The sequence below is a fragment of the Streptomyces longispororuber genome (assembly GCF_024448165.1).
GTDB classification, from domain to species: Bacteria; Actinomycetota; Actinomycetes; order Streptomycetales; family Streptomycetaceae; genus Streptomyces; species Streptomyces longispororuber_A.
Genome location: NZ_JAMOLN010000064.1, coordinates 1 through 44,242, shown reverse-complemented (window position 1 = coordinate 44,242; position 44,242 = coordinate 1). Strand labels below are relative to the sequence as shown.

Below are 44,242 nucleotides of genomic sequence, written 5' to 3'. Positions count from 1 at the left end.
GCCCCGCCGCCTCCTCTCCCCCCTGTGAGGCGACGGGGCCTTTTCGTGCGTAGGGTGGCCCGTCAACGGCGTGTCTCAGTGGGGGAGTTCGCGATGTCGGAGCGTGACGGGGCCGGCGTGGTGCTGCGGCCGGTGTACGAGGAGGACCTGGCCGTCTTCGAGCGGTTCCTGACGGACCCCGAGGCGGCGGGCCCCTTCCAGTGGTACGGCTGGGCGGATCCCGCCCGCTTCCGCCGGGAGTGGCAGGAGGACGGGATGATCGGCGAGGACGGCGGCCGGCTCGCCGTCGCGACCGGCCCCGACGTGCACGGCTTCGTCGGCTGGCGCAAGCGCGTCGTCTCGCGCAGCTCCTACTGCTGGGTCGTCGGGATCCAGCTGCTGCCCGAGGCGCGCGGCCGCGGCGTCGGCACGCGCGCCCAGGAGCTGCTGGTGCGCCATCTGTTCGCGCACACCCCCGTGGAACGCGTCCAGGCGGACACCGAGGTGGAGAACGTCGCCGAGCAACGGGCCCTGGAGAAGTGCGGGTTCACCCGCGAAGGGGTGCTGCGCCGCATCGTCTTCCGCGACGGACAGTGGCGCGACGGCGTGATGTACAGCATGGTCCGCGGGGACCTCGGCACACCCTAGCCCGCGGCGCCCGGCCGCCACTCGTGGGCCAGCAGCCCCAGGAGCACCTCGTCCAGGAACTCGCCCAGCACCCACGCCGACGAGCGCAGGACGCCCTCGCGGACGAACCCGTTGCGCTCGGCGGCCCGCAGCATCGCGTGGTTGTCCGCGAGCGTCTCGATCTGCAGCCGGTGCAGGCCGCGGACCACGAAGCCGTAGTGACAGAGCGCCGCGACCACGTCGGTGCCGTAGCCCTTGCCGCGCGCGGCCGGCAGCAGTCCGAGGCCGATGTGCGCGGCCCGGCTGTGGTTGTCGATGCCCCACAGCGTCGCTGTGCCGACGAGCGTGCCGCCCTCCAGCTCCACCACGGAGAACGGGACGTGCCCCGGCTCCTTGTCGTCGACCACGAGGCGCGGATCCTTGGAGCCGGGCGTGATCGGCCGCCACGGCCCGCCCTCCGCCCGCGAGCCGTTGACCACGTCGTCGTAGAGCTCGGTCCGCAGAATCGGGATGTCGTCGTCGAAGCGGGCCCTGAGCCCGACCTTTCCGGCCTTCAGCATGCGATCTTCCTATCCGACCGTGCTGTGGGGCGGCAAGCGATATCGCGGTCGGCGCGGCCCGGTGCTGCGGCGCCGGTCAGGGCGTCGCGGCCCCCAGCACGAGCACCTGGATCGCCAGGACGGCCGATCCCCGCGCCCACCCGTGGAAGTCGTGCGGACCGGTCTCCAGCGGGACGGGGTCGGCGTCGGGATGGCGGCGGGCGCGGATCGTGGCGGCCACGACGTCCCCGGCGACGTCCAGCAGGCCGACGCCCTCCCCGGCGAGCAGGATCTTCTGCGGCAGCGCCAGTTCGGCGATCTGCGCCACCATCACGCCGAGGGCCCGGGCCGCCTCGTCGATCACCCGGGACGCCACCGGTTCCCCCGCCGCGGCGCGGGCGAGGACCTCCGGGTACGTCGCCGGCCGCCCGGTCGCCGCGTGCACCTGGCGGCAGATGGCGGGGATGCCGAGCAGGGCGCCCGCCGTGCCCCGCTCGCCGTCGGGGGTCAGCGGTCCGTACGGGTCGACGATCCAGCGCCGGCCGATGCCCCGCCCGGCGTCCCCCGTGCGGACCGGCCGGCCCCCGACGACCAGCGCGTACCCGATGCCCGCCCCGATGGTGAGCAGAGCGAACCGGTCGAGCCCCCGGCCCCCGCCGAACCACGCCTCCGCCTCGGCGAGGGCCGTCACGTCGTTGTCGACGACCACCGGCAGCCCCGCGCGGGCCCGCACCAGATCGGCCAGCGGGACGTCGGCCCACCCCAGGAAGGTGTTGGCGACGACGACGCCGCGCGCCCGGGTGGGGCCGGCGATGCCGATCCCGATCCCGGCCAGTCGCGGGAAGGAGGTGGCGAACTCCCGGGTCAGCGCGGCCAGCAGCGCCGCCACGCCGTCGGGCTCGTGCGTGTCGAGCGGCACCGTGCAGCGGGCCACGACCTCGCTGCGCAGCGTGGTGACCACGCCGTACACCGCGTCCGCGGTGATCTTGAAGCCGGCGAAGTGCCGGGAGTCCGCGACGACGTCGAGGGGCTGGGCGGGGCGGCCCTGGCCGGCCGCGGCCAGGGCCGGTTCGGCGACGAGCAGACCGGACTCGGTCAGCGGCTTGGTGAGGCGGGTGAGGCTGCCCGCGGAGAGTCCGAGGCGGCGGGCCAACTCGCCGCGGGAGAGCGGTCCGTGGGTGAGGACCTCGATCGCGACGGCCCGCTCTCCCGGGCTCAGCGGCAGCCAGTTCTCCTCAAGTGCCGTCATGCGTGCTCGCCTTCTCCGGACCCCGGCACATTCCCCCGAGCGGCCCGTCAGCCCTGGTAGTTGTGCGGCTGCTGCGCCGGGTCGGCCTGCGGGGCGGCGGCGTGGGCGAGCATCGCCTCCGCCTGCTCCCTGGGCAGCTGGTGCTCGGTGCCGCAGAACGTGCACTGCGTGCGGTACTTCGTCGATATGGGGAAGAGCGGGACGAAGAACAGCGTGAACTTCGTGACGTACTTGCGCAGCGAGTGGGCGGCGGGGTTGCCGCAGCCGCCGCAGACGAGCGTGAGCATCGCGAGCTGATACACCACGCCTCGCGTACCGAAGATGATCATTCGTGGTCCCTCCCTGTCCGGGGCCGCCGTGAGCGTCCCGAGGCTTGGCGCCATCGTAAGCAGCAGGGGCGCCGCCCTCACAGGCCGTAGCGGCGGGTGGTGTGCTCCTCCTGCGCGAGGCGGCGCAGGGCGGCCAGGACCGGCTCGAACAGGACGGCCCCCGCGACCGCCGCCTCCGCCTTCTCGCGATCGTCGTCGAAGGCGTCCAGCTGGTCGAGGTCGAGCCGGGCGACCGACTCCATGTGCACCGCGTACGCGGCGAGGGTGTCGGGGCCGATGGTGTAGCCGAGCCGGGTCAGCGTCGCCATCGTCGTGACCAGCTGCCGGTAGCTGGGGGAGAGGGCGCCGATCTCGCGCGCGTGGTGCCAGCCCAGGTCCCCGAGGAACCGGTCGACCCCCGCGGTCACCTCGGCCGTCGTCGGATCGTCCGCGGGCACCTCCGGCGGATGCGGCAGCGCCCACATCGCGGCGCCCACCCGGAACGTGGTGCCGAGCGACTCGTCGTCGATGTGTCCGAGCACCTCCCGGGCGGTCGCCACCGGGACCCGGCCGATCTGGATCAGGGCGCGCACCAGGTTCAGCCGGCGCAGATGGGCTTCGTCGTACTCGGCCTGCGTAGCGCTGACCCGCCGCCCGGGCGGCAGCAGCCCCTCGCGCAGGTAGTACTTGATCGTGCCGACCGGCACCCCGCCGCGCTCGCTCAGCTCAGCCAGTCGCATCTCTTGTGCCCCTTCTTGGAAAGTGCCACTATCCAATCACCAGAACGCCGGGAATCCGAGGGGGAGTCGTGCCCGAGAAGCCAGGGGTCGAGCGGACCACAGCGGCCGTGGAGGGCGACGTCGTCGTCTTCCTGATCGGCATGCGGATCAATCACTTCTGGGCGGTGCACCGCTGGTTCCCGGTGTTCTGCGCGATGCCCATGATGCTCAGGGAACTGGGCAGGGACCGCAGCCTGGGTCTGCTCCACCACCTCCTGGGCACCGCGAACCCGCGCACCTACTTCGTCGTCCAGTACTGGGAGACCAAGGAGAAGCTGCTCGCCTACGCCGCCGCGTCCGACAAGCGCCACCAGCCGTGGTGGGCGCGGATCAACCGGTACGCGCGCAAGAGCCGGGGGCACGTGGGCCTGTGGCACGAGACCTACGTCGTGCCCGCGGGCTCGTACGAGACGATCTACGGTGACATGCCGCCGTTCGGCCTCGGCAAGGCGTACGGGACCCGCTCGCTCGCCGAGGGCGTGCAGGCGCGGGACCGGCTCGCCGTCTGATCCGGACACGCTGCGCCGCCGAGCCGTCACACGGTGTGCCGACACGTCCGCATTGTCGGGCCGAATCGGCATTCCGGGGCTCGTGATGCAAGGATTGCGGCATGGCAATCAAGACCTACTTCGACATCACGATCAACGACGAGCCCGCCGGGCGCATCACGTTCAACCTCTTCGAGGACGTCGTCCCGAAGACGGCGGAGAACTTCCGCGCCCTGTGCACGGGCGAGAAGGGCTTCGGCTACGCCGGCTCGTCCTTCCACCGCGTCATCCCGCAGTTCATGCTCCAGGGCGGCGACTTCACCGCCGGCAACGGCACGGGCGGCAAGAGCATCTACGGCGAGAAGTTCGCCGACGAGAACTTCCAGCTCAAGCACACCAAGCCGGGCCAGCTCTCGATGGCCAACGCGGGCCCGAACACCAACGGCTCGCAGTTCTTCATCACCACCATCGTCACCGACTGGCTGGACGGCAAGCACGTCGTCTTCGGCGAGGTCGCGGACGAGGACAGCATGAAGCTCGTCAAGAAGATCGAGGCCCTCGGCTCGCGCAGCGGTGCCACCTCCGCGAAGATCACGATCGCCGAGTCCGGCCAGCTCTGATCCCTCGCGCCCCGTACGGAAGCCGGGTCCCGCCGCCGCGGCAGGACCCGGCTTCCGGCATGTCCGGGCCCCGGACGGGACAGTAACGGCACAGTAAGACGCCCGACCCCAACTCCTGGGCGGACGGCTCGGGTTAAGGTCTCGGTCACCGAGACAGTGATCCAACTCGCCGTTTTCTCGACCCGGGAGGCTTTCGTGCGCCTGCGCACCGTACCCACGCTGCTGTTGTCCGCCGCCCTGACCGCCGGAGCCCTCGCCGCCACCGCGGCACCGGCCGCCGCCGCGACCACCGTCCAGGCCTCCTTCGAGGACCAGCTGCGCGCGATACCCGGTGTCACCGTCACCGGCGTGACGGACAAGGAGGGCTTCCCGCTCTACGCCCTGTCCATCACGCAGCCGATCGACCACACCGAGCCCCGGCTCGGCACGTTCGAGCAGCGGTTCACCATCTGGCACAAGTCGACCGCGAAGCCCGTCGTCGTCTACACCGGCGGCTACGGCCTGTCCTCGGCGACCCGCGAACCCACCACGATCCTCGACGCCAACCAGCTCAGCGTCGAGCACCGCTTCTTCGGCCCGTCCGTCCCGGCCGGCGCCACCCCCTGGGCGAAGATGACCGTGCCGCAGGAGGCCGCCGACGAGCACGCCATCGTGCGGGCGATCAGACCGCTCTACGAGAAGTCGTCGAAGTGGCTGGCCACCGGCGGCTCCAAGGGCGGCATGACGGCGACGTACCACTACCGCTTCTACCCGCGCGACTACGACGGCGTCGTCGCCTACGTCGCCCCGAACGACGCCAACAACAACGACGACAGCACCTACGAGCGGTTCTTCGACACCGTCGGCACCAAGGAGTGCCGGACCGCGCTCGCCGCCGTGCAGCGCGAGATGCTGGTGCGCCGCGACACCCTGCTGCCGAAGTTCGAGAAGACGGCGAAGGACGAGGGCTACACGTTCACCGACACCCTCGGCACCACCGACCGCGCCTACGAGTTCGCGGTCCTGGACCAGGTGTGGAACTTCTGGCAGTCCGGCTCGGTCGACAACTGCCCGACCGTGCCCGACGCGAAGGCCGTCTCCGACGACGAGCTGTACCAGTGGTCCCTCGACCACGGCCTGTCGATCTACGAGGACTCCACGCTCGGCGCGAACGGCTCGGGCCCCTACTACCGGCAGGCCGCCGCCCAACTCGGCTGGGCCGACCTGAAGTTCAAGAACCTCAAGGGCGTGCGCCACTACCCCGACATCTACCAGCCGAACTCGGTGCTCCCGGCCGACATGCGCACCACCTACGACGGCACCGTCATCAAGGGCGTCGACAAGTGGGTGCGCACACAGTCGGAGCGGATGCTCTTCGTCTACGGGCAGAACGACCCGTGGAGCGCCGAGCAGTTCACGCCCAGCAAGAACGACTCGTACAAGTACGTCGTGCCGAAGTCCAACCACGGCGCCCGGATCTCGGCGCTGCCCACGGACCAGCGGGACGCCGCGACCGCCACCATCAAGCGGTGGGCCGGGCAGTGACCGGCGCGGGTCAGCCGAAGCGCTCGATGCGGATGCGCTCCACCGGCTGACCCAGCTCGACCAGGAGCCGGGAGGCGTGCTCGGCGAAGGCGTTCGAGCCGCAGACGTACGCCTCCCAGGCCGGCGAATCCGGCGTGAAGCACGGCGCCAGGTGGTCGGCGGCCAGTCGCCGGTGCTCTCCTTCGCGGGTGAGCACCGGGGTCGTCTCCGCCCCGTACTCGTCGGCGTAGATCAGGTCCTCGCGGGTGCGCGCGGACACGAACAGGCGCAGCGGCACGGTGAGGCGGTGCTGCCGGTGGTGGCGGACCATCGACATCAGCGGCACCACCCCCGAGCCCGCGCCGACCAGCAGTGCGGGCCGGTCGCCCGGCCACGCGAAGAAGCCGCTGAGCGGGCCGCGCACCTCCACCGCGTCGCCGACCCGGGCGATCGTGTGCAGGTACCCGGAGACCTCGCCGCCCTCGGCGTGGTCGAGGGTGAGCTCGATGTGCCCGGAGGCGTCGGGCGGCGACGCCAGCGAGTAGTGGCGCTGCGCCGTGTAGCCGTCGTCGGCGGTCAGCCGCAGCATCAGGTGCTGGCCCGGCAGATGTCCCTGCCAGCCGGGCACCGCGAACCGGAACGTCGACACGAGCGGCGTCTCCCGGCGGATCTCGGTGAGCTCGGCGCGCTGCCAGGTGGCGGCGGCCCGGTTGCTCACGGCGATCCGGCCGGGCACGGCGAACCGGGTCGGGGGAGTGAAGGTCTCGGACACCTGGTCAGTCACCTGCGTATCGCTGTTCTTCCCAGGGGTTGCCCCGGGCGTGGTACCCGTTCTGCTCCCAGAAACCGGGCTCGTCGTGGTCGAGCAGCCGCAGTCCGGCGAGCCACTTCGCGCTCTTCCAGAAGTAGAGGTGCGGCACCAACAGGCGGGCGGGGCCGCCGTGTTCGGACGGCAGCGGCGCGTCCTCGTAGGTGAACGCGACCCACGCCCGGCCGCCCGTCACGTCGGCGAGCGGCAGGTTCGTCGTGTAGCCGGTGTGCGAGTACGCCACCACGTGGGTGGCCGACGCGTCCGGGCGGACGGCGTCCAGGAACACGTCGAGCGAGACGCCCCCGAAGCGCACCCCGAACTTCGACCAGCTCGTCACGCAGTGGATGTCGCCCTCGTAGGAGGAGGTGGGCAGCGCCTGCGCCTCGTCCCACGTCCAGGTGCGCGGCTCGGCGACCAGCCCGTCGATCCGGAACGTCCAGTCCCGCGGGGCGAGTTCGGGGGTCACCTCGGCCGACAGGACGGGCCAGTCGTCGCGCGCGTCGTACTGGCCCGGCGGCAGGCCGGGGTTGTGGACGCGGGGGCGGCCGACGAAGCCCCGGGTGGCGTGGCCGGTCATGCGAGGGCCTCCAGATCGGCCAGGACGGCGCTCTCGTCGAGCGTCGTCAGTGTGCGGTCGCGCATCAGCACCCTGCCATCGACGACGGTGTCCCGCACGTCGGAGGCCTGCGCGGCGTACGCCAGCATCGACCAGGGGTCGTGGCGCGGGGTGAGGTGCGGCCGGCCCAGGTCCAGGACGATCAGGTCCGCGCGCTTGCCCGGCTCCAGGGAGCCGAGCTCGGCGCCGAGGCCGAGCGCCCTGGCCCCCTCGACGGTCGCCATCCGCACCGCCTGCTCGGCGCCGACCGCGGTCGGGTCGCCGCCCGCCTTGTGGACGAGTGCGGCCTGGCGCACGGCGCCCAGCAGGTCGAGCGTGTTGGAGCTGACGGCGCCGTCGGTGCCCAGGCCCACGGTGACGCCCGCGCTCAGCAGCCGCGGCACGGGCGCGATGCCGCAGCCCAGCTTGAGGTTGGAGACGGGACAGTGGGCGACCGACGTGCCGGTGCGGGCGAGCGCCACGATCTCCCCGCCGGTCAGGTCGACGGCGTGCGCGAGCAGCACGTCGGGCCCCAACAGGCCCAGGGAGTCGAGGAGTTCGACCGGCCGCTTGCCGTGCCGGGCCTCGACGGTGGCGACCTCGGCCGCGTTCTCCGCCGCGTGGATGTGGATCAGCGCGCCGAACTCCCGGCCGAGCGCGAAGATCCCGACGAGCTGGTCGGGGGCGAGCGTGTAGGCCGAGTGGGCGAAGAGGACGGGACGGGTGCCGGGGGACCGGGTCCTGGCCGCCAGGTCGCGGCGGGCCCAGTCCAGACGGGCCGCGTACTCCCGGGCGTCCGGCGGCTCCGGCACGTCCATGAAGGTCGGGCCCGTGTGCAGCCGCCACCCGGCCTCCCGGGCCGCTTCCTCGGCGGCCTCGTGGAACCAGTACATGTCGAGCGCCGACGTCACCCCGGCCCGTACGCTCTCCGCGACGGCGACGCGCACCGCGGCCGCCACGTTGCGGGGGTTGAGCAGCCGGGCCTCGGCGGGCACCACCCGGCCGAGGAACTCCTGGAGCGTCACGTCGTCGGCGGTGCCGCGCAGCAGTGTCATCGCCAGATGGGTGTGCGTGTTGACGAGGCCGGGCAGCACGAGGCAGCCGTGCGCGTCGATCTCGTCGGCGGGGGAGTGGCGGGCGCGCAGCTCGGCGGCCGGGCCCACGGCGACGATCGCGCCGTCGCGGACGGCGACGGCCCCGTCCGGGACGACCGTGGAGGCGTCGTCGACCGTGAGGACGGTGCCGCCGTGGACCAGCAGATCGACCGGGTCAGACACCGTGGTTCTCCTCCTGCGCCAGGATCCGCAGCGCGTCGAGCGCCACGACGCTGCCCCGGGCCACGCCCTCGGCGACGACCTCGCGGTGCGGGTTGTAGCCGCCGGTGTTCTCCTCGTCGACCAGCTCGTCGGCGTTCGCCCCGTCGACGACCAGCACGCCGCCCGCGACGAGACCGCGCAGCGACGCCGTCACGTACAGCGCGGACAGCTCCATCTCGATCGCGGCGAGCCCCGCCCTGTCGTAGGCGGTCAGGGGGATCAGGCCGGGCTGGAACGCCGCCCGCGTCCACACGATGCCGCGGTGGTGCGGCGCCCCCGCCTCGCGCGCGGCCCGCGTCAGGGCGAGCACGGCCTCGGGCGCGGACACCGCCGGGTACTCGGCCGGCACCAGCTGCTGCGTCACACCGTCGTCGCGCACCGCCGCCTCGGCGATCACCAGGTCGCCGTCGCCGATGCCGCGGCGCATCGCACCCGCCGTACCGAACCGGACGAAGGTGCGCACACCCGCGTCCGCCAGCTCCTGGAACAGCAGGATCGCGCCCGGGCCGCCCACGCCGTGCGAGGCGACGACGACCGGCAGACCCCGCCAACTCCCGCTGAACACCCGGTACTCGCGGTGGTACGAGACCTCCTTCGCGTCGTCCAGGAGGTCGGCGACGGCCGCGGCGCGCGCCGGGTCGCCGACGACGACGGCGCGCGGCGGCAGGCCCGTGCGCGGTATCCGGGTGATGGGCAGCAGGTCGGGTGCGGTGGCACTCATGCGGAGGCTCCAGTGGTGCGACGGCGTCGGGCCGTGGTGAGGAAGAGGGCGATCAGGGTGACGACGTACGGCGCCGCGTCCGTCGCCTGCTGCGGCAGGCCGAGGCCCTGGAGGCGGAACCCGGCGGCCTCCGCGAGCCCGAACAGCAGCGCGGCGAGCAGCACGCCGAGCGGCAGGGCGCGGCCCAGCATCACGGCGACGACGGCGATCCAGCCACGGCCCGCCGTCATGTTCTCGGAGAACAGCGTGACGTTGCCGAGCGCGAGCTGGGCCCCGGCGAGGCCGCACAGGACACCCGAGACGAGGACCGCACCGTACTTGTACTTCGTCGGGCTCACGCCCAGCGTCGCGGCGGCGTCCGGTGCCTCGCCGACGCCGCGCAGCCGCAGCCCCCACGCGTGCCGGGACAGCAGCACGGCGGCGACGCCGACCGCGGCCCAGGACAGCCAGGTCAGCGGCGAGAAGCCGGCGATCTCGGTCAGACCCAGGAGGTCCGGGTCGTCGAAGGTGCCCTGCACACCGAAGACCGTACGCAGCAGGAAGCTCGTCAGGCCGACGGCGAGCAGGTTCATGGCGACGCCCAGGACGACCGCGTCGCCCTTCAGGGTCACCGCGCCCACGGCCAGGATCAGCGAGTACGCGGCGGCCGCGAGGGCGGCGGCCAGCACGCCGAGCCAGGGGCTGCCGGTGAACCAGCTGGTGGCGACGGCGGTGAAGCAGCCCATCAGCATCATGCCCTCGAGGCCGATGTTGAAGACGCCCGCGCGCTCGCACAGGGCCCCGCCGAGCGCGGCGAGGAGGATCGGGGTGAGCGCGCGCAGCGCGGACAGGACCAGGTCGGAGTCGAACATCAGGCGGCCTCCGCCTTCTCGGTGGTGAGCTGCTCCGCGGCGTCCCGCCGCTTCTTCGGGCGCCAGGTGATGCGCAGCCGCGCCGCGAGGAACACGATCACGATCGCCTGGAGCACCTGCGTCAGTTCGCGCGGCACCTCGGTGGTCCGCTCCATCGACAGTCCGCCGACCTGGAGGACCGCGAAGAAGAAGGAGGCGAGCACCGTGCCGAGCGGCGCGGCAGCCGCGAGCAGCGCCGCCGTCAGACCGGTCCAGGTGTAGCCGGGCGCCGTGAGCGACCCGTCGAGGAAGCGGTAGGGGAAGCTGAGCACCCCGACCGCCCCGACGAGTCCGGCCAGTGCTCCGGACACCGCCATCAGGCGCAGCGTCTGCGGTCCGCGCGCCACGCCCGCGTACGCGGAGAAGCGGGGGTTGAGCCCGGTCATCCGCATCTCGTAGCCGACCGCGGTCCGGGAGTCGACGACGTGGTACGCGACGGCGGCGAGCGCCACCAGGACGAGTCCGACGGTGACGGTCGACGTGCCGAACGCGGGCAGTTCCACGCCGTCGGGCAGCCGCCGCGTCTGGGGCAGGCTGGAGCCCGGCTCCTTGAGCGGGTAGCGCACAAGGTAGGAGGCGAGCGACGACGCCGGGTACGACAGCAGGAGGCTGCTCACCAGGAGCGGTACGCCGAACCGGATGTCGCACAGGGCGGCGAGCGCCGCGTACAGCGCGCCGGCCGCCATTGCGGCGAGGACGGCCAGGACCGTGGTGAGCGGGGCGGGCAGCGGCGAGTAGAGGCCGACCGCGGCGGCCGAGATGCCGCCGAGGACCAACTGGCCGTCCCCGCCCAGGTTGATCAGTCCGGCGCGCAACGGGATCGCGAGGGCCAGGGCCATGCCGAGGACGCTCGTCCCGGTCGTCAGCGTCGAGCCGATGCCGGCCGAGCCGAGCGAGCCGGTGATGACGGCCCGGTAGGCGGCGACCGGGTCGGCGCCGGTGCCGATCAGGAACAGCGCCCCGATGACGACGGCCGCGGCGACCGAGAAGAAGACGGGGGAGCGCAGGACGCGCACCGGGGAGACGGGTGAGGCCGCCATCTCAGGCCCCTTTCCGGGCGGAGGGCGCGGGATCGGGCGCGGCCCCGGCCATCGCGAGGCCGAGCGTCCGCTCGTCCGCCTCGTTCTTCGGGTACGACGCCACGATGCGGCCCTCGTACATCACCAGGACCCGGTCGGCGAGGCCGCGGATCTCGCTCAGCTCGGCGGAGACGAGGAGGACCGCGTGGCCGGCGTCGCGGTAGGCGATCAGCTGGTCGTGGATGTGCTGGACAGCGCCGATGTCGACGCCGCGCGTCGGCTGCTCGACGAGCAGCAGCGGGGCCTCGTGGGCGAGTTCACGCCCGATGAGGAGCTTCTGCAGATTGCCGCCGGACAGTGCGCTCGCGGCGACCTGCGGCGACGACGCCTTCACGCCGAACCGTCCGATCAGTGCGCGGGCGTGCTCGCGCACCGCCTTCGGGGCCAGAACTCCCTTGCGGGACAAGGCGGTCCGGTGATGGCCCATCGCGAGGTTGTCGGCGACGGACGCGGCGGGCGCGGTGCCCACCGCGTGCCGGTCCTCCGGCACGTACGCGAGGCCGGCGAGCCTGCGGCGGGCCGCCGAGGCGTGCGTGATGTCGTGGCCGGACAGGGTGACCCGTCCCGCGGTGACGGCACGGAGCCCGGCGAGGGCCTCGACCAGCTCGCTCTGTCCGTTGCCCGCGACGCCCGCGATGCCGACGATCTCGCCCGCCCGGACGGTGAGTCCGGCGTCGCGGACCCCGTCCGTCGCGAGCCCCGACACCGTCAGGACCTCGTCGCCCGGGCTGCCGGGCGCGTGCACCCGGTCGAGCTCGACGGCGCGGCCCGTCATCGCGGAGGCGATCTCGTCGGCGGTCGTGTCGGCGGTGCGCAGCCGGGCGACGACCCGGCCGTCGCGCAGCACCGTCACGTTGTCGCTGCCCTCCAGGACCTCGCGCAGCTTGTGCGTGACGAGGATGACGGTGCGGCCCTCGTCGGTGAGCGAGCGGAGCACGCCGAACAGCGCGTCCGCCTCGGCCGGGGTCAGCACGGCGGTCGGCTCGTCGAGGATCAGGGTGCGGGCGCCGCGGTGCAGCAGCTTCAGGATCTCCACGCGCTGGCGCACGCCCACCGGCAGATCGCCGACGCGCGCGTCCGGGTCGACGGACAGGCCGTGCGCCGCGGCGAGTTCGGTCACCCGGCGGCGCGCCGCCGCCCGGTCGACGAGGCCATAGCGGCGCGGCTCGGCCCGGTACACCACGTTCTCGGCGACGGTCAGCGAGTCGAACAGCTTGAAGCTCTGGTGCACCATGCCGAGCCCGGCGGCCATCGCGTCACCGGGGCTGGCGAAGGCGACCTCGCGGCCGTCGACCCGCACCGTGCCCGCGTCCGGGCGCAGCATCCCGTACAGGATCGACATGAGGGTCGACTTGCCCGCGCCGTTCTCGCCCATCAGCGCGTGGATCTCGCCGCGCCGGACCGTGAGGTCGACGCGGTCGTTGGCGAGGGTGCCGGGGAACTCCTTGGTGATGCCGGTGAGTTCGACGGAGACCGGCGCGTCGTGGGCGCCGTGCGCGTCGTCGGCCGGTTCAGGCCGCGGCGGGGTCATCGACCTTCAGCTTCCCGGCCACGATCTGGTCGCGCAGCTCGCCGATCTTCTTGAGGACGTCCTCGTGCCGCGCGATCACGCACTTCGACGAGGCGACGCCGTCCTCCAGGCCGGTCAGCGTGATGCCGCCCTCCTTGAGGCCGTACGACACCGTCTTGCCGGCGTCCCCGCCGAGGATGTGGCCGATGCCCTTCTCGACGGCGACGTCGGTGCGCTTCACGACGTTGTCGACGACGGTACCGGGCGCCGCCGGGCACTGGTTCACGTCGACGCCGTACGCGAAGGCGCCCTTGGCCTTCGCCGCCTCGAACACGCCGTAGTTGCCGGCCGCGGCGGCCGCCATCACGTGGTCGGTGCCCTTCGAGATCAGCGAGCCGGCCTGCTCCTTGGCGCGCGCCGAGTCGTCGAACGGCGACTGCCCGCCGACGAACCGGGTCGCCGTGGACGTCTTCTTCGCGACGTGCTTGGCGCCGGCCGCGAACGGGTCGCTGTAGCGGCGGAACTGGGGCGTGTCGAGCACGTCGACCGCGCCGACCTTGCCGCTCTTGCTGAGCAGTCCGGCCTCCGCGCCCGCGAGGAACACGCCCTCGTGCTCGCGGAAGACACCGCAACTCACGTTCTGGTACGTCTTCGTGGTGCAGGCGTCGACCATCAGGAACTGCTGCTTCGGGTGCGCCTCGGCCTGCTGCGCCACCGCGTCCGCGAACTCGAAGCCGACCGTCACGACGACGTCCGGCGCGGAGTCCACCGCGGCCTTGAGGTTCTGCTGCTGCGACGCCGTGTCGGAGCTCTGGTACACCTTCGGCGTGCCGCCGCCGTGCGCCTTCGCCGCCGCCTTCACCCCGCTCACCGCGAGCTTCATGAACTCGTTCTGGCCCACCGGGTCCGGCGTCACCAGCGTGAACGCCTTCGCGTCCTTGGCTGCCGAGCCGCCCGAATCGTCCTTCTTCGCGGCGGCGTTGCAGCCCGTCATCGCGAGCGCGGCACCGGCCGCGAGCGCGGCGAGCTGGATCGAGCGGGATCTACGGGGCATGGCAGGGCCTTCCGGAAGCTGGTGCGAGGAGAGCGGAACGGGTGCGGGGGCACGGTTCAGCGGCGACAGAAGTCGCCGGCGCACCGGCCGTGATCGAGGAAGCGGCGCTTCGTGAGCAGCACGGTCCCTCCTCGATGGTGTGCGGTGGTCGTTCCCGGTGCGGCGGAGCAGGAGGGTAACACTGGATTCCGCACGGGTGCGCGAGCGTCTCGAACTGTGGTTCCCCCAGGTCATGTACGGTGTCGCGCACCCTCGGAGACGCACCCGGGCAGGCGCCCGGAGATTCAGGAGTGCCCACGCATGTCCCAGGAACCGCAGGAGCTGCGCGCCGTCGAATGGACCGGTGACGCCCTCGCCCTGATCGACCAGACCGTGCTTCCGCACCGCACGGAGATCCGCCAAGTGCGGGACGTGGACGGGCTGGTGGACGCGATCCAGCGGCTGGTCGTCCGTGGCGCGCCCGCGATCGGCGCCGCCGGGGCGTACGGCGTCGCGCTCGCCCTGCTGCAGGGCGAGCGGGAGGGCTGGGACCCGACGCGGCTGCGCGCCGAGATAGCGCGGGTGCGCGCGGCGCGCCCCACCGCGGTGAACCTGATGGTCGGAGTGGACCGGGTCGCCGAGCGCCTGGAGGAGGGTCTCGACGCCGTCCTCGCCGAGGCCGCCGCCGTCCAGCGCGAGGACGTCGAGGCCAATCGCGCCATGGGCGTGCACGGCGCGGACTGGCTCCTCGAGCGGATCGGCGAGGACCGGCCGCTGCGCATCCTGACGCACTGCAACACCGGCGCGCTGGCCACCGCGGGCTGGGGCACCGCCCTCGGCGTCATCCGCGAACTGCACGCCCGCGGCCGCGTCGAGGTCGTCTACGCGGACGAGACCCGCCCCCTGCTGCAGGGCGCACGCCTCACCGCCTGGGAGCTCGTCCAGGAGGGCATCCCGCACTACGTGCAGGCCGACGGCGCCGCCGCGGGCACCATCCTGCGCGGCGAGGTCGACGCGGCGATCGTGGGCGCCGACCGGATCGCGGCCAACGGCGACACCGCGAACAAGGTCGGCACCGTGGGGGTCGCCCTCGCCTGCGCCGACGCGGGCATCCCCTTCCTCGTCGCCGCGCCGACCACCACCGTCGACCTGAAGACCGCCGACGGCGACGCCATCCACATCGAACTGCGCGGCGAGGACGAGGTGCTGGAGTGGGGCGGCGTGCGCACCGCGCCCACCGCGTCCCGTGGTCACAACCCGGCATTCGACGTGACGCCGGGCCGCCTGGTGACCGGGCTCGTCACCGAGCGCGGTGTCCTCCAGGTGTCGGCGGGCGAACTGCCGGGCGACCGGCTCGGCTGACCCCCGGCCGGGCCTCCGGCCGGGAGGTGTCCCGAACTACCGCTCCGTGAGGGCGAGTTCGAGGAGCCACTCGACGACCTCGGTGTGGTGCCGCGCCTGCCGCGGCGTGGCGCCCCACACGTACAGGCCGTGCCCGGCGACCACGACCGCGGGCATCCGCGGGTCACGGGCCGCCTCGAGCCGGTCGCCCAGCTCCTTCATGTCCTGGCTGTTGGCGATGACGGGCAGTGTCACCTCGGTGCCGTGCGCCGGCTGCCCGACGCCCTTGAGCATCTCCAGGTCCTTGAAGACGATGCCGCCCGGCTCGCGCCGGCCCATCGCCACCGACGCCACCGTGTGCACGTGCACCACGGCGCCCGCACCGGTCAGGGCGGCGACGCGGGCGTGCAGCTCGGCCTCCGCGGACGGCTTTCCGCCGTCCACCGCGGCCCCGTTCCCGTCGACCAGCACCACGTCCGCGGCGGTCAGTTCGCCCTTGTCGTGGCCGCTCGCCGTCACGGCGAGCCGCAGCGGGTCACGGGAGAGGACGGCCGACAGGTTGCCTGAGGTGCCGCGCATCCAGCCGAACGACGCGAACCGCGCCGACTCGGCGGCGAGCACCGCCCCTGCCTCTGCCAACTCGGCGCCGGTCGTGCTCACTTCGTGCTCCTCGTGCTCAGGGTGATCTCGTCGAACGCGCCCGCTTCCGGGTGGTCGCCGACGCCTTGCTCGTAGTACGGCTCTCCGGGGCGCCGGACGCCGACGGTGCGCCAGCCCGCGGCGCGGGCCGCGTCCAGCTCGCCGGGCCGGTCGGAGAGGAAGAGGGTGCGGTCGGCGGGCACCGTGAGCGCCGCGGTGATCCGGCGGTAGGAGTCCGCCTCCTGCTTGGGGCCCGCGTTCTCGGTGTCGTACAACCCGCCCACCAGCGGCAGCAGATCGCCCTCGGGGCTGCTCGCGAACCACGCCCGCTGCGCGGCCACCGAACCCGACGAGTACACGTGCAGGGCGATGCCCGCCGCGTGCCAGCGGCGCAGCGCCGGGAGCACGTCGGGGTAGAAGTGCGAGACGAGGTCGCCGCGCGCGAAGCCCTCGGACCAGATGATGCCCTGCAGCGTCTTGAGGGGCGTGGCCTTGCGGTCCTCGTCGAGCCAGCCGTTCAGGACCTTCTCGACCCGCTCGGCGTCGGCGTCCGGCTCGCCGGTCAGCTCCCGCACCTGCCCGACGGCGCGCGCCACCTCGGGGTCGTCGCCCCGCTCGGTGAGCAGCGCGGCGAACCGCGAGCGGGAGTACGGGTACAGCACGTCCACCACGAACCCCGTGGCGCTCGTGGTGCCCTCGATGTCGAGGACCACCGCGTCCACGTCGTGGGAGAGCGCGCTCACGCGGAGTGCCCGGCGGCGATCGTGTCGAAGTCGGGGAAGCGGTCGGCGATCCGGTCACCGGTGAAGTTCCCGATCCAGCCGTCCTCCTCGTGGAAGAAGCGGATCGCCGTGAACGAGGGGGCCGTGCCCATGTCGAACCAGTGGGTCGTGCCGCGCGGCACGCCCAGCAGGTCGCCCTTCTCGCAGAGGACGGCGTGCACCTCGCCGTTCACGTGCAGATAGAAGATGCCGGACCCGGAGACGAAGAAGCGGACCTCGTCATCGTCGTCGTGGGTGTGCTCCTGGAGGAACTTCTCCCGTGCCGCCTTCGCCTTGGCCGGGAACTCCGGGTCGTCGCTCGGGTGCAGGCCGAGGACGTCGACGGTGGTGAAGCCCTCCTCCGCGTTGAGCTTCTCGATCTCGGGCCCGTACGCGGCGAACACCGTCTCGCTGTCGGCGTCGGCGGGCACGTCCGCGCGCACCGGCCACTGCTCGAAGCGCACCCCGATCGGGGCGAGCGCCGCCTTGATCTCGGCCGTGTCGGCGGTACGGCGCAGCACGGTGTCGGGACCGGACTCGGGCCAGGTCGTCAGGAGAGTCATGACAGGAACTCCAAGCGGGAACGGGCGGGGCTTCGGATCGTAACCCCAGGTGAGCGGCGTGCGGCAGGCGACGGGGGCGTCGTCTCACTCTCCGAGAAACGACGCCCGCCGCCGCGTCGGGACCGACCGGCCCCGCCTATGCCTTGCGTCCCACGCCGCCGTAGGCGTCGACCGCGGGAGCGTCCTGGTCGGCGTCGGCGTCCGGGCGCCACTCCGTCACGCGCACGACTCCCGGCTCGACCAGCTCCAGGCCGTCGAAGAGGCCCTCGATGTCGGCGACGGGGCGCACGTGGTACGGCACCGCGCCGCTCTCGTTGTACGCGTTCGACGCGGCGATCATGCCCTCGCTCGTCGAGGTGCTGTCGCTGACGACGAGGTAACTCCCGGACGGCAGACCGGCCATGAGCCGCTGGACGAGCGAGCGCGCCTGCTCGATCTCGGCGACGTGCCCCAGCGTGTTCAGGACCATCAGCGCGACCGGCTGCGTCAGGTCGAGCGTGGTCGCGGCCGCCTTGAGGATCGCGTCCGGGTCGTAGAGGTCGGCGTCCAGGTACGCCGTCTCGCCCTCCGGCGTACTGGTGAGCAGGGCCCGTGCGTGGGTGAGGACCAGCGGATCGTTGTCGACGTACACGATGCGTGCGTCTGCCGCGGCGCGCTGTGCCACCTCGTGCGTGTTGTCGGCGGTGGGCAGGCCGGTGCCGACGTCCAGGAACTGGCGTACGCCCTCCTCGTTCACCAGATGGCGCACGGCGCGGCCGAGGAAGTGGCGACTGGTGCGTGCCACGTCGACGAGGCCGGGGAATATCTCCTTGATGTGGTCGCCGATCTGGCGGTCCACCTCGTAGTTGTCCTTGCCGCCCACGAAGTAGTTCCAAAAGCGGGCCGAGTGCGGCGTCGTGGTGTCGATGCGGTTGCGGATCTCTGACGCGTCGGCGTATCCGGAACCCTGGTCCGACATGAAGTGCCTCCTCCAGCACGGTGATCGGCCCAGTCAATCATCAACTCCCTTGACGATCACATCACTTGCGGGGACCCACCGGCACCCCGAGCGGCCGGGCGAGGCCGGTGATGCCCTCGTCGAGGCGCTGCAGGTGGCGCAGCACGCGGAAGGTGACGGTGTTCGCGGCCGGGACGCCCAGGCCGTCCGTCTCCAGCATCGCCGCGATGCTGGCGCCGGATTCGACGCCGCCCGCGGTGCTCTCGTCGTTCACGTGTGCGACGAGGACGTCGATGTTGTGGGCGATGCGCCTGGCCGCGCGGCCGAGCCGCGGGTCGGCCCCGACCCGCTTGCTGTACGGCACGAGTTCCGCGGTCGCCGCCAGCGAACGGGCGTGGTACGCGGACGTCTCCAGGAGCGCCACCAGATAGCGGGCGGTCTGCCGGCGCTCGCGCAGCGGCGTGATCGGGTGCGTCAGCGGCTGGGTGGACGCCCGCAGGTCGTCGAGCGCGGTGTCCAGGTCCCGCGCCTTGTCCAGGAGGTCGGCGGCGGGGCCGCCGCTGAGCTGCTCCACGGCGGCCGCGACCACGTCGCCGAGCCGCTCCAGGGTGGTGGCGAGGAGTTCGTCGGTGCGCGAGTCGGTGCGGACCGGAAGGACCAGCATCGCGGCGATGATGCCGCAGGCCGCGCCGAGCGCCGTCTCCTCGATGCGCAGCACCAGCACGTCGAAGCTGTAGGTGTTGAGGAGCGTGTACAGCAGCCCCAGCATCGCCGTCACGAAGAACGACATCAGCGCGTACGACAGCGGGGCGGTGAAGAACATGGCGAACACGCAGACCAGGACCAGCACGAACGCCAGCCAGGTGTGGTTGCCGACCGCGCCGGCGAGGGCCACTCCCGCGACGACGCCGAGCACCGTGCCGAGCAGCCGCCGGTAGCCCTTGACCACGATCTCGCCGGTGGACGCGGTGTTGAGGAAGACTACCCAGCAGGTGAGGACCGCCCAGTACCAGCGCTGCGAGGACAGGAACTCGCCGCCGACGATGGCCAGGGCGGAGCCGACGGCGACCTGGAACGCGGCGCGCGTGGTGGGCCGTTTGAGGCCGGCCGGGTCCGCGGTCTCCTCGGCGGCCTCCTTCTCCGCACCTGTGATGGACACGTCCTCCGCGTCGAACTCCTCGCGGGAGCGGGTCGTGGCGGGGGAGTCGTCGGACTCGTCCTGCGGACCGTCGAGCGCGAGCCGCAGGCCGAGGACCGCGCGGGCCGCCTCACCGATGCCGCGGAACACGTCCTGCACCGCGAGGGTGGTGCCCGGCGGTATCCGCTCCTCGTCGCGGTAGCCGAGCAGCCGGTTGCGGACGTGGGCGACGGCCGTGCCGCGGTTGGCGTCGGCCGGCCGGGCCACCATCAGATGCAGGGCGCCCAGGTCGCGGCGGAGCGTCGCGGTCGCCTCGTCCTCGCGGCGCAGCAGCTTGCCGGTCGCCGGGACGGGGGCGTCGGGCAGGTGCAGGGTGAGGGTGTCGGCGCGCTCGGCGCTGCGGGCGTTCAGGAGCAGCATGCCGAGGCGCTCGGCGGCGACCTCGGCGTCGGCGACACGGCGCTGGACCAGTGCGGCCGTCGTCTCGTCGCGGGTGCCGTCCGCCAGGCGACCCTGGATCATCAGCGCCGCCTCGTGCAGCCGCGCCGTGTGCCGCCGCAGGTCGTCGAGGACGTCGTCGAGTTCCTCCGGCGGCGCGTCGAGGAGCCGGGTCTGCGCGGTGACCAGCTGGGCGAGCCGCGCCCTGAACGCCTCCCGCAGCCGCCCGAGCACCCGCTGCGGCGTCTCCGGCACCAGCGCGAACCTGGCCACGGCGCTGCATGCGAAGGCGATCGCCAAGGTGCCGAACAGCCGCGGCAGTTGATCCACCGAGGCGTTCACGAACAGGGAGACGAAGTAGACCTGGAAGCCGATCAGACCGAGCGCCGTGCCCCGGTCGCCGAACCGTCGGCTGTACACCGCGCCGAAGATCAGCGCGATGAAGAAGAGGTCGCCCGCCACGACGCGGCTGTGCAGCAGCGCACCGAGCGACACGGCCGCGAGCGCCGTCGGCAGCCCGAGCGCCAGCGTGAGGGCCTGCCCGCGCACCGTCTTCTCGCGGATCGCGAAGGTGCCGACCATCGCGGTCATCGCGCCCGCGACCATGTACGTCACGTCCGTGCCGAGCACCGCGAGCACGGCGAGGGTCAGTCCGATCGCCGCGACCGTGCGGACCCCGGCCATCAGCCGCAGCAGCCCCGGGTCGGACGCCACGAAGCGATCCCACGTCCCGGTCAGGGAAGGCCGTCGCGCCACCAGTGTCACTCCAAGATCGATCCGTCGTTCGTGTCCCCGAGCATACGAGGACGTCAGCGCGGTCTTGGCGTGAGCACGGTGGGGGTGGTGCGAGGGCTCAGCGGCTCCGGTCGACCGCCCTGAGGACGGCCGCCACGAGCGGCCCCGACGACTCGCCGCCCCGGCCGCCGCGCTGCATCACGGCGGCCGCGGCGAGGTCCCCGTGCCAGGCCGCGAACCAGCCGTTGGGCTCCTTCTGCCCGATGACCTCCGCCGAGCCGGTCTTCGCCCCGGTGTCACCGGTCAGTCCCGCCATGGACCCGGCCGCCGAACCGGAGGTCGCCGTCGTGTGCAGCAGCTCCCGCAACTGCCGGTGCGCTCCGGGTTCGAGCGTCCGCTTCGCCGCGACGAGCGTGCGGTGGTCGACCGACGGGGCGACCAGATACGGCTGCCGGAACCGTCCCGTGCGCGCCGTCGACACCACCGACGCCATGGTCAGCGGGTTCATCCGGACCTCGCCCTGACCGATCATCGAGGCCGCCTTCGACGCGGCATGCTCCACCGGCACCGATCCGTCGAACGCGTCGACGCCGACCGACCAGCGCTCCCCGATGCCGAACACCTCGCGGGCCTGCCGCGCCAGGTCGTCGTCCGCGATCTTGCCCGCCTGCGTGATGAACGCGGTGTTGCACGACGCGGCGAAGCTGCTGCGGAAGGTGCCGCCCGCGATGTCGAAGTCGTCGACGTTGTGGAAGGTCCAGCCGCCGTACGAGGCGTTCTTCGGGCAGGGGTGCGGCTTGTCCGGATCGGCGAGCTTCTTCTCCAGGAGCAGCGACGCCGTGATCATCTTCATCGTGGAGCCCGGCGCGAGCCGTCCTTCGAGCGCCGTGTCCCGGCCGCTCCCACGGGAGTTGGCGACCGCCAGGATCTCCCCGGTCGACGGCCTGAGCACCACGATCGAGGCGTCGGCCCGCAGCGCCACCTCCCGCTCGGCCGCCTGCTGCACCGCCGGGTCGATCGTGGTCCGCAGCCGTCCCGGCGCCCCTTCGTCCACCGACAGCAGCGCCTGGCCGGCCGGCGGTTCCGCGTCCCCGTCGGCCCGGCCCGCCGCCACGATCCGCAGTTCCACGGCCGGTCTGCCGCCCGCCGCCTTCCCGTACGAGCGGCGCAGTCCGTCGACGACCGGCGTCAGCGAGGGGAACGCCCGCGTGTCCAGCGCCCGCCCGTCCCGGTCCAGGGCGCGCACCGGCGCCGCCCCCGTCTCCCGCACCGACATCCGCCCCCCGACGCCCAGTCGGGGGTGGAGCACGGACGGCGCCCAGTGCACGACGGCCGTTCCGTCGCCGGGGCGGCGCACCACCGTCAGCGCCGTGTCGTACGAGAGCGGGGCCCGCGCGCCGTCGTACGCGAACTCGGCCCGCACCGCGAAGGGCACCCGGTTGCCCGCCGGGGCACCGGGCGAGAGCTTCCTCGGGGAGAGGTGTGCCCGCTCCCGGTCGTCCCGCAGCGCGGCGCGGGCGGCGGTCTCGTCGTCGGTGCGGCCGGCCGCCCCTTCGGTGTCCCCGTCCGCCCACGCGTCCAGGAAGCCGTCGGCCGCCCGGGTGACCTCCGACGCCGACAGCGGACCGGTCCTGGGCGCCGCGTCGCCCGCCGCGACCACGGCCCAGGTTCCCGCTCCCGCACCGGCCAGGGCCAGGGCGGCCCCGCCCGTGATCCAGAGGTTCCTGCGCCTGGTGTGCCGTTCGCCGCCCACGGGCCCTCCGCCCTGCCGTTTCCCGGCGTTTCCCACTGTTCCGACGCCTCACCGTAGGCAGGTGGCGGGTCCACTTCCCTGTCGGAGTGCGCCGTTCAGGGCGTCGGGCCCAGGGCTTCTGGTGGGCCTCTGGGGGATTCCCCCCAACCCGCGGGGCGGGCCTGCCGGATGGTGCGGGGGAGGGGGACGCGGCCAGGCTTGACCCATGGACGCCAACGAGATCACCACGCACCGCGGGCCCTCCCGCCGTTCCGTACTGGCCGTGGGCACGGCCCTGTTGACGCTCGGCGTGCCGGTGGGGACCGCCGCCGCGCGGACCCGTGACGCGCGGGTCCGGCTGCGGCTGCCCGCCCCGACCGGACCGCACCCGGTGGGCACGCGGTCGCTGCGCCTGGTGGACCGCTCCCGGCGCGACCCCTGGACGGGCGCGCCCGTCAGGGAGTTGATGGTCGACGTCCGGTACCCGGCCCGCAGTGTGGCCGGACACGCGCGGGCCGCCCAGATGACGGCCGGGGAGGCGGCGGGCTTCGACCGGCTCAACAACTTCGGCGGGCTGCCCGCGGACCGGGTCGACTGGGCGGCCACCCGCACCTTCGCCCACACCGGAGCCCCCGCCGACCGGCACGCGGCCCGCTCCGTCGTCCTCTACTCCCCGGGCGTCCTCGACCCGCGCACCCTCGGCACCACGCTGACCGACGAGCTGGCGTCCCGCGGCCATGTCGTCGTGGCGATCGACCACCCCTACGACGTCTCCGCCGTCGAGTTCCCGGACGGGCGGGTGGTGACCAGCAGGCTGCCGCAGGAGTTCGAGGCCGCGCAGCAGGCGGGACCCGACGCGGTGACCGCGCTGCTGAAGAAGACGGCCGACGTCCGCGTCGCCGACGTCCGCTTCGTCCTCGACGTCCTGGACGACGTGCTGCACGACGCGCTCGGCGACGCCGCCCCGTGCGGCGCCCCGGTCGGGGTGTTCGGGCAGTCGGCCGGTGGTTTCGCCGCGCTCCAGGCGCTGCACGACGACCCGCGGATCGCCGCCGCGGCCGATCTGGACGGCGTCCTCGCGTACGTCCAGGACGACCACGACGAAGGCGGGCTCTCGACGGTGGCCGCGCAGGGGGTCGACCGTCCGTTCCTCCTCATGGGCAGCGACGGCGACGACCGGACCACGGTGCCCTCCTGGCGGGAGCTGTGGCGGCACAGCACCGGATGGCGCCGCGATCTGACGGTGCGCGGCTCGGGGCACGCCACGTACACCGATGCGGCCACGCTCCTCCCGCAGGTCGCGGACCGGCTCGGCCTGCCGCGCGAGACGCTCGTCGGCTGGGTCGGCACGGTGCCCGCGGCCCGCGCCGTCGCGGCCCAACGCGCCTATGTGACGGCCTTCTTCGACCGGTGGCTGCGCGACCGCGACGACGACGGACTGCTCGACGGGCCGTCGCCGCGGTTCCCCGAGGTCACCTTCGTCTAGGCGCCGGCCGGACGCCGGTGTCAGCCCAGGCCGAGCGCGGCCATCGTGTGGTCGGCCATCGCGGACTCGCCGAGCGCGTTCGGGTGCACGGGGACGAAGTTGGTGCCGAAGAGCGCCGGCTCGACCCACCGCGTGCCGGTCTTCTGGCACGCGTCGTGCCCCTCGGACGCCGCGGCGAGATCCACGTACGTCGACCCGGTCTCGGCTGCGGCTTGCTGCACCGCGTCGTTGAGATGGGTCTGGATGTCGCGCACGTACGGTACGTCGCCGGAGGCGATCGGCATCTTCACGAAGCAGCCCGTCTGCGCCTTGGCGGGCATGATCCACGGATAGCCGAGGACGGCGACGCGCGCGTGCGGCGCCTTGTTCCGCACCGCCTGCAGGGCCGCCTTCACCGCCGGATAGGTCTTCGTGTCGATGTCGTCGCCGAACTTGCTCCCGTACTGGGCCTGACACGGCGCGCCCTGACCGGCGGACAGCACGCCCGCCGTGGCGCAGGCCAGGATCGTGCTGATGAACGTGTTGTTGTCGTTGCCGCCGATGGTCAGCGTCACCAGCCGGGTGTCCGCCCCGAGCGCGTCCAGCTGCGGGGCCACGCCCGGGTACTGCGCCGCGGCGAAGTCCTTGGTCTGCGCCCCGCCGCACGTCACGTCCTTGAGTGCGGCGCCGGTGCGCCGGGCGATCACGTGCGGGTAGTTCGCGGTGGACCGGGCGCACAGCAGGCTGGCCGACGGATCGAGCGGCAGCACGCCGGAGGCCGCGCTGTAACTGTCGCCGAGCGCGACGTAGGGGAGGGGCTGTGGGGTGGCCTGCGCCGGAGCGGCCAGGCCGACAGCTGCGGCGGCGGTCGTGGCCGCCACGGCCACGAGACGGCCCCTGAACGCGCGGATCGCCATCTGATGCTCCTTCGAAACCGGCTCGGCTCAAGGCCAAGTTCCGTATGAGACAGGGGATTTCAGCGCGCTGACAGTTGAAGCTACCGACGAGTTTGAATTCGAGTCAATAGGCGTGCACGGGGTCGTGACCTGGGGGGAGTGGGGCGGTGGACGGCGTGGGCACGGCGTCGGCGTGGCATCCGCCCGGTCGACGGGGAAACAGCCTTTACGTCATGCCCATGGCGTGATCGGATCTCCCTCTGCACGGAACGGAAGTGACGGCCTCTGGGGAGGGGCCGTGGGGTGGGAGAGGGACGAACGGTGAACGAAGCCGTCCAGGAGACAGTTCAGTCGTGCCCGCAGTGCGGGGACACCATCAGATCCGACGCGCGGTTCACCACGTGGTGCACCGGCTGCGACTGGAACGTCGATCCGGCCGCGCCGGCCGACGAACAGGGGCGCGTGGAGAGGGTCCGGCGCGCGCTCGCACGGTGCCACGGCGAACGCCTCGTCGCGGAACTGACCACGGGCGGCGGCGGGCAGGCCCCGCCGCGACGTGGCGCGGCGGGCGCGATCGCGCTCACCCTGGCCCTGGTCGTGCATGCCGTCACCGTCCTGCTGACCCTGGAGGGCCTCTGGCTCCTGGCCACCGGCTGGGGACACCCAGGCAGGCTGCTCGGGGCGGTCGCCCTGCTCGCGCTCGCCTGGACCCTGCGGCCCCGCTTCGGTTCGCTCCCGGACGACTGGCCCGTGCTGCGCAGGGCGGCGGCGCCCGTGCTGTTCGCGTGGGTGGACGAGGTCGCGGCGGTCGCCGGCACCCGGGGCGTCGACGCCGTCGTCCTGGACACCGACCTCAACGCGAGCGTCACGACGTACGGGGTGCGGGGCAGGCGCGTGCTGACCATCGGGCTGCCGCTGTGGGAGATGCTCGGTCCGCAGGAGCGCGTCGCTCTGCTCGGCCACGAACTGGGGCACTTCAGCAATGGGGACACCCGCCACGGCATGGTGCTCGGCCAGGCCTTCCGGTCGCTGGGCACCTGGCACTACTACGTGGCTCGCACGCCGCACCCGACGCCGCTGGAAGCCGTCGTCAACCTGCTCACACTGGTTCCGCGACTCCTGGTCGCGGGCACGATCCTGCTGCTCGACCGACTCACTCTGCGGGCGACGCAGCGGGCCGAGTACCTGGCCGACTCGACGGCGGCCCGGGCCGGCTCCACGGACGCCGCGATCCGCCTCATGGACAGCCTGCTGGTGGTGCCGTCGGCCGAGGGAATGCTGCGGCGTGAGGCCAACACGCGCCAGGTGAAGGGGCGTGGCTCCGACCCGGAGGGCCTGTGGGGGCGGCTCGCCGCCCACGTCGGGTCGGTTCCCGGTCGGGAGTACGAACGACTGCGCAGGGCCGCCGTCCGCCGGGGGCACAGCGTCGACTCCACGCACCCGCCGACACATCTGCGACGGGACGTCCTGCGGGCCGGTGCGCCCAGGGACGCGGCGGTGCCGGTCGACGCCGAGCGGGACCGGGCCGTGGCGGACGAACTCGCCGCCGCCCGCGCGGAACTGGCGCGGCGCCTGCTCCGGGACGGCCTCGGGGAGTAGCGGAGCCGGTCGGCTCAGTGCTGCGGCTCGTCGGCCGGCGTGTGGCCGAAGTCGAGGACGTCCTCGGCGGTCCGCTCCGCCTCCTGCGCGGCCTCGCGGGCACCGGTGAGGACGTCACCCTGCTCGTCGACGAGACGGTCGTAGATGGGCGCCGGGGCGCTGGACGGTGCGGGCACGGTGAGTACTCCTGAGGCTGTCGGTACAGATGTCACCCGGTGGGGGACAAAGGGGGACCCTACGTGGGCGAAGTCGGCCGCCACCACCCGGGGTGGGGCATCGGGCGAGGGATTGTAACTACTAGTATGTACGCTGCTTGTCCGGCCCGACGCGGCCCGCGAGGCCCAACGGCCGTGCCCCGTACGGATCCTCGCGACCGCCCTCCCAGAAGGAGTACGCCCCATGCCCCTGGTCCGGATCGACGCCCTGAGGGCGGACAGTGAGCGGCTTCACGCGCTGGGCCGCGCCGTGCACGACGCCCTCGTGGAGACCATCGGCTTCCCGCCGGACGACCTGTTCCAGGTGCTGACCGGCCACGACGGAGAGCGCAGCGTCCTGCGGTACGGCCAGTACCTGGGGAACCGCGACGACGACCTCGTCCTCGTCGGCGTCACGATGCGGGCGGGCCGCACGCCCGGCGAGAAGCGCGCCCTGTACCGGCGGATCGCCGAACTCGCCCAGGCCTACGCGGGCACGGAGCCGCGCAACGTCCTCGTCACGGTCACCGAGAACACCGCGGTCGACTGGTCCTTCGGTGACGGTATCGCCCAGTACGCGCAGGATTGAGCAGTGGGAGGAGGCCGGCGCCCCGGGTGGACGCCGGCCACCGGCTCAGTGCCGCGCCGGTCCGGTCCCCCGCAGGCCGACCGCCGCGAGCACGGCCCCCAGTACGCACAGCGTCCCGGTCACCGTCAGCGCGGTGTGCACCCCGTTCATGAACGCCTGGCCACTGCCTTCCACGACCGCCGCCCGCAGTTGTCCGCTCATGCCGTCGGAGACCGGCGCGACCCCCATCGCCACGGCGTCCCGTGCCTCGCCGAGGCCGTCCGCCATCCGGTCGGGGACACCCGCCGCGGTCAGTTCGCCGGCCAGGGTGGCGCCGACGCGGCCGCTGATCAGGGAGATCAGGACCGAGGTGCCCAGCGCGCCGCCGATCTGCAGCGCCGTGGCCTGCAACCCGCCGGCCACCCCGCCGTCCCGCACCGGTGCCTGCCCGACGATCGCGTCGGACGAGGCGGCAAGAACCATGCCGACGCCGAGCCCGAGCGCCACGAACGGCGGCCACATCGTGGCGTACGGCGAACCGGTGTCCCACGCGAGCATCCCGAACATCGACGCCGCCTGCAGCACCATGCCGGCCGGCATCGTGCCCCGCGCCCCGAACCGCTGAGTGAGCGCGGCGCCGAGCGGCGATGCCACCAGCGAGGCGAGGCTCAGCGGCAGCGTGCGCACGCCCGCCTCGACCGGCGTGAGGCCGCGGACGTTCTGGAGGTAGAGCATCACGAAGAAGATCACGCCGAGCAGTACGAAGAAGTTGAGCGCGGTGATGATCGTGCCCACGGTCAGGGCGCGGACCCGGAACAGCCGCATCGGCAGCAGCGGGTGCTCGACCCGGGTCTCGTACCGGCCGAAGACGGCCAGGACCAGCAGGCCGCCGACGATGGACCCCAGCGTGCCGGCCGAGGTCCAGCCCCAGGTCTCGCCCTTGACGACGCCGAACACGACGGCGAGCAGTCCCGCGGCCAGCAGCACGACCCCGGCCACGTCGAAGCGGTGCCTGTCCGTCGCGTTCCGGCTCAGCGGCAGTACGGCCGCGCTGACCGCGAGGGCGACGATGCCGATGGGCGCGTTGATGAAGAAGACGGACTCCCAGCTGACGTGCTCCACGAGCAGGCCGCCCACGATCGGGCCGAGTGCGGTGGAGACCGCGGAGACCATCGCCCAGATGCCGACGGCCATGCCGAACTTCCGCGGGGGGAACGCCGATCGCAGCAGGCCGAGCGTGTTGGGCATCAGCAGTCCGCCGAAGAAGCCCTGCACCGCACGGAACGCGATGACGCCGGTGATCGACCCCGACAGGCCGATCGCGACGGAGGCGACGACGAATCCGGCCACGCCCACCAGGTAGAAGGTGCGCCGCCCGAACCGGTCGCCGAGCTTGCCGCCGAGGATCAACGAGGCGGCGAGGGCGAGCAGATAGGAGTTGGTGACCCACTGGAGGTCGGCGGTGGACGCGTGGAGGGACCTGCCGATCTCGGGGTTGGCGATCGCCACGACGGAGGCGTCGAGCTGCACCATGAACAGGCCGAAGGCGACCGCGAGCAGGGTCAGCCACGGATTGGCGCGCCTGCCGCGGGGCGCGGGGGCGGCGGGCGGAGCGGTCGTGGGCAGGGAGGAGTGATCCACGTCGGTGGACGGCATGAAAGGGGTGCCCTGTCTTTCGGGTTTCGGGTGAGGGAGGAAGGCGCGCGGCCGCGCCCCCGCCGGCCGGGGCCGGGACGGGGGTGGAGGCGGGCGCGCCTGGAGCGGTGCCGAGCGATGCCGAGCGATGCCGAGTGGTACGGAGCGGTACTACTCGGAGACCGTCGACGACGGGTGCAGCGCCCGCGTCAGTGACGTCAGCGCGCCGACGGCCGAGCCGAGCGCGTCGCGCTCGCCGTCGGTGAGGGCCTGCAGCGCCTGCGCGAGGTGCTTGCCCTCCAGGCGGCGCACCTCGGCGAGTTCACGCCGGGCGCGCGCGGTCGGGTACAGGTGGGCGATCCGCTTGTCCCCGCTGTCCTGGCGACGGTCGAGGAGACCCTGCCGGGTGAGCTGGGAGACGATCGCGCTCACGTTGTTCGGCCGCATGAGCAGGGCGTCGGCGGCCTCGCGCACGGTGGCGCCCTCCTGCCGCGCCACGAAGCGCAGCAGGGCGATCTGGGCGTCCGACGGCTTGGGCCGGTCGAAGTCCTGGCCGACCCGACGGTCGAGGGCCCGGTTCAGCGCGGGCAGGCAGGACGCGAGGGCGGTCGCCACTCGCTCGTGGTCCTGGTCGGCGGCGCGGGAATCGGGCATGGGCGCAATGTAGGTCTGACGAGATAGGTATGTCAAAGGAGGTAATCGATGGTGTGCGACGCCGGTCGATCGACGAGATGGCGATGAAAGTTGTAACGCCGAGAGGTGTTTACTTCTCATTAATGTTGTTGGTATCCCTTGGGGTGTCCGAGCCCAGGCCGCCTCCCGGCCGGGCCAACCCGGAAGGACCCAGCCCCTTGACCGTCACCGACGCGCAGCGGGGCGGCAGCGTCGCCGCCCCGCCGAGGGCGGCCTCCGCCCAGGACGCGGGCCCTCGGGCACGTGCCCGGCGACGGCGCCGCGACCATCTCCTCTTCGCCGCGTTCGCCGCCCCCAACTTCTTCTTCCTGTTGGTCTTCGCGTACTGGCCGGTGGTCTACAACGGCTACCTCAGCCTCACCGACTGGGACATGATCTCCCCGGTCAAGAAGTTCGTCGGCCTGACCAACTACGTGGACCTGATCGCCGATCCGGACTTCCGCGGCACGCTGTGGACCACGGTTCTCTTCGTCGTGGGCATCGTCGCGGGCGGCATGGTCCTGGGCCTGGCCATCGCGCTGCTGCTCAACCAGAAGCTGCGCGGCACCCGCGTCGTGCGCACCCTCACCTTCGCCCCGTACGTCCTGTCGGGCGCGGCCGTCGGCACCCTGTGGCTGTTCGTGTTCGACCCCAACTACGGCCTGATACGGCCCTTGATGGCGCCGCTCGGGCTGACCGCGCCGGCGATGATGACGGACTCGAAGTGGTCCCTGTTCGGGCTGGTCGTCGTCTATCTGTGGAAGAACACCGGGTTCGTCGCCGTGGTGTACCTCGCCGGTCTCCAGTCGATGCCGCGCGACGTGTACGAGGCCGCGGCCCTCGACGGCGCGAGCGCCTGGACCAGGCTGCGCCGGATCACGGTCCCGCTCCTGTCGCCGGTCACCTTCTTCCTCCTGGTGACCTCCGTCATCACCACCTTCCAGGCCTTCGACGTGATCGCCGTGATGACCGGCGGCGGCCCCGGCACCTCCACGTCGATCCTCAGCTGGTTCATCTACGACCAGGGCTTCCGCGCCTTCGACGCGGGCCGGTCCGCCGCCGGCGCCATGATCATGTTCGTGGTGCTGCTGCTGATCACCGGACTTCAGGCCCGCTACCTCGAACGGAAGGTGCACTACCAGTGAGCACCCTCGACACCGCGACCCGCTCGCCGGGCGCGCCCGGCACGGCCGGCTCGACCGGCACCGTCAGGCGCAGAGCGGGGCGTGCGGGCCTGTACGTGCTGCTCGTCCTGGTCGCCGCCGTCACCGCGGGACCCCTGTACTGGCTGGTCTCCTCCGCCCTCAAGACCACCCCGGACATCTACAGCTACCCGACGCACTGGATCCCCACCGACCTGCGCTGGTCGAACTTCACCGACGCCTGGAACGCCGCCCCGTTCGGCCGGTTCTTCCTCAACTCCCTCGTGGTGTCGGTCGTCGGCACCGCGATCGAGCTCTGCGCCGCGCTGCTGTGCGCGTACGCCTTCGTCTTCCTCCCCTTCCCCGGCAAGCGCGTCCTGTTCATGGTGCTGCTCGGCGCGATGATGGTGCCGGGCCACGTCACGCTGCTGCCGAACTTCCTCACCGTCGCGCAGCTCGGCTGGGTCAACACCTGGGCCGGTCTCATCGCGCCGGGCCTCGGCTCCGTCTTCGGCACGTTCCTGCTGCGCCAGCACATGCTGACGCTGCCCAAGGAGGTCATGGAGGCGGCGGAGCTCGACGGAGCCGGCCATCTGCGCCGCCTCGTCACGATCGTGCTGCCCATGTCGCGGCCCATGGTCGTCACCGTCGCCGTCGTCGTGATGGTGACCAAGTGGAACGACTTCATCTGGCCGCTGATCGTCACCAGCAGCGCCGAGATGCGCACCCTGCCCATCGGGCTGCTGTTCCTCAAGAACCAGGAGGGCTTCTCGAACTGGGGCCCCATCCTGGCCGGCACCGTCATGGTGATCGTGCCCGTCCTCGTCGTCTTCTTCCTCGCCCAGCGTCACATCATCGCCGGGCTGACCCAGGGAGCCGGAAAGTGAGCCCCGTACTCCGCAGCGCGTCCGTCGGCCGTCGCGCCCTGCTCGGACTCGGTGCGGGAGCCGCCGCGTCCGCGCTGCTCACGGCCTGCGGCTCGACGAGCGGTACCGTCGCCCAGCCCGCCGGTGAAGTCCCCGCCAGGTACGGGCGGCGCACCCGCGTGGTCCTGTGGTCCACGTTCGCCGACGTACCCGGAAAGGCGCTGCAGACGCTCGTCGACCGGTTCAACGCCGGGCAGCGGGACATCTACGTGGACGTCCAGTTCCAGGGTTCGTACGACGAGTGCGCGCAGAAGGCCGTGGTCGGCCTGGTCGCGGGCCAGGTGCCCGACCTGTGCGTGCTCTCCGACGTGAAGTGGTACAAGTTCTACTTCGGTGACGCGCTGGAGAGCTGGGACGACTACCTCGACCCGGCGTGGATGGACCGCACGTACCAGCCCAGACTCCTGAAGGAGGGGCGGCTCAAGGGGCACACCTGGTGGCTGCCCCTGGCGCGCTCCACGCCGCTCTTCTACTACAATCGGACGCTCTTCCGGAAGGCCGGAGTTCCGGACCGTGCGCCCCGGACCTGGGACGAGCTGTACGAGTGGTCGAAGGACATCACGAAGCTCGAGGTGAAGGGCAAGAGGGTCGCCCTGGAGGCGTACCAGAAGATCGACGGCGACTGGATGTTCCAGTGCTCGGCCTGGCAGTGGGGCGGCGCGTACTCGGACGGCCTCGACGTCACCATCGACCACGGCGGTGCGGTGGCCGCCGCCGAGTGGCAGCGGCGCCTCGTGCACCGCGACAGGATCGCGTACATGGCGGACTCGCCGCAGAACGACCTGGCGAACCAGCTGATCGCCACGCACGTGAACTCCACGGGCGGCCTAAAGATGCTGACCGAGGCGGCCAAGGCGGGCGGCTGGGAGCTGGGCACCGGATTCCTGCCCCGGCAGGAGGAGTTCGGGGTGACGACCGGCGGCGGCGGACTCGGCATGTTCCGGCGCACGCCCCGCGAACGCAAGCAGGCCGCCGCCGAGTTCGTCCGCTTCCTGGCCCGGCCCGAGAACGCCGCGCAGTGGACGGTCGACACCGGCTACATGCCGGTCGTCCCCGCGGCGACGAAGACCCCGGTCCTCGCCCGCCTCATGAAGGACGACCCGAACGTCCACACGGCGGTCAAGCAGCTCCCGCTGACCCGCAAGGGCGACCAGGTCCGCATGATGGTGCCCAACGCCAACGTGCAGATCTACACCGGACTGCAGAACGTCTGGTCCGCCGACGTGCCCGCCGAGAAGGCTTTCGCCGCCGTCGCCGAGCGGCTGCGCAAGAACGTGGACCGGCACCGCGACAGCATCGAGGAGCACCTGTGACACCGGGCAACCGCACCGCCGGGAACCGCCCCCTGGTCTACGGACACCGGGGCGCCCGCACCGAGGAACCAGAGAACACCCTGCGGTCCTTCCGGCGGGCCGCCGAACTCGGCGCGGACGGCATCGAACTGGACGTACGGGTCAGTGCCGACGGCCGGCTCGTCGTGATCCACGACGCCACGGTCGACCGCACGACGGACGGCGAGGGCGAGGTCGCGGCGCTCACCCTGGCCCAACTCCGGTCCCTCGACGCCGGATCGGGCGAGCGCATCCCGACCCTTGACGAGGCGCTGGCGTCCTTCGAGGGCCTCGTCCAGGTCGAGATCAAGGCGCCGGAGGCGGTGCGCGTGATCCAGGACCTGCCGGAGCGCGCGGTCCTCACGTCGTTCCATCCCGAAGTGCTGGAGGACGCCGCACGCCGTCTGCCGCGGGTGGCGCGCGGGCTGATCACGCACCGTCCCGGGGACGACATGCTGCGCACGGCCAAGGACCTGGGTGCGGCCTGGGTGTGCCCGGAGCTCACCGACGCGCTCACCCCCGGTCTGGTGGAGCGGTGTCACGCCGCCGGTCTGCGGGTGGACGGCTGGCCCGCCGCCGACCGTGAACTGCTGCACGGGTTCGTCGAGTTGGGGGTGGACGCCGTGACCACGGACCACCCCGGGCGGATCGAGGAGTGGCTGACGGGCTGAGACCCGTCCCCCCGGGGCGCTGTGGCGGCGCGGGTCACAGCCAGCCCCGCGTCGCCAACTCCTCCCGGAACCGGCCGTACGACGCGTCCAGAGCGGCCCGTTCCGCGGGCACCGGCAGCACCTCGTGACCCGGGTCGGGCGTCATCGTCGCGGCCGCCGTCGTCAGATCGGCGTGCAGCGTGCCGGTGGCCGCGAGCAGTGCGGCGCCGAAGGCCGTCTCGGCGCGCCGCGCCACCCGCAGCGGACGGTCGAGGACCGTCGCGCGGATCCGGTTCCACAGATCGCTGCGGCTGCCGCCCCCCGCCGCGTACAGCGGTCCGGTCACGGCGACGCCGAGCGCCGACAGCCGTTCGAGCGCGAGCCGTTCGACGAAGGCGACGCCCTCCAGGTCCGCGCGATGGTGGTCGGCGTCGTCGGCGGGGGAGCCGAGCAGGAAGCCGCGGGCCACGCCCGACACGAACGGGAAGCGCTCGCCGTCGCGGCGCAGCGGATAGGAGACGCAGGAGGCCGGACCGCGGTCCGCGGCGGCCGCGTCGAGCCGCGGCAGGTCGGCCGGGTCGGTGGCCGCGAGGGCTTCGCCGCCCGTGCTGGACGCCCCGCCCGGCAGCCACCAGCCGTCGGGATGACGGTGGCTGTAGACGGCGCCCGACGGGTCGAGGGGAAGCTCGCGCGCGACCCCCTTGAGGACGTAGGTGGTGCCCAGCACGCCCACGAACTGGCCCGGCGACACGGCGCCCGTGGCGAGCTGGCCCGCGCAGCCGTCGGTCATCCCGAGCCGCACCGAGCACCCCTCGGGCAGCCCGGTCTCGGCCGCCGCCGCACGGCAGACGGAACCCGCCGCCGTGCCCGGAGCGGCGACCTGCGGGAGCAGTGCCGCGGGCACGCCGAGCGCGTCGAAGACCTCGTCGGCCCAGCCGCCCGCGCGCGGGTCGTAGCCGGTCTTCAGGGCATGGCTCCAGTCGGTGGGCACCGGCCCGCCGGTCAGGTGCCGGCCGAGCAGATCGGGCGTGTGCAGGACGTGACGGACGGCGGAAGCGCCGTACGCGCGCACGCACCAGGCGAGGCGGCCGAGTGCTGCGGTCGGGCCGACGGTGAGCCCCAGATCCTTCCAGCGCGCCGAACCGGCCTCCTGGGCAAGGGAGTTGAGGTCGGCCGCCCGCCGGTCGTCGTACATGAGGGCCGGGCCGAGCGGCGCCCCCGCGGAGTCCGCGGGGACCAGCGTCCCGGACGTGGCGGACACCGCCACCGCCACCACCTCGCGCCCACCGCCCGGCAACTCCCCGGTCGCCCGGCGCAGCGCACCCGCCGTGGCCGGCCACCACGCCCCGGCGTCCTGCTCACTGGTCCCGCCCGGACCGCGCACCGGCGCGGGCAGCGCGGCCCGGGCCTGCGCGGCCACCCGGCCCGCGGCATCGACGCACACCACCCGCACCGCGGCGGTCGCCACATCGATGCCCACGACGACGGGGGCGGGGGGCAGGGCGGTACTGCTCATCGGCGAGCGGTCCTCTCGGTCTCGGCTCAGATGCACTCAACTGCCGCGACGATCACGCCAGGACACGGCGGGACACGGCGACGAGCATCGCCCTGTGAAATTAACACGCCCGATGATGAAAACAACCCCCGCTATCGGTTGCCGGCGCCCGCACCGTCCTCGGGGTCCGGGCCGCCGTCGGCCGCCGCCACCCGCACCTCGGTCTGCCGGCGCAGCGAGCGCACCAGCTCGCCGTCCACGGCCGCGTCGACCACGACCTGGTCGAAGTCGGCCACCGGCGCCACCCGGTGGAGCGCCGTCCTGGCCAGCTTCGTGTGGTCCATCAGGAGCACCTTGCGGGTGCCGGACGCGAGCATCGCCCGCTTCACCAGGACCACGTCCTGCTCCTGGTGGTACGTCATGCGCGCGTCCATCGCCGACGTCGACACGATCACCATGTCGACGGAGAGCGCCTCCACCGCCTCCACGCAGGCCACCCCGAGGAACGAGTCGTGGGTGTGCGAGTACTCGCCGCCGAGCGCCAGCAGCCGGATGCCCTCGCGGCCGGCGAACACGTCGAGGACCCGGCGCGCGTTCGTGACCACGGTCAGCGGGGTGACGTCCACCAGCAGGGCGGCGAGCGCGAGCGCGGACGTCGAGTCGTCCAGGAGCACCGACATGCCGGGTTCCACCAGCTCGGCGGCCGCCCGCGCGATGGCGTCCTTCTCCGCGACGTTCACCCCGAGGCGGTAGTCCAGATTGGACTCGAAGACCGTCGACGGCAGCGCGGAGGCGCCGCCGCGGAACCGGCGCAGGACGCCGCGCCGGGACAGTTCGTCGAGGTCGCGGTGGACGGTCATCAGGCTGACGCCGGTGAGCTCGGCGAGCTCCGCGCCGGTGGCCGTGCCCTCGGTGAGGACGTGCTCGGCGATGGTCTGTCTGCGGGACTCCGCCCCGGTGGTGGTCATGCGGACAAGTCTCCCGTACGGGTGGTGCGCACGGTGCGCGTGGGGACGTTCAGGGACAGCAGCGCGGCGGTGTCCGCGCCGAGTTCGAGCTCGGTGACGGCCGCGTTGTCCAGCCGCGGGAACACCGCGCGGTACCGGCCGACGGGCACTCCGAGCAGAGCGCACAGGGTGATCCGCAGCAGGGTGTTGTGGGCGACGACGAGGACGGTGCCGTCCGGGTGGCGTGCGGCGATGTCGCGCAGCGCGGCCGTCGCCCGGCGGGCCGCCGCCGACGGGGCCTCGGAGCCGGGGAAGGCGCCCGACTCGGCGTCGGCGCGGAACCGGCCCACCGCGTCGGCGTCCTCCGCGGCCATCTCCTCGACGGTGCGTCCCTCGCCCCAGCCGAAGTCCACCTCCCGCAGTCCCGCCACGACCTCCGGGACGAGCCCGAGCGCCTCGGCGGCCGGGCTCGCGGTGCGCACGGCCCGGCTCAGCGGGGAGCAGACGACCGCGTCCACACCGCGTCGCACGGCCCATGCGCCCAGGTCGTCGGCCTGGGCGAGGCCCTCGTCGGTGAGCGGTACGTCCGTGACCCCGGCGTACCGGTTCTCGGCGTGCCAGATGGTCTGGCCGTGACGGACGAGCAGCAGCCGGGACGGCATCGTGCTCCCTCCTGCGTGTCAGGGAAGGCTTGAACAGGACTTATTGATAATTCAAATCGGCGGTGTTAAATCTATCAGCCATCATCGAAGAAGGGTTGCAGCCGCATGCGCATCCTCGCCGCCGGCGACCATTTCGTCCGCCCCGATCTCCTGCGCACCGCGCTCACCGCCGAACTCGGCGCGGCGCGGGACCATCCGGCCCCCGAGGTCACCGAACTGACCCTGCCCTGGCCGCACGAGCCGTTCGGCCCGGTCGGCACGGTCGTCGAGGCGAGCGGCACCGAGGACACCCTCATCGAGGCGCTCGCCGGGGCCCGGATCTGTGTGACGCAGATGGCGCCGTTCACCGAGAAGGTCTTCGCCGCCCGCCCCGAGCTGCGCATGGTCGCCGTCTCGCGCGGCGGTCCGGTCAACGTCGACCTGCCCGCCGCCACCCGGCACGGCGTCGCCGTCAGCTTCGCCCCCGGCCGCAACGCCCCCGCCGCCGCCGAGTTCGCCATCGGCCTGATGCTCGCCGCCATGCGTCGCATCACCACTGCCGACGCCGCCCTCAAGAAGGGCGTGTGGCGCGGCGACTTCTACGCGTACGAGGAAGGCGGCATCGAACTCGACGGTGCCACCGTCGGACTGGTCGGCTACGGCGCCATCGGCCGGATCGTGGCCCGGGTGCTGCGCGCCTTCGGCGCCCGGGTGCTCGTCGCCGACCCGTACGCCGATCCGGCCGGGATCCGCGCCGACGACGTCGAACTCGTGGACCTGGAAGCCCTGTTGCGGGCCAGCAGCGTCGTCAGCCTGCACGCCCGCCTCACGCCGGAGACGCGTCACCTCATCGACGCGGCCCGGCTCGCCCTGCTCCCCGAGGGCGCCGTGCTCGTCAACTCCGCGCGCGGCGGCCTCCTCGACTACGCGCCCCTGCCCGGGCTGCTGCGCAGCGGCCGGCTCGGCGCGCTCGCCCTGGACGTGTACGACGTCGAACCGCCGCCCGCGGACTGGCCGTTGCACGACGCCCCGAACGTCGTCACCGCGCCCCACCTGGCCGGCGCCACCCGCCAGACCGCCCACCGCGCCGCCGCGATCACCGCCGCCGAGGTCGGCCGTTTCGTGCGCGGCGAGGCCCTCGCGCACCCCGCCAACCCCGAGCCGACCGCAGCCGGGACCACCGGACCGAGGAGCACGCCATGACCGACGCGGCGCCCGGCACCACCACCTCCCAGGACACGCCCGGCACCACCGCTTCCCGGATCGCGCCCGGCCCCACCGGCTCCGCGGACCCCGGCCGGTCGATCGTGCTCGGCGTCGACATCGGCACCTCGGTCACGAAGGCCGTCGCGTTCGCCGCCGACGGCACCCCGCTGGCCAGGGCCGCCCGCCCCTCCCGCCTTGAGCGGCTGCCCGGCGGCCGGGTGGAGCAGGACCTCGATGACGTCGTGCGGACCGTCACCGAGGTGGTCCGCGAGACCACGGCCGCGCTGCCCGAACCGCCGGTCGCCGTGGCGCTCACCGGACAGGGCGACGGACTGTGGCTGCGCGACGCGGCGGGGCGGCCCGTGCGCCCCGCCATCTCCTGGATGGACGGCCGCGCCGCCGACCGCGTCGGCACCTGGCTGGCCGACGGCACGATCCAGGAGGTGTACGCGCGCACCGGCTCTGGCATGTTCCCCGGCTGCCACGCCCCGCTGCTGGCCTGGCTCCAGGAACACGAACCCGAGGTGCTCGCCCGGGCGGCCACCGCCGGCTACTGCGTGGACGCCGTCGCGCAGCGGCTCACCGGGCAGACGTCCCTCGACGCCGCCGACGCCACCCTGCCCTTCCTCGACCCGGTCACCCGCACCTACTCCCAGGAGGCGCTCGCCGCCTGCGGCATCGCCGACCAGGGCCGGCTGCTCCCGCCGCCCGCGCGGCCCGGCACCGTCCTCGCGCTCGACCGCCACGGGGCCGAACTCCTGGGCCTGCCCGAGGGGTTGCCGCTCACCGCGGGCCCGTACGACCTGCCCGCCTGCGCCATCGGCAGCGGCGTCCGCGAACCCGGAGACGGGATCGTCATCATCGGCACCACCCTCGCCTGCCAGGTGCTGACGGACCGGGTCCAGGTGGACCCCGCTGCCGAACCCGCCGGGATGTGGCTGTGCATGCCCGAGCGGGACCGCTGGCTGCGCGCGATGCCCGCGATGGTCGGCACCGCCGCCCTCGCATGGGTGCTCGCCCTCATCGGGCGCGGCACGGACGACCTCGACGGTCTGCTCGCCGCGAGCCCGCCCGGCGCGCACGGCGTCACGGCGCTGCCGTTCCTGTCCGGAGCGGGCGAGCGGGCCCCGTTCGTCGACCCCGCGGCCCGCGGCCGGCTCGACGGACTCACCCTCGCCCACACCCCCGCGGACGCCGTCCGCGCCGTCTGCGAGGCCATCGGCTACGCCGCCCGGCACTGCCTGGAGACCGCGGGACTCACCGGCACCCTCGCGGCCTGCGGCGGCGGCAGCCGCTCGGGACCCTGGGCCCAGCTCGTCGCCGACATCGTCGGCCGCCCCGTGCGCATCCCGCTGGAGGAGGAGACCGGCGCGCTCGGCGCCACGACGGTCGCCCGCCACTCTCTCGGACTCGCCCCCGCCACCGGATCACAGGCCGTCCGCACCCTCGTCCCGCGGCAGTCGACGCGGGACACGTACGAGCGGGGATACGCCCAGTACAGAGCGGAATTGGACAGGACGAGGGCGCACTGGTCGGCATAGGATCACCGCGCGATCCGCACCGGACGCGACCGACTGGAGGACACCATGTACGCGAGAACCCTGGGCGACGACGGCGCCGAGCTGAGACCGCTGGAGCCGTGGCTCGCCGAGGAGTTCCTCGCCCACATGGACCGGGGTCGCGACTTCGTCGGCCGCTTCATCGGGCTCGCCGACGTCGTCCACGACCTGGAGTCGAGCCGCGCGTTCCTCCAGGCGTACGCCGAGAAGGCGGCGGCCGACGCCGGCCGGATCCACGGCATCTGGCACGACGGGCGGCTGGTCGGCGGCGTCCTGCTGCGCACCATGGACGTGGCCCAGGGCACCGCCGAGGCGGGGTGCTGGCTGGAACCGTCCGCGGTCGGCAAGGGTCTGGTGACCCGCGCCGCACGCGAGCTCATCGACTGGGCCGTCGAGGAGCGCGGCATCCACCGCGTGGAGTGGCTGGTCGCCCCGGCGAACGAGGGCAGCGTCGCCGTGGCCCGCCGGCTCGGCATGACGCGCGAGGGCCTCATGCGGGAGTGCTTCCTGCTGCGCGGCGAGCGGCTCGACGCGGAGATCTGGTCCGTGCTCGCCCCGGAGTGGCGCAAGGGCAAGGAGAGCTCCCGAGCCTGATCAGGGCGCCGGCGGAAGCTGGTTCGCTTCGGGCCAATCGTGTCCAACTCGGCGTCGGACCATGCCCGTTGCCGCTACACAGGAAAGCAGGGGAACGGGGGAGCGGTCGACACGGGGAGGGCCATGGCATGGTCACCATCAACGTCGCACTGTTGCTCGGCGTCATCGCCATCCTGCTGCTGCGTCGCCCGGTCGTCGCCAGAAAGCGGGGCGACACGCTGATGGTGATGATCATTCTCCTGGTCATCGGCGTCCTCATCGCCCCCACCGCCCTCGGGGAGGCCATCACCAACGGGATGTCGCAACTGGCCACCAACATCTCGCAGTGGGCCAGTTGACCCGTCAGTCGTCGACGGCGCCGGACAGCGTGTCCCGCAGGAAGGTGACGAGCCAGTCCTGCGCCGGGGTCCGCGCGTGCGCGTGCCGGGCGTAGACCGACACCTGCGCCGGCTCGATGTCGAACGGCAGCTCGAGGAGCCGCACCCGGTGGTCCGCGGCGAACATCCGGGCCACCAACCGGGGCGCCATCGCGACGAGTTCACCGTCCTGCACCAGGTACGGCAGCCCCGCGAACCGCGTCACGTCCAGTGCCACCTGCGGCAGCAGCCCCTGCGCCTCCAGGGCCCGCCGGGGCCCGCCGTGCCCGGCCGGTCCCGTCACCGTGATGTGCCGCTCCGCGGCCAGCTCCGCGAGGCTCATCCGGTCGCCCCGCAGCCGTGGATGCTCCTTGGCCACCACGGCGACGTACCCCTCGGAGAACAGCGGGATCCGGGCCATCCGCGGCGAACCGAGCGGCGGTGACGCGATGAACGCGTCGATCTCGCCCCGCGCCAGCTGGTCCGCGACCCCCTCCACGTCCAGCGAGCGCACCGTCAGCGTCGCGCTCGGCGCGCACCGCGGCAGCGCGGCCATCACCCGGGGCAGCAGCGCCACCTCGCCCAGGTCGGACAGGCACACCGTGAACGCGGCCCGCGCCGTGGCCGGGTCGAAGGAGCGGGCGCCGCTGACCGCCGTCTCGATCTCCGACAGGGCGCTGTGCAGCGGTTCGTACAGGGCGCGCGCCGTGGTCGTCGGCGCGAGCCCCGAGCCCGTCCGCCGGAACAGCTCGTCCGCGAAGCGGCGGCGCAGCTTCTGCAGGCCGTAGCTGACCGTCGGCTGGGTCACGTGCAGGGCCTCCGCCGTCGCGGTCACGCTGCGGGTCTCGTACAGCAGCACGAAGGTCCGTACAAGGTTGAGGTCGAAGTCCCGCATTATCGATCCTGTCTATGAAGCGGCTCGGCAACATTGATTGGAGCACGGTACGCATTCTCCCTACGCTCTGCGGCATCACCGCCGGTCAAGGAGGACTTGCGCATGCCGACCGCACGACGGATCGCCCATGAGTTCCTGGAACGCCGGGGACTGACGACGATCTTCGGCAATCCCGGCTCCAACGAACTGCCGTTCCTGGCCGAACTGCCGGACTCGTTCCGGTACGTCCTCGGACTGCACGAGGGCGTCGTGGTCGGCATGGCCGACGGCTACGCCCAGGCGACCGGCCGCCCGGTGCTGGTCAACCTGCACGCGGCCGCCGGATCGGGCAACGCGATGGGCGCCCTCACCAACGCCGTCTACGCCCGCTCGCCGCTGGTGCTCACGGCCGGCCAGCAGGTGCGCTCCGCCATCGGCCTCGAGGCCATGCTCGCCAACGTCGAGGCCACCCAGCTGATGCGGCCGCTCGTCGGCTGGGCCGGTGAACCCGCCTGTGCCGACGACGTCCCGCGCTCCCTCGCCCAGGCGGTCTTCGAGGCCGAACTGCAGCGTCGCCCCACCTATCTGTCCGTGCCCTACGACGACTGGGCCGCCGAGGTCGAGCACGCCGACGTGCTGGACCGCACCGTGCGCCGCGGACTCGTCCCCGACCCGGACCAGCTCGACGCACTCGTACGGGAGGTAGGAGCCGCCCGGCGGCCCGCCCTCGTGCTCGGCGGAGACATCGACACGGACGGACTCTTCGACCGGGCCGTGGCCTGCGCCGAGCACCTCGGGCTTCCGGTGTGGGTGGCGCCCTCCCCGCACCGGCTGCCGTTCCCCAACCGGCACCCGCTCTTCCGCGGAGTCCTGCCCGCGGGCATCGGAGCGGTCTCCTCGGCACTGGCCGGGCACGACCTCGTCCTCGTCCTCGGCGCCCCCGTCTTCCGCTACCACCAGCACGTCCCCGGCCCCTACCTGCCCGACGGCGCCCGCCTGATCCAGGTCACCGACGACGCCGGCGCCGCCGCCCGCGCCCCGATGGGCGAGGCCCTGGTCGCCGCCCCGGGCCCCGTCATCGACGCCCTCCTCGACCGGCTGCCCCCGCGCCAACAGGACAACCGGGCAAGGGAGTTCACCGCGCCCCCACAACCGGCCGACGCGGCGGGCGCCCTCCATCCCGAGCAGGTCTTCGCCGCCCTGCGCGACACCCAGCCGGCCGACACCCGCTACGTCGTCGAGTCCACCTCGACCAACGCCGCCTGGTGGCGCCAGATGGACCTGCGCCACCCCGGCTCCTACTTCTTCCCGGCCTCCGGCGGACTCGGCTTCGGACTGCCGGCCGCCGTCGGCATGGCGATGGGCGACCCGGACCGCCCGGTCGTCGCCGTCGTCGGCGACGGCTCCGCCAACTACGGCATCACGGCGCTGTGGACCGCCGCCCACTACAAGGTGCCCGTCACGTTCCTGATCCTGCGCAACGGCACCTACGGAGCGCTGCGCTGGTTCGGACGGCTGCTCGGCACCCCCGACGTGCCCGGCACCGAGATCCCCGGCCTCGACTTCACGGCGCTCGCCGCCGGATACGGCGTCCCGGCCACCGCCGTCACCGAACTCGGCGAACTGCACGACCGGTTGAAGACCCCCGCGACCGACGGGCCCCGGCTCGTCCAGGTCGACACCCACCTCACCACACCGGAGTGACCATGACCCTCCTCACGGACCCCCGCTGGCACGACCGCATCCACCTGGACGGCTGGACGCCCGGCTCCGGCGGCACCTCCCCGGTCGTCGAACCCGCCACCGGCGACCGGCTCGCCTCGATCGGCAGCGCCACCGCCGCCGACGTCGCCCGCGCCGCCGCACGGGCCGCCGAGGCCCAGCGGGCCTGGGCGCGCGCCGCCCCCGCCGAACGCGCCGCGGTCCTGCGCAGGGCCGGTGACCTGTTCGCCGAGCACGCCGCCGAACTCCAGGACTGGCTGATACGCGAGGCGGGGTCCACCCGCGCCAAGGCCGCCGTCGAGACCGGCTTCGCCGCCGCCGAGTGCCACGAGGACGCCGCCCTGCCCGCGCACCCCCTCGGCGACGTCCTCAGCACCGACGCACCGCGCTGGTCGTTCGCCCGCCGGGTGCCCGCCGGGGTCGTCTCGGTCATCGCCCCCTTCAACTTCCCGCTGATCCTGGCCATCCGCTCCGTCGCCCCCGCGCTCGCCCTCGGCAACGCCGTCCTCCTCAAGCCCGACCTGCGCACCGCGGTCTGCGGCGGCGTGAGCATCGTCCGGATCTTCGAGGAGGCGGGACTCCCCGAAGGGCTCCTGCATCTGCTGCCCGGCGACGCGAGCGTCGGCGCCGCGGTCGTCGAGGCGCCCGAGGTCTCCGTCGTCTCCTTCACCGGATCGACCGCCGCCGGACGCAAGGTCGGTGAGGCCGCGGCCCGCCACCTCAAGAGCGTCCACCTCGAACTCGGCGGCAACAACGCGCTCGTCGTGCTGCCCGGCGCCGACCTGGCCGCCGCCGCGTCGGCCGGGGCGTTCGGCTCCTACCTCCACCAGGGCCAGATCTGCATGGCCACCGGCCGCCACCTCGTCCACGAGTCCCAGGCCGACGAGTACGTCGCCCTGCTCGCCGAGAAGGCCGCCCGCCTCCCCGTCGGCGACCCGGCCACCGCCGACGTCGCCCTCGGCCCGATCATCGACGGCCGCCAACTCGCCCACATCGAACGGGTGGTGACCGAGAGCGTCGCCGCCGGCGCCCGCATCGTCACGGGCGGCAGGCCCGACGCCCCGTACTACCCGGCGACCGTCCTCACCGGCCTCGACGACACCACCCCCGCCTGGCGCGAGGAGATCTTCGGCCCCGTCGCCCCCGTCCGCACCTACCGCGACCTCGACGAGGCCGCCCGGATCGTGGACGACTCCCCGTACGGTCTCTCCGTCTCGCTGCTCGGTGACGTCGGCACCGCGATGACCCTCGCCGACCGCATCAGCTCCGGCAAGATCCACATCAACGAGCAGACGGTCCTCGACGAGCCCGCCGCCCCCTTCGGCGGCACCGGCGACTCCGGCAACGGCTCCCGGTTCGGCGGCGCCCGCGCCAACATCGACGCCTTCACCGAGACCCAGTGGGTCACGCTGCGCCCGCACATCGCGCCCTATCCCTTC

44 protein-coding genes are annotated in these 44,242 nt (G+C 73.0%); 18 read left to right on the top strand and 26 right to left on the bottom strand.

Annotated features, from left to right (window positions below):
• Positions 1-93 precede the first annotated feature (93 nt).
• Positions 94-627: a GNAT family N-acetyltransferase gene (locus M4J07_RS19500; RefSeq protein ID WP_255973617.1), complete on the top strand. Its 534-nt coding sequence runs from the start codon at positions 94-96 to the stop codon at positions 625-627.
• Here the strand turns inward: M4J07_RS19500 and M4J07_RS19495 are convergent.
• The 4 genes from M4J07_RS19495 to M4J07_RS19480 all read right to left on the bottom strand — a co-directional run bounded on the left by M4J07_RS19495 (position 624) and on the right by M4J07_RS19480 (position 3,442).
• Positions 624-1,166: a GNAT family N-acetyltransferase gene (locus tag M4J07_RS19495; RefSeq protein ID WP_255973615.1), complete on the bottom strand. Its 543-nt coding sequence runs from the start codon at positions 1,164-1,166 to the stop codon at positions 624-626. The genes M4J07_RS19500 and M4J07_RS19495 overlap by 4 nt on opposite strands.
• 76 nt (positions 1,167-1,242) lie before the next feature.
• Positions 1,243-2,394, bottom strand: a complete 1,152-nt coding sequence (locus M4J07_RS19490) for an ROK family transcriptional regulator (protein ID WP_255973613.1) — start codon at positions 2,392-2,394, stop codon at positions 1,243-1,245.
• A 47-nt stretch (positions 2,395-2,441) separates the two neighbouring features.
• Positions 2,442-2,723 (bottom strand): zinc-ribbon domain-containing protein, encoded by a 282-nt coding sequence (locus M4J07_RS19485; RefSeq protein WP_255973611.1) that lies wholly within the window; start codon positions 2,721-2,723, stop codon positions 2,442-2,444.
• A gap of 77 nt (positions 2,724-2,800) precedes the next feature.
• On the bottom strand, positions 2,801-3,442 hold the full coding sequence (locus M4J07_RS19480; protein WP_255973609.1) for a MerR family transcriptional regulator: 642 nt from the start codon (positions 3,440-3,442) through the stop codon (positions 2,801-2,803).
• A gap of 68 nt (positions 3,443-3,510) precedes the next feature.
• Here M4J07_RS19480 and M4J07_RS19475 point away from each other — a divergent pair, with 68 nt between their 5' ends.
• From M4J07_RS19475 to M4J07_RS19465, 3 genes are all read left to right on the top strand, one after another.
• Entirely contained in the window at positions 3,511-3,990 is a 480-nt protein-coding gene (locus tag M4J07_RS19475) for a DUF4188 domain-containing protein (RefSeq protein WP_255973607.1), read from the top strand.
• 101 nt (positions 3,991-4,091) lie between these two features.
• Entirely contained in the window at positions 4,092-4,589 is a 498-nt protein-coding gene (locus tag M4J07_RS19470) for a peptidylprolyl isomerase (protein WP_255973605.1), read from the top strand.
• A 195-nt stretch (positions 4,590-4,784) separates the two neighbouring features.
• Positions 4,785-6,113 (top strand): S28 family serine protease, encoded by a 1,329-nt coding sequence (locus tag M4J07_RS19465; protein ID WP_255973603.1) that lies wholly within the window; start codon positions 4,785-4,787, stop codon positions 6,111-6,113.
• Between the two features lie 10 nt (positions 6,114-6,123).
• Here M4J07_RS19465 and M4J07_RS19460 read toward each other — a convergent pair whose 3' ends face one another.
• The 8 genes from M4J07_RS19460 to M4J07_RS19425 are packed head-to-tail and all read right to left on the bottom strand — an operon-like array spanning position 6,124 to position 14,068.
• Positions 6,124-6,864: a ferredoxin reductase gene (locus M4J07_RS19460; protein WP_255973601.1), complete on the bottom strand. Its 741-nt coding sequence runs from the start codon at positions 6,862-6,864 to the stop codon at positions 6,124-6,126.
• A gap of 4 nt (positions 6,865-6,868) precedes the next feature.
• Complete coding sequence (locus tag M4J07_RS19455) at positions 6,869-7,480, bottom strand: sulfite oxidase-like oxidoreductase (protein WP_255973599.1); 612 nt, start codon at positions 7,478-7,480, stop codon at positions 6,869-6,871.
• Entirely contained in the window at positions 7,477-8,775 is a 1,299-nt protein-coding gene (locus tag M4J07_RS19450; RefSeq protein ID WP_255973597.1) for an amidohydrolase, read from the bottom strand. The genes M4J07_RS19455 and M4J07_RS19450 overlap by 4 nt, the downstream gene beginning before the upstream one ends.
• Complete coding sequence (locus tag M4J07_RS19445; protein ID WP_255973595.1) at positions 8,768-9,535, bottom strand: nucleoside phosphorylase; 768 nt, start codon at positions 9,533-9,535, stop codon at positions 8,768-8,770. Before M4J07_RS19445 ends, M4J07_RS19450 begins: the two co-directional genes overlap by 8 nt.
• Positions 9,532-10,389, bottom strand: coding sequence for an ABC transporter permease (locus M4J07_RS19440; RefSeq protein ID WP_255973622.1), 858 nt, complete (start codon positions 10,387-10,389; stop codon positions 9,532-9,534). The genes M4J07_RS19445 and M4J07_RS19440 overlap by 4 nt, the downstream gene beginning before the upstream one ends.
• The gene (locus M4J07_RS19435; RefSeq protein WP_255973593.1) at positions 10,386-11,465 is read right to left on the bottom strand and encodes an ABC transporter permease; all 1,080 of its coding nucleotides are present in this window, start codon (positions 11,463-11,465) and stop codon (positions 10,386-10,388) included. Before M4J07_RS19435 ends, M4J07_RS19440 begins: the two co-directional genes overlap by 4 nt.
• A 1-nt stretch (position 11,466) precedes the next feature.
• Positions 11,467-13,035, bottom strand: coding sequence for an ABC transporter ATP-binding protein (locus M4J07_RS19430; protein ID WP_255973591.1), 1,569 nt, complete (start codon positions 13,033-13,035; stop codon positions 11,467-11,469).
• A complete protein-coding gene (locus M4J07_RS19425; protein ID WP_255973590.1) occupies positions 13,016-14,068 on the bottom strand; it encodes a BMP family ABC transporter substrate-binding protein in 1,053 nt (350 codons plus the stop codon). The genes M4J07_RS19430 and M4J07_RS19425 overlap by 20 nt, the downstream gene beginning before the upstream one ends.
• A 300-nt stretch (positions 14,069-14,368) precedes the next feature.
• Here M4J07_RS19425 and mtnA point away from each other — a divergent pair, with 300 nt between their 5' ends.
• Positions 14,369-15,409 carry an S-methyl-5-thioribose-1-phosphate isomerase gene (gene mtnA, locus M4J07_RS19420; protein WP_255973589.1) on the top strand — a complete coding sequence of 347 codons (1,041 nt, stop codon included), beginning with the start codon at positions 14,369-14,371 and terminating at the stop codon, positions 15,407-15,409.
• A gap of 36 nt (positions 15,410-15,445) precedes the next feature.
• Here mtnA and mtnB read toward each other — a convergent pair whose 3' ends face one another.
• The 6 genes from mtnB to M4J07_RS19390 form a co-directional block, all read right to left on the bottom strand.
• Positions 15,446-16,048, bottom strand: a complete 603-nt coding sequence (gene mtnB / locus M4J07_RS19415) for a methylthioribulose 1-phosphate dehydratase (protein WP_255973588.1) — start codon at positions 16,046-16,048, stop codon at positions 15,446-15,448.
• Entirely contained in the window at positions 16,045-16,770 is a 726-nt protein-coding gene (gene mtnC / locus M4J07_RS19410; protein WP_255973586.1) for an acireductone synthase, read from the bottom strand. Before mtnC ends, mtnB begins: the two co-directional genes overlap by 4 nt.
• Positions 16,767-17,351, bottom strand: coding sequence for a 1,2-dihydroxy-3-keto-5-methylthiopentene dioxygenase (locus tag M4J07_RS19405; RefSeq protein WP_255973584.1), 585 nt, complete (start codon positions 17,349-17,351; stop codon positions 16,767-16,769). Before M4J07_RS19405 ends, mtnC begins: the two co-directional genes overlap by 4 nt.
• A gap of 136 nt (positions 17,352-17,487) precedes the next feature.
• A complete protein-coding gene (locus M4J07_RS19400; RefSeq protein WP_255973582.1) occupies positions 17,488-18,309 on the bottom strand; it encodes an SAM-dependent methyltransferase in 822 nt (273 codons plus the stop codon).
• 61 nt (positions 18,310-18,370) lie between these two features.
• Positions 18,371-20,548, bottom strand: coding sequence for an FUSC family protein (locus M4J07_RS19395; RefSeq protein ID WP_255973619.1), 2,178 nt, complete (start codon positions 20,546-20,548; stop codon positions 18,371-18,373).
• 169 nt (positions 20,549-20,717) lie between these two features.
• The gene (locus M4J07_RS19390) at positions 20,718-22,352 is read right to left on the bottom strand and encodes a penicillin-binding transpeptidase domain-containing protein (RefSeq protein WP_255973579.1); all 1,635 of its coding nucleotides are present in this window, start codon (positions 22,350-22,352) and stop codon (positions 20,718-20,720) included.
• Between the two features lie 205 nt (positions 22,353-22,557).
• Between M4J07_RS19390 and M4J07_RS19385 the strand changes: the two genes are divergently transcribed.
• Entirely contained in the window at positions 22,558-23,817 is a 1,260-nt protein-coding gene (locus M4J07_RS19385) for a S9 family peptidase (protein WP_255973577.1), read from the top strand.
• A 20-nt stretch (positions 23,818-23,837) separates the two neighbouring features.
• On the opposite strand, the gene M4J07_RS19380 is transcribed toward M4J07_RS19385, so the two are convergent.
• Positions 23,838-24,713 carry an SGNH/GDSL hydrolase family protein gene (locus M4J07_RS19380; RefSeq protein WP_255973575.1) on the bottom strand — a complete coding sequence of 292 codons (876 nt, stop codon included), beginning with the start codon at positions 24,711-24,713 and terminating at the stop codon, positions 23,838-23,840.
• Positions 24,714-25,013: 300 nt separating this feature from the next.
• Here M4J07_RS19380 and M4J07_RS19375 point away from each other — a divergent pair, with 300 nt between their 5' ends.
• Positions 25,014-26,291 (top strand): M48 family metallopeptidase, encoded by a 1,278-nt coding sequence (locus M4J07_RS19375; protein WP_255973573.1) that lies wholly within the window; start codon positions 25,014-25,016, stop codon positions 26,289-26,291.
• A gap of 14 nt (positions 26,292-26,305) precedes the next feature.
• Here M4J07_RS19375 and M4J07_RS19370 read toward each other — a convergent pair whose 3' ends face one another.
• Positions 26,306-26,467, bottom strand: a complete 162-nt coding sequence (locus tag M4J07_RS19370) for a hypothetical protein (RefSeq protein ID WP_255973571.1) — start codon at positions 26,465-26,467, stop codon at positions 26,306-26,308.
• 223 nt (positions 26,468-26,690) lie between these two features.
• Between M4J07_RS19370 and M4J07_RS19365 the strand changes: the two genes are divergently transcribed.
• On the top strand, positions 26,691-27,074 hold the full coding sequence (locus M4J07_RS19365; protein WP_255973569.1) for a tautomerase family protein: 384 nt from the start codon (positions 26,691-26,693) through the stop codon (positions 27,072-27,074).
• Positions 27,075-27,119: 45 nt separating this feature from the next.
• Here M4J07_RS19365 and M4J07_RS19360 read toward each other — a convergent pair whose 3' ends face one another.
• Together M4J07_RS19360 and M4J07_RS19355 are read right to left on the bottom strand one after the other, a co-directional pair.
• Complete coding sequence (locus M4J07_RS19360) at positions 27,120-28,709, bottom strand: MFS transporter (protein ID WP_255973567.1); 1,590 nt, start codon at positions 28,707-28,709, stop codon at positions 27,120-27,122.
• Positions 28,710-28,859: 150 nt separating this feature from the next.
• Positions 28,860-29,342: a MarR family winged helix-turn-helix transcriptional regulator gene (locus M4J07_RS19355; protein WP_255973565.1), complete on the bottom strand. Its 483-nt coding sequence runs from the start codon at positions 29,340-29,342 to the stop codon at positions 28,860-28,862.
• Positions 29,343-29,539: 197 nt separating this feature from the next.
• Here M4J07_RS19355 and M4J07_RS19350 point away from each other — a divergent pair, with 197 nt between their 5' ends.
• The 4 genes from M4J07_RS19350 to M4J07_RS19335 are packed head-to-tail and all read left to right on the top strand — an operon-like array spanning position 29,540 to position 33,430.
• Positions 29,540-30,505 carry a carbohydrate ABC transporter permease gene (locus tag M4J07_RS19350; protein ID WP_255973563.1) on the top strand — a complete coding sequence of 322 codons (966 nt, stop codon included), beginning with the start codon at positions 29,540-29,542 and terminating at the stop codon, positions 30,503-30,505.
• Positions 30,502-31,389 (top strand): carbohydrate ABC transporter permease, encoded by an 888-nt coding sequence (locus M4J07_RS48270; RefSeq protein WP_255973561.1) that lies wholly within the window; start codon positions 30,502-30,504, stop codon positions 31,387-31,389. The genes M4J07_RS19350 and M4J07_RS48270 overlap by 4 nt, the downstream gene beginning before the upstream one ends.
• Entirely contained in the window at positions 31,386-32,741 is a 1,356-nt protein-coding gene (locus tag M4J07_RS19340; RefSeq protein WP_255973559.1) for an ABC transporter substrate-binding protein, read from the top strand. The genes M4J07_RS48270 and M4J07_RS19340 overlap by 4 nt, the downstream gene beginning before the upstream one ends.
• A complete protein-coding gene (locus tag M4J07_RS19335) occupies positions 32,738-33,430 on the top strand; it encodes a glycerophosphodiester phosphodiesterase (protein WP_255973558.1) in 693 nt (230 codons plus the stop codon). The genes M4J07_RS19340 and M4J07_RS19335 overlap by 4 nt, the downstream gene beginning before the upstream one ends.
• A 34-nt stretch (positions 33,431-33,464) precedes the next feature.
• On the opposite strand, the gene M4J07_RS19330 is transcribed toward M4J07_RS19335, so the two are convergent.
• From M4J07_RS19330 to M4J07_RS19320, 3 genes are all read right to left on the bottom strand, one after another.
• A complete protein-coding gene (locus M4J07_RS19330) occupies positions 33,465-34,925 on the bottom strand; it encodes an FGGY-family carbohydrate kinase (protein ID WP_255973556.1) in 1,461 nt (486 codons plus the stop codon).
• Between the two features lie 131 nt (positions 34,926-35,056).
• Positions 35,057-35,872: a DeoR/GlpR family DNA-binding transcription regulator gene (locus tag M4J07_RS19325; protein WP_255973555.1), complete on the bottom strand. Its 816-nt coding sequence runs from the start codon at positions 35,870-35,872 to the stop codon at positions 35,057-35,059.
• Complete coding sequence (locus M4J07_RS19320; protein WP_255973553.1) at positions 35,869-36,513, bottom strand: histidine phosphatase family protein; 645 nt, start codon at positions 36,511-36,513, stop codon at positions 35,869-35,871. Before M4J07_RS19320 ends, M4J07_RS19325 begins: the two co-directional genes overlap by 4 nt.
• Before the next feature lie 105 nt (positions 36,514-36,618).
• Between M4J07_RS19320 and M4J07_RS19315 the strand changes: the two genes are divergently transcribed.
• From M4J07_RS19315 to M4J07_RS19300, 4 genes are all read left to right on the top strand, one after another.
• Positions 36,619-37,695 (top strand): 2-hydroxyacid dehydrogenase, encoded by a 1,077-nt coding sequence (locus tag M4J07_RS19315; protein WP_255973551.1) that lies wholly within the window; start codon positions 36,619-36,621, stop codon positions 37,693-37,695.
• Positions 37,692-39,239, top strand: a complete 1,548-nt coding sequence (locus tag M4J07_RS19310; RefSeq protein WP_255973550.1) for an FGGY-family carbohydrate kinase — start codon at positions 37,692-37,694, stop codon at positions 39,237-39,239. The genes M4J07_RS19315 and M4J07_RS19310 overlap by 4 nt, the downstream gene beginning before the upstream one ends.
• Positions 39,240-39,284: 45 nt before the next feature.
• On the top strand, positions 39,285-39,851 hold the full coding sequence (locus M4J07_RS19305) for a GNAT family N-acetyltransferase (protein ID WP_255973548.1): 567 nt from the start codon (positions 39,285-39,287) through the stop codon (positions 39,849-39,851).
• A 128-nt stretch (positions 39,852-39,979) separates the two neighbouring features.
• Positions 39,980-40,189: a hypothetical protein gene (locus tag M4J07_RS19300; RefSeq protein ID WP_255973547.1), complete on the top strand. Its 210-nt coding sequence runs from the start codon at positions 39,980-39,982 to the stop codon at positions 40,187-40,189.
• 4 nt (positions 40,190-40,193) lie between these two features.
• On the opposite strand, the gene M4J07_RS19295 is transcribed toward M4J07_RS19300, so the two are convergent.
• Positions 40,194-41,102, bottom strand: a complete 909-nt coding sequence (locus tag M4J07_RS19295) for a LysR family transcriptional regulator (RefSeq protein ID WP_255973545.1) — start codon at positions 41,100-41,102, stop codon at positions 40,194-40,196.
• Positions 41,103-41,204: 102 nt separating this feature from the next.
• Here M4J07_RS19295 and mdlC point away from each other — a divergent pair, with 102 nt between their 5' ends.
• Together mdlC and M4J07_RS19285 are read left to right on the top strand one after the other, a co-directional pair.
• A complete protein-coding gene (mdlC, locus tag M4J07_RS19290; RefSeq protein WP_255973544.1) occupies positions 41,205-42,785 on the top strand; it encodes a benzoylformate decarboxylase in 1,581 nt (526 codons plus the stop codon).
• A gap of 2 nt (positions 42,786-42,787) precedes the next feature.
• Positions 42,788-44,242: aldehyde dehydrogenase family protein (locus M4J07_RS19285; protein ID WP_255973542.1), on the top strand; the 1,455-nt coding region annotated here is incomplete at its 3' end.

Excerpts from the sequence above, each read along its gene's own strand:
- M4J07_RS19500 (WP_255973617.1), top strand. The coding sequence starts at position 94 with ATGTCGGAGCGTGACGGGGCCGGCGTGGTGCTGCGGCCGGTGTACGAG.
- M4J07_RS19495 (WP_255973615.1), bottom strand. The coding sequence starts at position 1,166 with ATGCTGAAGGCCGGAAAGGTCGGGCTCAGGGCCCGCTTCGACGACGAC.
- M4J07_RS19490 (WP_255973613.1), bottom strand. The coding sequence starts at position 2,394 with ATGACGGCACTTGAGGAGAACTGGCTGCCGCTGAGCCCGGGAGAGCGG.
- M4J07_RS19485 (WP_255973611.1), bottom strand. The coding sequence starts at position 2,723 with ATGATCATCTTCGGTACGCGAGGCGTGGTGTATCAGCTCGCGATGCTC.
- M4J07_RS19480 (WP_255973609.1), bottom strand. The coding sequence starts at position 3,442 with ATGCGACTGGCTGAGCTGAGCGAGCGCGGCGGGGTGCCGGTCGGCACG.
- M4J07_RS19470 (WP_255973605.1), top strand. The coding sequence starts at position 4,092 with ATGGCAATCAAGACCTACTTCGACATCACGATCAACGACGAGCCCGCC.
- M4J07_RS19455 (WP_255973599.1), bottom strand. The coding sequence starts at position 7,480 with ATGACCGGCCACGCCACCCGGGGCTTCGTCGGCCGCCCCCGCGTCCAC.
- M4J07_RS19445 (WP_255973595.1), bottom strand. The coding sequence starts at position 9,535 with ATGAGTGCCACCGCACCCGACCTGCTGCCCATCACCCGGATACCGCGC.
- M4J07_RS19435 (WP_255973593.1), bottom strand. The coding sequence starts at position 11,465 with ATGGCGGCCTCACCCGTCTCCCCGGTGCGCGTCCTGCGCTCCCCCGTC.
- M4J07_RS19430 (WP_255973591.1), bottom strand. The coding sequence starts at position 13,035 with ATGACCCCGCCGCGGCCTGAACCGGCCGACGACGCGCACGGCGCCCAC.
- M4J07_RS19425 (WP_255973590.1), bottom strand. The coding sequence starts at position 14,068 with ATGCCCCGTAGATCCCGCTCGATCCAGCTCGCCGCGCTCGCGGCCGGT.
- mtnA (WP_255973589.1), top strand. The coding sequence starts at position 14,369 with ATGTCCCAGGAACCGCAGGAGCTGCGCGCCGTCGAATGGACCGGTGAC.
- M4J07_RS19405 (WP_255973584.1), bottom strand. The coding sequence starts at position 17,351 with ATGACTCTCCTGACGACCTGGCCCGAGTCCGGTCCCGACACCGTGCTG.
- M4J07_RS19400 (WP_255973582.1), bottom strand. The coding sequence starts at position 18,309 with ATGTCGGACCAGGGTTCCGGATACGCCGACGCGTCAGAGATCCGCAAC.
- M4J07_RS19395 (WP_255973619.1), bottom strand. The coding sequence starts at position 20,548 with ATGGCCGGGGTCCGCACGGTCGCGGCGATCGGACTGACCCTCGCCGTG.
- M4J07_RS19385 (WP_255973577.1), top strand. The coding sequence starts at position 22,558 with ATGGACGCCAACGAGATCACCACGCACCGCGGGCCCTCCCGCCGTTCC.
- M4J07_RS19380 (WP_255973575.1), bottom strand. The coding sequence starts at position 24,713 with ATGGCGATCCGCGCGTTCAGGGGCCGTCTCGTGGCCGTGGCGGCCACG.
- M4J07_RS19365 (WP_255973569.1), top strand. The coding sequence starts at position 26,691 with ATGCCCCTGGTCCGGATCGACGCCCTGAGGGCGGACAGTGAGCGGCTT.
- M4J07_RS19360 (WP_255973567.1), bottom strand. The coding sequence starts at position 28,709 with ATGCCGTCCACCGACGTGGATCACTCCTCCCTGCCCACGACCGCTCCG.
- M4J07_RS19355 (WP_255973565.1), bottom strand. The coding sequence starts at position 29,342 with ATGCCCGATTCCCGCGCCGCCGACCAGGACCACGAGCGAGTGGCGACC.
- M4J07_RS19330 (WP_255973556.1), bottom strand. The coding sequence starts at position 34,925 with ATGAGCAGTACCGCCCTGCCCCCCGCCCCCGTCGTCGTGGGCATCGAT.
- M4J07_RS19325 (WP_255973555.1), bottom strand. The coding sequence starts at position 35,872 with ATGACCACCACCGGGGCGGAGTCCCGCAGACAGACCATCGCCGAGCAC.
- M4J07_RS19320 (WP_255973553.1), bottom strand. The coding sequence starts at position 36,513 with ATGCCGTCCCGGCTGCTGCTCGTCCGTCACGGCCAGACCATCTGGCAC.
- M4J07_RS19315 (WP_255973551.1), top strand. The coding sequence starts at position 36,619 with ATGCGCATCCTCGCCGCCGGCGACCATTTCGTCCGCCCCGATCTCCTG.
- M4J07_RS19310 (WP_255973550.1), top strand. The coding sequence starts at position 37,692 with ATGACCGACGCGGCGCCCGGCACCACCACCTCCCAGGACACGCCCGGC.
- M4J07_RS19305 (WP_255973548.1), top strand. The coding sequence starts at position 39,285 with ATGTACGCGAGAACCCTGGGCGACGACGGCGCCGAGCTGAGACCGCTG.
- M4J07_RS19300 (WP_255973547.1), top strand. The coding sequence starts at position 39,980 with ATGGTCACCATCAACGTCGCACTGTTGCTCGGCGTCATCGCCATCCTG.
- M4J07_RS19295 (WP_255973545.1), bottom strand. The coding sequence starts at position 41,102 with ATGCGGGACTTCGACCTCAACCTTGTACGGACCTTCGTGCTGCTGTAC.
- mdlC (WP_255973544.1), top strand. The coding sequence starts at position 41,205 with ATGCCGACCGCACGACGGATCGCCCATGAGTTCCTGGAACGCCGGGGA.